Source organism: Roseovarius sp. MBR-6, from assembly GCF_040547525.1.
GTDB lineage: Bacteria > Pseudomonadota > Alphaproteobacteria > Rhodobacterales > Rhodobacteraceae > Roseovarius.
The window spans coordinates 165,584-219,899 of record NZ_JBEPPW010000006.1 but is presented as its reverse complement, the minus strand read 5'-3'; the positions used below and the strand labels follow the sequence as shown (position 1 = coordinate 219,899).

Genomic DNA, 54,316 nt, shown 5'->3' with positions numbered 1-54,316 from the left:
GGCGGGCTTGGCCTTGTGATGGTGCTCGCAACGCTGTCGCTTCTTCTCGTGCAGAAGCCCGACCCTCTTGACCGGCTCAAGCAGTCGGCAGGCACCGCCACCGCCGGAGACGGCAAGGCCCGGTCTCTCAGAAGCGGCAACAAGAACAAGAAACTGGACAAATACGCGAGCTTTCTTGAACCGCAGGACAAGAAGCAGCTCAGTGAAATCCGCCTCAAGCTGATGCAGGCAGGCTATCGCCACCGCGACGCGGTGCGCTATTTCCACGCCGCGCAAATGGGTCTTGCCCTTGGTCTTCTGGTGCTCGGGGTGATCTATTTCCTGCTGTTCAAAACCGGACAGGAAACCACCGTCAATGACGCTCTGCTTTACATTCTGGGACCCGGCGTCGCGGGCTACATGATACCGAAATACTGGGTGACAAAGCGTCAGCAAAAGCGGCAGGAAGAGATCCAGGACGGTTTCCCAGACAGCCTCGACATGATGCTCGTGTGCATCGAGGCCGGTCAATCGCTCGATCAGGCGATCATCCGCGTTGCCCGTGAAATACGCGCGGCCTATCCCGCGCTCTCGGAAGAATACGAAATCGTCGCCCTCCAGATCAAGGCCGGGCGCGACAAGGCGGGCGTTCTCAACGAATTCGGCGAGCGCTGCGGCGTTCAGGATATTTCCAGCTTTGTCACGGTGTTGATCCAGTCGCAGACCTTCGGCACATCCATTGGCGAGGCGTTGCGCGTCTATGCCGGCGAGATGCGTGACAAACGGGTCATGCGCGCGGAAGAAAAGGCCAACAAGCTGCCGACCAAGATGACATTGGCCACGATGATGCTTACAGTGCCGCCATTGTTGATCATTCTGGTCGGGCCATCGGTTCTGGGCATCATGGAGCTGCTGGCCATGTCCGAGTAAGTGACGGAGCATCATGGCGGCACGATCAGTGACGGTTTTGCTGGGCACTCTGGCCCTCGCGGGCTGTCTTGGTGCGCCGCAACCGCAAGGCCCTTACGCCCCCGGTCCGGTGCCGGGGGCCGAGACGGCAGATCCGCTTCTTGTCGGTCACCGCCTGATGGATGCGGGCGAATACGAACTGGCGCAACGCGCCTATTCGCGCGCGGCTGTCGGGCAGGGCATGACCGGCGACGTTCTCGCCGGTCTCGGGACCGCCAACCTGGCCCTTGGACGCCTCGGCACCGCCGAGAAACTCTTGCGCCGCGCGGTCGAGACCGAAGACGCCACCCCGGAATTCTGGAACAATCTTGGCGTGGTGCTGATGGAAAAGGGCGAGTTTCTCGAAGCCGAGCAGATGCTGCGCCGCGCCTATGCGCTCGATAATGGCGAAAGCGACGCGATTCGCGACAATCTGCGTTTGGCACTCGCAAAATCCGAAATTTCCGTTTATGGTGCTGAAGAAGAACAGGCAAACCAAGAATACAAAGTGGTGCGGCGCGGCGGGGGGAGCTACCTGCTTCGCACGATACCCTGAAGAGGCAGAGGCAGTAAAAGGACGCAGACATGCGCCACCCCATCCTTGTTTCCCTGTGTGTGACCGGCGCGCTTGTGCTTGGCGCATGTGTAAAATCCTCCGAGGACAAGGTCGATCGCGCCATGCGCGATCTCAATGTCGTCGATGAGACAGGCCTCAACGACGTGATGCTGAACGCGGCCGATCCTGGCGAGGCGGTGGCCTATTTCCAGCGCGCCAGCACCGCCGATCCCGACCGCATCGACCTTTTGCGCAGCCTTGGCCAATCGCTGATCCGCGCGCAGCGCCCCACCGAGGCCGCCGCTGCCTGGACGCGCGTGACCGAACATCCCGACGCCACCGACGAGGACCGCGTGGCGCTCGCGGATGCGCTCATCCGCAACAGCGACTGGACGCGCGCGGGCGAGGTGCTGAACACCGTCCCCCCCACCTACGAGACCTATCGCCGCTACCGGCTCGAGGCGATGGTGGCCGACAGCAAGCAGGACTGGAAGAAGGCCGACAGCTTCTACGAGGTTGCCGCAGGTCTGACCACCAAGCCGGGCAGCGTCTACAACAACTGGGGCTTTTCCAAGCTCACGCGCGGCGATCATGCCGGGGCCGAGCGCCTCTTTGCCGAGGCCGTGCGCCATGATCCGGCACTCTTCACCGCCAAGAACAACCTCGTGCTCGCACGCGGCGCACAGCGCAACTATGCGCTTCCCGTCTTGCCCGTCAGTCAGGAAGAGCGCGCGCAACTCCTTTACACGTTGGCGCTTTCGGCCGTCAAACAAGGCGACGTGGCCATCGGCAAGGGCCTTCTGCAAGAGGCGGTAGAGACGCATCCGCAACATTTCGAAGAGGCCGCCCGCAACCTGCGCGCCCTTGAATCGAATTCCGGCTGAGCCGAGATGAGTTTCGTTCTGCCCGCGCAGGCGGCGCTCTGGTTTCTGCCCTTCGTGCTGCCCGTCTGCCTCTGGGTGGCATGGAGCGATCTGCGCACGATGAAAATCCCCAACACGGCGGTGCTCTGCCTTGTGGTCATCTATCTCGTGATCGGCCTCATCGCCCTGCCGCTGGCCGATTATGGCTGGCGGCTCACGCATCTCGCGGCATTGCTTGCGGCGGGGATCGTGGCCAATGCCGCCGGCCTCATGGGGGCGGGCGACGCCAAGTTCATTGCCGCCGCAGGGCCCTTCGTGGCGCTGGCGGATGCCGCCAAGGTTGCCCTGCTCCTTGCGGTCATGCTGCTCGCGGGATTGATCGTCCACCGGGTCGCGCGCGCCTCGCCGCTGCGCAATCTCGCCCCCGGCTGGGCAAGCTGGCAGGCGAAGGGCAAGTTTCCCATGGGTCTTGCGCTTGGCCCGGCGCTGGCGCTCTATCTCGGGCTGGCAGCCTTTGGCACTGTGTGATCCGCCGCGAATCCGCCCGCCGCGCACCACATTTCCTGCACCATTTCCGGGCATGATCGGCGCGAGACACCGTGAGGGCAGGATCACCGCCATGAACATGCAGACCCATCCGGGGGTTCAGCCCCCGCCGCCTCCGAACCGCCTCGAGGAGATGCGCCTGCCCATCGTGATGATGCGCGATATTCTTCTCAAGACCATGTTTCGCAAGAATCTTGACCTTGTGGGCGATATCGCCACGGCCATCTGCCTGCCGCGCGCCGTCACGCAGGAACTGATCGACCTTGCCCGCAGCCAGAAGCTGATCGAGGCGACCGGCACGCTTCACGCCAATTCCGGTGGCGAGATGGGGTTTCAACTCACCGATGGCGGCAAGAGCCGCGCGCTCGACGCGCTGAGCCAGTCGGAATATTTCGGCCCCATGCCGGTGCCGCTCGATGTCTACCGCGAGCAGGTCAAGCGACAGTCGATCCGCAATATCCAGATCACCCGCGCGCAACTGACCTCGGCCATGGGGCATCTGGTCCTGCCGCCTTCGCTGCTCGATCATCTCGGCCCGGCGGTGAGCGCGGGGCGCTCGATCCTCATGTATGGCCCGCCCGGCAACGGCAAATCCTCGATCTCCAACGGTATCCGTGACGCCATGGGCGACAAGATCTATGTGCCGCGTGCCATCGAATATGCCGGTCAGGTGATCACCGTCTATGACCCGATCGTGCATTCCGCCGCCGAGACCGAGGAGGACGATCCCAATTCGCTGCGCCGCAGACGGACCTTCGACACGCGCTATGTGCGATGCGAGCGCCCCACGGTGATCACCGGGGGCGAGCTGTCGCTCGACATGCTCGATCTGGTCTACAACCCCACCGCGCGCACCTATCAGGCGCCGCTGCAACTCAAATCCACGGGGGGCATCTTCATCGTCGATGACCTTGGCCGCCAGAAGGAACCGCCGCAAAGCCTCGTCAACCGCTGGATCGTGCCGCTGGAGGAATCCAAGGATATCCTCGCCCTGCAATCGGGCGAGAAATTCGAGGTGCCGTTCGACACGCTGGTGATCTTCTCCACCAACTTCCACCCCAACGAGATCTTCGACAAGGCCGCGCTGCGCCGGATCTTCTTCAAGATCAAGATCGACGGGCCGTCACAGGCCGATTTCCTCAAGATCTTCGCCATGGTGGCGCGCAAGAAGGGGATGCCGCTGGACGAGGAAACGCTGATCCACCTCATCAGGACGAAATACCCCACGATCAACAACATCTATGCGAACTATCAGCCCGTTTTCCTGATCGACCAGATGATAGCGATCTGCGAATTCGAGGGCACCCCCTACCACATGAGCCCTGACCTCATCGACCGCGCCTGGGCCAATATGTTCGTCAAGGATGAAGAGATCGTAAAGTGACGCGGGCCGCGCGCGGCCTCACACCCGCCCCTTCCACGGCACCAGCCATTTCTCGGCCTTGCGCATCAATATGTCGATGCCGTAGCCGATCACGCCGATCAGGATGATCCCCATGATCACGATATCGGTCAGTTGAAAGCGCGAGGCCACCATGATCATCATGCCCGCGCCTTTTTCGGCGGCCACGAGTTCAGCCGCCACCACGGTGCCCCAGCATACCCCCATGGCGACGCGCGCGCCGGTGAATATCTCGGGCAGTGAATTGGGGACGATCACATGGCGCAGGATCTGCCATTTCGAGGCCCCGAGCGAATAGGCGGCGTGGACCTTTGCGATGGCCACCCCCGACACCCCCGCCCGCGCCGAGATCGCCATGATCCAGAGCGCCGCCAGAAAGAGCAGGATGATCTTGCCGGTCTCGCCGATCCCCGCCCAGATGATCACCAGCGGGATAAGGGCCAGGGGCGGCACCGGGCGCATGAATTCCACGATCGGATCGAACCAGCCCCGGAACCAGTCCGAAAGGCCCATGGCATAGCCCAAGGGAATACCCACCAGCGCACCGAGGGCAAAGCCGATGATGACACGGGTGAGCGACCAGTAGAGATGTTGCCACAGGGTGAAATTCTGATAGCCGTCCCGCGCGATCTCGCCCACGCGCTTGACCACCGCCTCGGGCGGGGGCAGCCAGATCGGTTCCATCTGCATCCCCTTGGCCGGGGCGAAATTGAGCGAACCGCGCGGCGTGAGCGTCACCGTGCCATCGGCCACGCGCACGGTTTCGCCTGGCGCAATCGCGCGCCCGTCGATGGCGACAACGCGCGCGCCGTCCTCGCGGGTGATCTCGTCGTTCTGGTCCATCCGCAACAGCTGCGAGCGCCACGCGCCCACGATCAGCGCGTCATCCCTGGCAAAGCCGTCGCCGGGGGCAGTCTCGGGCGGGCTCACCTCTTCGCCCAGCCGAAAGACGCGGGCAAACACGGTGGCGTCGTCGCGCCGCCCGTCGGCAGCCTCCAGCGTGTAGGTAAAGCTGGTATCGCCCAAAAAGGGGCCCGGCGCATGGACCGGCACCCATCTGGAGCCGGTGAAGGCCCCCCAGAGCAGGAAAATCGTCAGCACCGACAACACGCTGGCCCAACGATCCGGGCGCACGGCGCTTTCATCGCCGAAGGTCACGGTCTTGAGCGAGGTGAAATCGCGCACCTGTCGGTATTTGCGCAAGCCGAACCGGACCACGAAGAAGGCCGCGACGAAAATGGCGATATAGAGAACGAGAACGATCATGCCTCGGCCTCCTCGGTGCGGCCCATGATCTCCTCTTCCATGTCCCAGATCATCGACAGGATTTCCTCGCGCTTCTCGCCGAATTCCGGGTTCTTCTTGACCGCGCGCAGGTCCTGTCCGACCCCGTCATCGGCGAAGGGCAGGCGGTATTCGCGGTGGATGCGCCCCGGACGCGGTGCCATGACCAGAAGGCGCTCGCCGAGCAAAAGCGCCTCCTCGACCGAATGGGTGATCAGGATGATGGTCTTGCCCGTCTCTTTCCAGAGCTTGAGGACCAGCCCCTGCATCTTCTCGCGCGTCAGCGCATCGAGCGCGCCAAGCGGCTCATCCATCAGGATCACGTCCGGATCATTGGCCAGGCAACGCGCCAGCGCCACGCGCTGCTGCATCCCGCCCGACAGCTCATAGACCGACTTTTCCTTGAAATCACGCAGGCCGACCACATCGAGCAGATGATCGACGGTATCGCGCCATTCGGCTTCCCGCTTGCCGGCCATGCGGGGGCCGAAACTCACGTTGTCGCGCACGCTCATCCATTCGAAAAGCGCGCCCTGCTGAAACACCATGCCACGCTCGGCATCGGGCCCTGTCACGCGGTGCCCGTTGAGCGTGATTTGTCCTTCGGTCGGGGCGAGGAAGCCCGCGACGATGTTCAGAAGCGTGGTCTTGCCGCAGCCCGAAGGGCCGAGCACGCTCAACAATTCTCCCGATTGCAGTTCAAGCGAGACGTCCTGCAACGCCTGCACGTGCCCGCCGTTCGGCAGATCGAACCGCATGGAAATGTTCTCGATGGAAAGTGTCGACATGCCGCCCCCTTGGCTCTGATGGTTCGCGGTCGGGCACGGAGGGGCCTGCCCGGTCATGCCGAACAGGCCCCCCGTGCCCTGTCAGAGGGTCACATGCCCCGGCTCGCCGCAAGCGGGCCGGTGTTGACGTTGTTCTCATAGGTGGCCAGCGCCGAGTCGATGCTGCCCGCCTCGACAAACACTTCGGCCACGCCCTTCATGAATTCCTGCGCGCCGCCGCCCAGCCATTTCGCGCTGAGTTGCTCCTCGACGGTGGGGAACACGAAGGTGTCGATGGTGCGGGCGGTGTCAGCGACATCCATGCCGCTATCCTTGGCAATGATGGGCAGCATCTTGTCGCGGTTCGCCGGGTCTGCCCACATGGCGTTGGCCTCGGCCGTCACCTTGAGGAAGGTCGCCACCACATCAGGGTTTTCCGCGACAAAGGCCGTCGGCCCCGAGGTCACGTCAAAGACCAGAATCCCGAGCTCTTCCTTCTCCGCTCCGGTCAGCAACACGTTGCCGTGTTCCTCGGCGCGGCGCAGCGACCCACCCCAGCCGCAAAAGACGTCAACCGCGCCCTGCGCGATCGCCGCGGCCCCCTCGGGAGGGGCCATGTTCACGATGTCCAGGGAGGCCAGATCGACCCCGAAATGGTTCATCTGCTTGAGAAAACCGTAATGCGCGGCAGTGCCGAGCGGCACGGCCACCTTCTTGCCCGCAAGATCGGCGGCATTGGTCTTGTCGATCTCGAGCACATCGCGCACGACGCAGTTGTCGTTGTCCGAATAGCTCACCGCCACGTCGAGCACCTGAAGATCCTGCCCCGCGCTGGTGGCCACCACGAAGGGCGGCACGCCCTGGCTGACCGAGAGGTGGACATCGCCCGACGCCATCGCCGCACTCATCGCCGTGCCGGTATCAAACGCGCGCCAGGTCACCTTCATGCCGAGCGCCTCGTCATACATGCCGGTTTCCTTGGCATATTGGAACGGCATCGGCCATTCGAGGAAATAGGCCACGGTAAGGTCCTGCGCGTTGCCTGCGCCCGCGAAAAGCGCGGCGGCTGCGGCGGCAGAGAGGAATTTTCCCTTGAGTGTCATGTTGTCGTTCTCCCGTTGGTCATGTGGTGCGGCGTTTCCCGCTTATCGTGCCCTGCGCATAAGGCGGCTTGGGCCGCTCTTTTCGGCGTCGCCCCTGCGTGTCGAGGCATCGCGCTGCAAAGTGAACCCGATTGCCGCAAACCGATCAACGCCTTAATCCCGAGTGTGCGGCCATTTAAGCATTTTGGAAAAGAGGTTTTCGTTTTGGCGCACGCACAGGGCCAGTGATGCAGTCACGGCCATTTTAGTAGAATTTTCAACTCCCTGCCCTCAGTCGGGCCCAAACGAAGTCCCATCTGGGCTCATCGAACGCACCCTTCTGGCCCTATCGCCCTGCCCGGATTTGCGGCGAAGTCGAACGCAGGACATACTCACCCTCCCCCGGACTCGCCGCGCGCGCGCCGGTGAAACCTGTAATGGAGCGCCCGATGGACGGAAAACCTCTCGACAATGACATCACCCGCGTGGTCGAGGCCGACCGCGCCCATGTCTGGCATCACCTCATCCAGCACGCCGCCTGGACGGGACCGGACCCCAAGGCCGATCCGCGCATCATCATCGAGGGACGCGGGATGCGCGTGTGGGATCAGAAGGGCAAGGAACATCTCGACGGCGTCTCGGGCGGGGTCTGGACGGTCAATGTCGGATATGGCCGCGAGCGGATCGCCAACGCGGTGCGCGACCAGCTCATTCAACTGCCCTATTTCGCGGGCTCCGCGGGCTCCATTCCCGGCGCGCTCTTCTCCGAGAAGCTGATCTCGAAAATGCCGGGGATGAGCCGGGTCTACTACACCAATTCCGGCTCGGAGGCGAACGAGAAGGCGTTCAAGATGGTCCGCCAGATCGCGCACAAGCGGTATGGCGGCAAAAAACACAAGATCCTCTACCGCGACCGCGACTATCACGGCACGACGCTGGCCTGTCTCTCGGCCGGGGGGCAGGACGAGCGCAATGCGCAATACGGCCCCTTCGCGCCCGGCTTCGTGCGGGTGCCGCATTGCCTTGAATACCGCGCGCAATGGGATCTGGAGGGCGAGGCTTACGGCGTCGCCGCCGCCAATGCCATCGAAGAGGTGATCCTGCGCGAGGGCCCCGATACCGTGGGCGCGCTGTGTCTGGAGCCGGTGACGGCGGGCGGTGGCGTGATTGTCCCGCCCGAAGGCTACTGGCCGCGCGTGCAGGAAATTTGCCGCAAATACGATATCCTCCTGCATATCGACGAGGTCGTGTGTGGCGTGGGCCGCACCGGCACCTGGTTCGGCTATCAGCATTACGGGGTGGAACCCGATTTCGTGACCATGGCCAAGGGCGTGGCGAGCGGATACGCCGCCATCGCGTGCTGCGTGACCAACGAGCGCGTGTTCGAGATGTTCCGCGACGACACCACCGATCCGATGAACTACTTCCGCGACATTTCCACCTTCGGCGGTTGCACGGCGGGGCCTGCCGCCGCGATCGAAAACATGGCGATCATCGAGGAAGAAGGGCTTCTGGCGAACACCACCGCCATGGGCGACTACATGCTCGATCAGTTGCGCGCGCTTCAGGAGCGGCACGCGGTCATCGGCCATGTGCGCGGCAAGGGGCTGTTTCTGGGGGCCGAACTGGTGGCGGACCGGACGACGAAAGAGCCTGCTCCGGAAAAGATGGTGCAGGCCGTCGTGGCCGACTGCATGGCGCAGGGCGTCATCATCGGTGCCACGAACCGCTCGCTGCCGGGCTTCAACAACACGCTGTGCTATTCACCCGCGCTGATTGCCACGCGCGATGATATCGACACGCTCGTGTCGGCAACGGATGCGGCGCTCACGCGCGTGTTCGGGTAAGAACCACCCCGCCCCGAGACCTGCGTTTCGGGGCGGGGCGGAGCCGGAATTTTCAAAAAATTCCGGACCGGAAACTTTCAAAGTTTCCGGTGCGCCCGTTTCCTCAGATCACCACCACGTCGAGCGGCGGAAAGCCGTTGAACCCGACCGAGGAATAGCTCGAGGTATAGGCCCCGCAGTTGCGGATGATCACCCGGTCCCCCGCCCGCAGACCGACGGGCAGCGCCACGGGGCGCTTTTCATAGAGAACATCGGCGCTGTCGCAGGACGGGCCGGCCAGAATGCACGGTCCCGTCGCCTCATGATCACGGTCGCTGAGGAACTGATAGCGGATCGCCTCGCCCTCGGTCTCCGCGAGCCCGGAAAACCGCCCGATATCGAGATAGACCCAGCGGCAGAGATCATCCTCGGCCTTGCGGCTCACAAGCAGAACCTCGGCGGCGATCATGCCCGCCTCGGCCACCATGCCGCGTCCCGGTTCGGCCATGATGCGCGCGGCCCCCGGAAAGCGCGGCTCGACCATTTCCATCACCGCGCGCGCATAGGCCTCGGGGGCTTCGATCGCCTCGCCGTAGAAGGCCGGAAAGCCGCCCCCGATATTGATCAGCGACAGCGCGTGACCGGCGGCCCGCGCCTGCGCCCAGACCGCGCCCACGCGGTCGAGCGTCTCGCGCCACATCTCGGCGCGCCGGGTCTGGCTGCCCACGTGGAACGAGAGGCCCACGGGCGCAAGGCCAAGCGTCACAGCGTAATCCATCAGCGCCGCGGCCCGCTCGGGCGCGCAGCCGAACTTGCGGCTCAAGGGCCAGTCCGCCCCGGTCGCCCCCACCAGAAGGCGGATATAGACCTGCGCGCCGGGTGCGTGTTCGGCGATTTTCTCAAGCTCCATCTCGCTGTCGGCGGCAAAAAGCGTGATGCCCGCACGATGCGCGAAGGCGATGTCAGAGGCACGCTTGACCGTGTTGCCAAAGGAAATCGTCGCAGGCGCTGCGCCAAGACCGAGGCAAAGCTCGATTTCACCGCGCGAGGCAGCGTCGAAATGGCTGCCCTCACTGATCAGAACCTCGATCACCTCGCGCGCCGGGTTGGCCTTGACGGCATAATGGATATCCGCGCGGCCCAGGCCGGATTTCAGCGCGCGATACTGCTGCGCCACGGTGTCGCGATGAATGACCAGCGTCGGGCGGTCAAACTCGCGGCCCCGGATATAATCGACAAGAGGGGAAGGCGCGAAAACAAAATCTCCGCCCGCAAGCGGGTTTACGTAGGCGTTCATGGTCATCTCCGATCAAGACCCGGGACAATGCCCGACCAGTTCCAAAAGGAGACGTTACCGTCGCTACGTAAACACGGGTGGCGAGCCACCGGCCAGAGGCGCGTGCGTTGGCGTCTATGAACCGCCAGATAGAGTCATGTCCCGAGTCACGCAAGAAATATCTGCGGGCGCGGGAAAAATTCTTCGACCCGTGCTCAGACTGCCCGCACCCAGTCCGGCAGGCCGTGCCCAAGGATGACCTGCATCCCGAGGCGGCCCAGTTCGTCGGAACATTTCGCGCCCCGGCCGCAGCCCGCCGTGGCCACGCCGATCCGGTCCGAGACCATGGCGATGCGGGCGCGGTCCTCAGGCGTGAAGGTGGTGACACAGGCGGCGCGGCTGATCCCGAGGATCGCCAGCCCGGGCATCCGCGCGCGGATCTCGCCTTCGAGAAACGCCGCCACATCGGCGCTGCCGCCCGAGCGGAACCAGTCACTGATCTCGTCGCCCGAGCCGAGCGGACGATCCACCGGATCGCCCCCCATCTTGAGATAAAACCGCCCGTCCGGATAGCGGATCGGCGGCAGGAGATACGGCCCGTCGCCATGCGCGTGCAGGTAGATGAGCGGCGGCAGGGTCGCAAGCCGCGCGGCCTCGACCGCGCTCACCTCGAAAAACGCCACCGTGCGCGCCATCACCGTCAGCGGCAGCGCCTCCGGCAAGAGCGTGTCGGTATAGCCACCCGCCGCCACCAGAACGCGGGCCGCGCGCGTCTCGCCGCCCTCATGACGGATCGTCACCCCGTCGCCGCGCTCCTCCAGCGTCAGCACGCGCGCGGTGACGATGCGTGCCCCGGCCCGTTCGGCGGCGCGGCTCTGCGCGGCCACAAGACGGCGCGGGCTGATATGGCCTGCATGCTGCGGCTCGTGCCAGGCCATCGTGCCGGGCGCAAAGCGGAAATCGGCAAAGCGTTCGGCAAGGCCCGCATGGTCGAGACGGTCGCAGGCGATGCCGTCCCGCGCCGCCACCTGCCCGATCCGCTCCATCGCGTCGCTGCCCTCGGGCCCGGCCATGACAACGCCGCGCTCGGAATAAAAGCCGATGCCGCTTGCCGCCTCGATCTCGGCGTAGCGCGCGATCGAGGCGCGGCTGACCCGGCTCCAGAACGGATCGGGATCAAGGCTGCGGGTGATGCGCCCCTCGTCGTAATGGCTGGCAAAGACGCCCTGATGCGCGGCCATGACCGCAGGCTCGTCGGGACCGATCAGGATGACCGCGTGTCCAGCCCGCGCCAGATGCCGCGCCGCGGCCGACCCGATCAACCCTCGCCCGATGACCGCGATTTCCATGCCCTGCCCCTCTCCCGGACAATCGTCTCAGCGACGGTCGTCCTCGTCCTCGTCCTCGCCGTCATCGTCGGGCAGGTTGAAGAAGCTGTCCGCGTCATAGTGCTTTTCGGGCTCCTCGCGCTCCGCCCCGCCAAGGGTGAACGTCTCCAGCCCCTCGATCGCGGTCGGGATGCGCGGCTCGGCCTCGGCCCCGAGGCTCTGCTCGGTGCTCAGAAGCTTGCGCCGCTCGTCATCGTTCAGCGTCGCGCCCTCAGCGGCCTTCTTGGCGGCGGCCTTTTGCACGGCGGCATCAAGCTCGGACTGCTTGCAAAGGCCAAGCGCCACCGGGTCGATGGGCTGCATGTTGGAGATGTTCCAATGCGTGCGCTCACGGATCGAGGTGATCGTGGGCTTGGTGGTGCCGACCAGCTTGACGATCTGGCTGTCGGCCAGTTCGGGATGGAACTTCACCAGCCACAGGATTGCATTCGGGCGGTCCTGCCGCTTCGAGAGCGGCGTGTAGCGCGGACCGCGCCGCTTCTCCTCGCCCACGGCGGAGGGGTTGAATTTCAGGTGCAGCTTGTAGGCCGGATCGGCCTCTGCCTTGGCGATCTCGACTGCGGTCAACTGGTTGTTGGCCACCGGATCGAACCCCTTGACGCCTGCGGCCACATCGCCATCGGCGATGCCCTGCACCTCCAATTCGTGCATCCCGCAGAAATCGGCGATCTGCTTGAAACTGATCGTCGTGTTGTCCACCAGCCAGACGGCGGTGGCCTTGGCCATGATCGGCATGGACATGCTGGCGTCTCCTTCGCTCAAATCTTCCCCAAGACCCGGAACGGGCGGTTCCGGCGGCCCGGAAGAGTTTCCATTGTCGGGGAATTCTGCTGTCATATACGCAAGCCGCGACAAAAAGGAAAGCCCCGAGATGCGCCCTTACCTGCTGATCCTTCTGGCCCTGCTGCTTGCCGCCCCGCTCCGGGCCGAGCGCGCGGGCGCGTTCGATTACTACGTCCTCAGCCTGAGCTGGTCGCCCACATGGTGCGCGCTCGAGGGCGATGCGCGGGATGCCCCGCAATGCGACCGCGCGCATGGCTGGGTGCTGCACGGGCTCTGGCCGCAATACACGCGCGGCTGGCCCGATTTCTGCCAGAGTCCGCACCGCCCGCCGCCACGCGCGCTCACCGCCTCGATGGCCGATATCATGGGTTCTCAGGGGCTGGCCTGGCACCAATGGAAAAAGCACGGCACCTGTTCGGGCCTGCCCGCGCCGGAGTATTTCGCCCTCGCGCGCCGCGCCTATGAGAGCGTCAACCGCCCCGAGGTGTTCCGCAAGCTTGATCGCCCGGTCAGGCTTTCCGCGCAGGTCGTGGAGGCGGCCTTTCTCAAGGCCAATCCCGGCTGGACCGCGGATATGCTGACCATCACCTGCCGCGCGGGGCGGATCGAGGAGGCGCGTTTGTGCCTGTCAAAAACACTCGACCCGGTGCCCTGCGGACGCGACGTGATCCGCGACTGCCGACTGGAGGACGCGCTGTTCGACCCCCTGCGCTGAGCTTTCATCGTTCTGAAAATACTCAATAAAATCGGCCTTTACCAATCAGAACGGCACCTCGTCCGCGCCGGTGATGAAGCGTGCGACGACCTTTTTCACACCTGCCTTGTCAAAGGCGATCTCGAGCTTGTCGCCCTCGATGCCGGTGATCTCGCCATAGCCGAATTTCTGGTGAAAGACCCGCTCGCCCACGCTGTGCGAGCTCAGCGCCTGCGCGTCGATCACCGGGGAGCGGACCTCGACCGGCTGGCCCATGGGCCGCGCGCCGCTGCGCGATTGCAACCTGCGCCAGCCCGGCGAGTTGTAGACATTGGCCTCGGCGGCGCGGGTCTCGATGCCGCTTGCGGCCCCGACGGGACCGCCATAAAGACCCGGCGGCGTCAGCACCTCGACGTGATCGGGGGGCAACTCGTCGATAAAGCGCGAGGGCATTTGCGATTGCCACTGGCCATAGACCCGCCGGTTGCCGGCAAAGGAGATGGTGCAAACCTCCTCGGCGCGGGTGATGCCGACATAGGCGAGGCGGCGCTCCTCCTCCAGCCCCTTCTGCCCGCTTTCATCCATCGAGCGTTGCGAGGGGAAAAGCCCGTCCTCCCAGCCCGGCAGGAACACGGCGGGAAATTCCAGCCCCTTGGCGGCGTGGAGCGTCATCAGGGTGATCTTCTCGCCGCCCTCCTCGCTTTCGTTTTCCATGATCAGGCTGACATGTTCGAGAAAGCCTTGCAGGTTCTCGAACCCTTCCAGCGCCTTCACCAGTTCCTTGAGGTTTTCCAGCCGCCCCGGTGCCTCGGGCGTCTTGTCGTTCTGCCACATGCCCGTGTAGCCCGATTCGTCGAGGATGATCTCCGCGAGTTCCAGATGGGTGATCGCGGGATCGTCCACCATCCGGCCCCAGCGGGCGAGGCCATCCAGAAGCCGCGCCAGGGCCAAGGCCCCCTTGCCGCCAAGCCCCTTCTGATCCAGCAGCAGCCGCGCGCCCGTCACCAGCGGCACGCCGTGCTGCCGCGAAATCACCTGGATTTTCTGCACCGCCTTGTCGCCCAGACCCCGCTTGGGTGTGTTCACGATCCGCTCAAATGCCAGATCGTCGGCGGGGGACGTCACGAGGCGGAAATAGGCCATGGCGTCGCGGATCTCCAACCGCTCGTAAAAGCGCGGGCCGCCGATCACGCGGTAGGGCAGGCCGATGGTCAGGAAGCGGTCCTCGAAGGCGCGCATCTGGTGGCTGGCACGCACGAGAATCGCCATCTGATCGAGGCCGAAGGCCCGCATCCCCCGCGTGCCGCGGCTCATCGAATCGATCTCCTCGCCGATCCAGCGCGCCTCTTCCTCGCCGTCCCAATGGCCGATCAGGCGGACCTTTTCGCCTGTCTCGGACTCGGTCCAGAGCGTCTTGCCCAGCCGGTCGCGATTGCCCGCGATCACGCTGCTTGCTGCGGCCAGGATATGCGGGGTGGAGCGGTAATTCTGTTCCAGCCGGATCACCGCCGCACCCGGAAAATCCGTCTCGAAGCGCAGGATATTGCCCACCTCGGCCCCGCGCCAGCCATAGATCGACTGATCGTCATCGCCCACGCAGCAGATATTCTTGTGTCCCCCCGCAAGCAGGCGCAGCCAGAGATATTGCGCGACGTTGGTGTCCTGATATTCGTCCACGAGGATGTATTTGAACCAGCGCTGATATTGCGCCAGAATATCCGGGTGGGTCTGAAATATCGTCACCACATGCAAGAGCAGATCGCCGAAATCGACGGCGTTCAGCTCGCGCAGGCGCACCTGGTAGAGCCGGTAGAGCGCGGGACCCTTGCCGTCATAGGCGCTGGCCTCGCTGGCGGGCAGGTTGTCGGGCGTCCAGGCGCGGTTCTTCCACTGGTCGATGATCCCCGCGAGCATCCGCGCGGGCCAGCGTTTGTCATCTATGTTGGCGGCCTGCACCAGTTGTTTGAGCAGGCGCAGCTGATCGTCGGTGTCGAGGATGGTGAAATTCGATTTGAGATCAAGCAGTTCGGCGTGACGACGCAAGAGCTTGACGCAGATCGAATGGAAGGTGCCAAGCCACGGCATCCCCTCCACCCGCTCGCCCATCAGGCGACCAACACGGGTTTTCATCTCGCGGGCGGCCTTGTTGGTAAACGTCACGGCAAGGATTTCATTGGGGTGCGCGCGCCCCGTGTTCAAAAGATGCACGATGCGCGTGGTCAGCGCCTTGGTCTTGCCCGTGCCCGCGCCCGCGAGCATCAGCACCGGGCCATCGAGCGTTTCCGCAGCGCGGCGCTGTTCGGGGTTCAACTCGTCGAGATAGGGCGCGGGCCGCGCGGCCATGGCGCGGGCGGCAAGGCTGGCACCCTCGAAAGCGTCACTGTCGTCAAAACTGCTCATGCGCGCGACAATAGCGCGGGCAATCCCCGAGATAAAGCCCGGTGTTCGGTTAATGTTCCGGGCTTTTCCACCTCTGGACAAGCCGCTGAAAACCCGCGCAAATGAGGCATGAACCTGCATGCAAGATACCCCGCCCTGTCTGATCTGCGCGACCGCGCACGCGCCCGTATCCCGCGTTTCGTCTGGGACTATCTCGACAGCGGCACCGGGGTGGAGGCCACCAAGGCACGCAACCGCGCGATGCTCGATCACGTTTTGCTCAGCCCGTCGATCCTGCATGGCGAGATTGCGCCGGACCTGTCGGTGACGCTTTTCGGGCAGAGCCACCCCTTGCCGGTGGGGATCGCGCCGGTGGGGATGTCGGGGCTGATCTGGCCCGAGGCAGAGCACCATCTGGCGCGCGCGGCGACACGGGCGGGGCTGCCCTATACGCTGTCGACCGTGGCGACGGTGCGCCCCGAGGACGTCGGGCCGCATCTGGATGGGCGGGGCTGGTTCCAGATGTATCCGCCGCGCGACGAGGGCATTCGCGCCGATATGCTGAAGCGCGCGCGCGAGGCGGGATTTTCCGTGCTGGTGCTGACCGTGGATGTGCCGGTGGCGAGCCGACGCGAGCGGCAGGTGCGCTCCGGCCTGACCACGCCACCGAAGCTGACGCCGCGCCTCTTGGCGCAGGTGGCGATGCGCCCTGTCTGGGCCATGGGCATGGCCGGAAAGGGCCTGCCCCGGATGCGGCTCATCGACGATTACGCAGGCGCGGTGAAGGGCCTGCCCTCGACCAAGCACGCGGGCTATCTGCTGCGGACCTCGCCGGACTGGAGCTATCTGCGCTGGCTGCGCGAGCATTGGCAGGGACCGCTGGTAGTCAAGGGCGTCAGCCGGGCCGAGGATGCAACGGCGCTGGAAAAGGAGGGCGTTGACGCGATCTGGATCTCGAATCACGCGGGCCGCCAGTTCGACGCCGCCCCTGCCACCATCGAGGCGTTGCCCGGTATTCGCGCGGCGACGCGCCTGCCGGTGATCATCGACGGCGGGTTCGAGGGAGGGCTCGATATCCTGCGTGCCATAGCCCTTGGCGCGGATTTCGTTATGATGGGGCGCGGCTGGCATTACGCGCTGGGTGCGCTCGGGGCGGCGGGGCCTGCGCATCTGGTGGAGATCCTCACCGAGGATCTCAAGGCCAATATGGGGCAATTGGGCACAGCGCGGCTTCTTGACGTGCGCGCCCGCCTCCTGCCCTGAACCGTCCAAAGGCCGATTGCACAAACCTTTCACAAATCTTACAAGACGGCAGCGCCGCAGCGCAGCACATTGACCATCCGGGGAGAGCCGCCCATGGCCGAATTTCAGAAAATCCTGATTGCCAACCGTGGCGAGATTGCCATTCGCGTGATGCGCGCGGCCAATGAAATGGGCAAGAAGACCGTTGCGGTCTTTGCCGAGGAGGACAAGCTCGGGCTGCACCGGTTCAAGGCGGACGAGGCTTACCGCATCGGCGAGGGGCTGGGGCCGGTCGCGGCCTATCTCTCGATCGAGGAAATGATCCGGGTGGCAAAGCTCTCGGGGGCGGATGCGATCCATCCCGGCTATGGCCTTCTGTCCGAGAACCCCGCCTTTGTCGATGCCTGCGACGCGGCGGGCATCACCTTCATCGGCCCCAAGGCCGAGACCATGCGCGCGCTTGGCGACAAGGCCAGCGCGCGACGCGTGGCCGTCGAGGCGGGCGTGCCGGTCATTCCGGCCACCGAGGTGCTGGGCGATGACATGGACGAGATCCGGCGCGAGGCCGCCGAGGTCGGCTATCCGCTCATGCTCAAGGCCAGCTGGGGCGGCGGCGGGCGCGGGATGCGCCCCATCGAGACCGAAAGCGAGCTTGAGGACAAGGTCCGCGAGGGCCGCCGCGAGGCCGAGGCCGCCTTCGGCAATGGCGAGGGCTATCTGGAAAAGATGATCCTGCGCGCGCGCCATGTCGAGGTGCAGATCCTTGGCGACAAGCATGGCAACATGTACCACCTCTTTGAGCGGGATTGCTCGGTGCAGCGGCGCAACCAGAAGGTCGTGGAGCGCGCGCCCGCCCCCTATCTTTCGGAGGCGCAGCGCGAGGAGATCTGCCAGCTTGGCTATAAGATCTGCAAACATGTGAATTACGAATGCGCGGGCACCGTCGAGTTCCTGATGGATATGGACACCGGCAAGTTCTACTTCATCGAGGTCAACCCCCGCGTGCAGGTCGAGCATACCGTGACCGAAGAGGTCACCGGCATCGACATCGTGCAGGCGCAGATCAAGATCGCCGAGGGCAAGACGCTGATGGAGGCCACCGGCAAGGCCAGCCAATACGACATCACGCTCAACGGTCACGCGCTGCAAACCCGGATCACCACAGAGGACCCGCTCAACAATTTCATCCCCGATTACGGCCGGATCACCGCCTATCGCAGCGCCACCGGCATGGGCATCCGGCTCGATGGCGGCACCGCTTACGCGGGCGGCGTGATCACGCGCTACTATGACAGCCTGTTGACCAAGGTCACGGCCAAGGCCCCCACGCCCGAGGCCGCGATTGCCCGGATGGACCGCGCCCTGCGCGAGTTCCGCATCCGGGGCGTGAGCACGAATATCGCCTTCGTCGAGAACCTGCTCAAGCATCCGACCTTCCTCAGCAACCAGTACACGACAAAGTTCATCGACACGACGCCGGAACTTTTCATCTTCACCAAGCGGCGCGACCGGGGCACGCGGGTGCTGACCTACATCGCCGACATCACGGTAAACGGTCATCCCGAGGTCGAGGGGCGCGCGCGCCCGCCCGCAGATCTAAAGCTGCCGCGCGCGCCGCGTCCGGCCAATGCCACCATCACCGACGGCCCGAAACAGATCCTCGAACGCGACGGCGCGCAGGCCGTGGCGGACTGGATGGCGGCGCAGAACCAGCTTTTGATCACCGACACCACGATGCGCGACAGCCATCAGTCGCTGTTGGCCACGCGGATGCGCTCGATCGACATGATCGGCATCGCACCCAATTACGCCCATGACCTGCCCGGCCTTTTCTCGGTGGAATGCTGGGGCGGGGCGACCTTTGACGTGGCCTACCGGTTCCTTGACGAATGCCCCTGGCAACGCCTGCGTGACATCCGCGCGGCCATGCCCAACCTGCTGACGCAGATGCTGCTGCGCGGCTCCAACGGGGTGGGCTATACCAACTATCCCGACAATGTGGTCACGGCCTTCGTCAAACAGGCGGCCGAGAGCGGCGTCGATATCTTCCGCGTCTTCGATCCGCTGAACTGGGCCGAGAACATGCGCGTGTCGATGGATGCGGTGCTCGCCTCGGGCAAGGTGCTGGAGGCCGCGATCTGCTACACCGGTGATATTCTGAATCCGGCGCGGTCCAAGTATGACCTCAAATATTACCTCTCCATGGCCAGGGAACTGAAGGCGGCGGGCACGCATATCCTCTGCATCAAGGATATGGGCGGGTTGATGAAACCCGCGACCGCCAGCGTGCTCTTCCGCGCGCTCAAGGAGGAGGTGGGCCTGCCGCTGCATTTCCATACCCATGACACGGCGGGCATTGCTGGGGCGACGATCCTTGCCGCCTCGGATGCGGGCGTGGATGCGGTCGATTGCGCGATGGACGCGCTCTCGGGCAACACAAGCCAGGCGACGCTTGGCACGATTGTCGAGGCGCTGCGCCACACGCCGCGCGACACGGGCCTCGATATCGACGCGATCCGGCAAATCTCGAACTACTGGGAATCAGTGCGCAACCACTACGCCGCCTTCGAAAGCGGGATGCAGTCGCCCACCTCTGAAGTCTATCTGCACGAGATGCCCGGCGGGCAGTTCACCAACCTCAAGGCGCAGGCGCGCTCGATGGGAATGGAGGACCGCTGGCACGACATCGCGCGCACCTATGCCGATGTGAACCGGATGTTCGGCGACGTGATCAAGGTGACGCCGATTGCCAAGACCGTGGGCGATCTGGCGCTGATGATGGTCAGCCAGGGCCTGACCTGCGAGGACGTGCTCGACCCCAGGACCGAGGTCAGTTTCCCCGACAGCGTGGTGACGCTGATGAAGGGCTATGTCGGTCAGGCCCCCGGCGGATTTCCCCCCGCCATCGTCAAGAAGGTGCTCAAGGGCGAGGACCCCATCACCGTGCGCCCCGGCACGCTTTTGCCGCCCGAGGATCTGGAGGCGCGCCACGCCGAACTGGTCGAACGGTTCGGCGAGAAGATCGACAACGAGGACCTGATGGGCAGCCTCATGTATCCCAAGGTCTTTGCCGATTACATGGAGCGGCACGCGGTCAACGGCCCCGTGCGCACCCTGCCCACGCGGACCTTCTTTTACGGGATGGCACCGGGCGAGGAGATCACCGCCGAAATCGACCCCGGCAAGACGCTGGAAATCCGCCTGATCGCCGTGGGCGAGACGCAAGAGGATGGCGAGGCGCGGGTGTTCTTCGAACTGAACGGCCAGCCCCGCACCGTGCGCGTGCCCGACCGCCGGATCAAGAGCACCGTCGCCGCCCGGCCCAAGGCCGAGCCGGGCAACCCGAGCCATATCGGCGCGCCGATGCCGGGTGCCGTGGCCACGGTCGCGGTCAAGGCGGGGCAAGCGGTCAAGACCGGCGATCTGCTTGTGACCATCGAGGCGATGAAGATGGAAACCGGCCTGCACGCCGAACGCGACGCCACCGTCAAGGCGGTGCATGTCCAGCCCGGCAACCAGATCGACGCCAAGGATCTTCTGGTGGAACTGGAATAACCGCTCACGGCCTGACCCGAGGGTCTCCGACCGCAAGAGATCCTCGGGACAAGCCCGGGGATGACGACAGGACCGACGGGTGACGCCTTTGCAAAAAGCCCGGTCATCCCCGGAGCAGACACCAAGGTATCCACCCCACTCGCTGACACTGACGGGTCACGCCCGAGGATGACAGCCCCTTGGTGAAACCGCTTTTGCAAGCCTGTCAATTCGGCAATGGTGCGGGCGTGTTTCCTTGTCGCGGACCGGCCCATGCAAAAGATCATCGTCTTCACCGACATTCACCTTGTGCCCGAGGGCGAGACCATCATCGGTCTCGATCCGTTCGCGCGCTTTACCCTCGGGCTGGCGCATGCCCTTGACCGGCACCGCGACGCGGAGCGGGTCGTGCTGTGCGGCGACCTCACCCATGGGGCGGCCCCGGAGGAATACGCGCGGCTCTGCACCGCGCTTGCGGCCTGCCCCCTGCCCGTCTCGCTGATGCTGGGCAATCACGACCGCCGCGCGCCCTTCCTTGCCGCCTTTCCCGAGGCGGCGCGGATGGAGACCGGCCACATCCAGCATGTCATCGACCTGCCCGGCTATCGGCTGGTCTGCCTCGACACGCTCGATGAGGCGGCCGCGGATGCCCATTCCGGCTGGCTCTGCGCCGCGCGTCTCGACTGGCTTGATACCGCGCTGCGCGAGGCGGGCGACCGGCGCGTGATCGTCTTTACCCATCACCCGCCGATCGAGACCGGCTTCAGGGGCATGGACCGGATCGGGCTCAGGAACCGCGCCGCCCTGATCCACCGCCTGCGGGCATCGGGACGGGTGGCGCAGGTCGTCTCGGGGCATATCCACCGCACGATCCAGGGGTCGGCGGGTGGCATTCCCGTAGCGATCCTCAAGAGCCCCTGCCACCAGATGCCCATGACGCTTGGTGATCACGACCCGAGCCTGTCCATCGACGAGCCGGGTGCCTATGGCCTTCTGCTGCTGACCGACGCGGGCGTGGTCGTGCATACCGAGGATTTCGGCCTGCCCGACGCCCGGCCCGCCACCTACGGCTAGGGCCGCACCCGCCGAGGCCGGTTTTCCATCGCCGGGCACTCGGGCTTTGACCTTTGGGGAAAATGCCCCATGATTGAACTTTGCTGAGGTCCGGAGCGCCCGCCGTGCCGGACAAGGGAGGACAGACCATGTGCCGCATATTCGCCGGGCAGGACCCGGACCGCTATACGCAAGAGACCCGCCGGATGCGCCTGAATGGCCAGAGCACCAGCATCCGGCTGGAAAAATCGTTCTGGGGGATTCTGGATGACATCGCCGCGAGCGAGGGGCTGAGCACCCCTGCCTTCGTGTCGAAACTGCATGCCGAAGTTCTCGAACTCCATGGCGAGCCAGCCAATTTCACCTCGCTTCTGCGCTGCTCCTGCCTTGTGCATCTGGAGAACCCGCTTGACGCGGAGACGCGGCAGATGGCGGCGGAGTGAGCCTTTTCCGGGCGTAGTAACCCCTTACTACCCGCCCTGTTCCGCGCATTGGTAAACTCTCCGGACCAGTTGCAACATCCGGGGGCAGGCATGGCCAAAGCCATTCACAGCATGATTCGCGTTCTCGACGAGGGGCGTTCGGTCGATTTCTACCGGCGCGCCTTTGGTCTTGAGGTGGCGCAGCGGCTCGATTTCGAGAAATTCACGCTGCTCTACCTGTCCAATCCGCAAGCCGCGTTCGAGCTGGAACTGACCGTCAACAAGGGCCGGACCGAGCCTTATGACCTGGGCGACGGCTATGGCCATATGGCCTTCGTCGTCGAGGATCTGGAGGCCGAGCACGCGCGCTTTATCGCCGAGGGGCTTGCCCCGCGCAAGATCGTGTCCTTCGCCCCCGATGGCGAGGTGATCGCCAAATTCTTCTTCGTGGCCGATCCCGATGGCTACGAAATCGAGGTGCTGGAGCGCGGAGGGCGCTACCAGTGAACAGCCCGGCGCGGCCCCATGGGTCGCGCCGTTTTCTTTGGGAGGAGAAAACATGACGCAGACAAGCGCCCGCAAGGGCATGACACGGCGCGCCTTGCTCGCGCGCTCGATGGCGGCGGGGGCATCGCTTGTGGTGGGCGCGGGTTTCGTCGCCGGGGCCAACGGGGCCTGGGCGCTCGAGACGCAGGCGCTGCGCCCCGAAACCATGGCGACGCTCATCCAGATGGCGCGCGACATCTACCCGCATGACCATGTGGCGGATGAATATTACGTGATCGCCGTCAAGGGCTATGACACGCCCGAAACCGCCCCCGCCATCGAGGCGGGCATCGCGGGGCTGAACGCGGCGGCGCAGGGCCGCGGCCATGCCGATTACCTCAGCATCGGGTGGGAGCGTGACCGCGTCGATATCCTGCGCGGCATCGAGGAAAGCGCGTTCTTTCAGCAGATCCGCGGTGGCCTTGTGACCGGCCTTTACAACCAAAAGGCGGTCTGGCCGCTCTTTGGCTATGAGGGCGAGTCCTACAGCCAGGGCGGCTATATCGACCGCGGCTTCGACGACATCACCTGGCTCTGAGCCATAGCCATCAAGGGAGGAACGACTATGGCTGCACCATTTGAGCATAACGACGACACGGTGATCGTCGTCATCGGCACCGGCGCGGGCGGCGGCGTGCTGTCCAACGAACTGGCGCAACGCGGCGTGTCCGTGGTGGCGCTGGAAGCGGGCGGGCGCTACCTGCCCGAGGATTACATCAACGACGAATGGGAAAGCTTTGGCCAACTGGCCTGGCTGGACCCGCGCACCACGTCGGGCGACTGGCGCGTGGCGCGCGATTTTTCCGGGCTTCCGGCGTGGATCGTCAAGGCCGTGGGCGGCACCACGACCCATTGGGCGGGCGCGTCGATCCGCTTTCAGGAGCATGAGTGGAAGGCCGCGACGACCTATGGCCCGGTGCAGGGCGCGAACCTGCTGGACTGGCCGATTGATGGCGCGGAAATGGCGCCGTGGTATGACAAGGCCGAGAAGAAGCTGGGCGTGACCCGCACCAACGGGATTCCGGGCCTGCCGGGGAACAACAATTACAAGGTGTTCGAGGCGGGCGCCAAGGCGCTTGGCTACAAGGAAGTCCACACCGGCCGCATGGCGATCAACAGCCAGGACTATGACGGACGCATGGCGTGCCAGCAGACGGGTTTCTGTTTCCAAGGCTGCAAATGGGGCGCGAAATGGTCGGCGGCCTATACCGACATCCCGCAAGGCGAGGCCACCGGCAATCTCGAGGTGCGCGAGCGCGCGCATGTGGCCCGCATCCTGCATGATGATCAGGGCCGCGTGACGGGCGTCGAGTATTTCGACGAGGCGGGGAACCTTCAGATGCAGAAGGCGCGCGCGGTCTGCGTTGCGGGCAACAGTTTCGAATCGCCCCGTCTGCTGCTCAATTCCGCCTCGTCCATGTTCCCTGACGGGCTTGCCAATTCCTCGGGTCAGGTCGGGCGCAACTACATGCGGCACATGACCGGCTCGGTTTACGGCGTGTTCGACAAGCCGGTGAAGATGTGGCGCGGCACCACGATGGCCGGGATCATCCAGGACGAGGCGCGGCACGATCCCTCGCGCGGCTTCGTCGGCGGTTATGAATTGGAAACCTTGGCGCTTGGCCTGCCCTTCATGGCGGCGTTTCTTGATCCGGGCGGATGGGGGCGCGAATTCACCACCGCGCTCGATTCCTACGAGAACATGGCCGGCATGTGGATCGTGGGCGAGGACATGCCGCAGGAAACCAACCGCGTCACCCTCAACCATGCGGTCAAGGATCAATACGGCCTGCCGGTGGCGAATGTGCATTTCGACGATCACCCCAACGACATCGCGATGCGCAACCACGCCTATGCGCGCGGCGCGGCGGTCTATGATGCGGTGGGGGCCACGCGCACCCTGCCGACGCCGCCCTATCCCTCGACGCATAACCTTGGCACCAACCGCATGTCGGAAAACCCGCGCGACGGGGTGGTGAACAAATGGGGCCAGACCCATGACATTCCCAACCTCTTCGTCTCGGACGGCTCGCAATTCACCACCGGGGCGGCGGAGAACCCGACCCTGACGATCGTGGCGCTTGCCATCCGGCAGGCGGATCACATCGCCGGTGAACTCTCACGCGGCACCCTCTGACAAGAGGCCTGCGTTTCCCCCGGCGGCTTCCTCTCCCCGAGACCGCCGGGGGAATGTCTACCGCGCTTCCTGCGCATGACGGCACAGCCGCGCGGCGTGATGCGCCACCCGCACCAGCCAGCGCAGGGCATCGGTGCGCGCGAATACCTCTGCCACGGGCACAAGCCCCGCATGTTCGCGCAAGAGCACGCCCCGCCGGTAGCGCCGCTCGCGCCGCTCGACGAGCCGCGCCAGCGGCTCGCGCATCCGGTCCCGGTCAAGCGCGGCGGCAAGGGCCGCCACATCACGCCCAAGCCGCGCCTCCTGCCGCAGCGTGGCGATACGGTCGCGCTGCCCGCAGCGGTCCAGAAGCCGCTGAAAATGGTCGATCTGATGGAGGAGCGCGGCATAGCGCGCGGCCTCGTCGGCGCGGTCGGGCGCGATGCGCACCTGTGCAAGGAACGCCCCGAGCGCGGCCACCGCCGCGCCCCCCTGCACCGCGACCGAGGCGAGCGCGCGCAGATCGCCCTCGGGGCCGATCGCACGGGCGAGCGCGACAAAGAGCGCGCGGCGCAGCCGGTCGGCCACTGCCTGCGCGGCATCGAGTGCCGCCCCCTCATCGGCCAGAAGCCGCCGGTCCAGCCCCTCGGCCAGCGGCACGGCGCGTTCCGGGACCAGCCGCGCAACCAGCGCGGCAAAGCGCGGGGTCAGCGGCAGGAAGACCGCCGCGCCGAGCAGGTTGAACCCGGTATGAAACAGCACCAGAGCCGTCTGGTCATCCCCACCCAGCCATGTGCCATGCAGCAGCGGCGCAACCAGATCGAGCAGCGGAAACGCCAGCGCCGCCGTGCCCAGATTGAAGAGCAGATTGGCCAGCGCCGTCATCCGCATCGCCCGCCCGCCGCCAAGCGAGGCCAAAAGGCCCGTCGCCGTGGTGCCCATGTTGAAGCCGATGACCAGCGCCGCCGCCTGCGCGAAGCCAAGCGCACCCGCGCCCAGAAGCACCAGAACCAGCGCCATCGCCGCCGAGGAGGACTGGATCAGCGCCACGATCCCCGCGCCCATCAGAATGAGCAGAAGCCGCCCGCCCCAGCCGTCTGCGCCGTCTGCGGGCAGCACCTCGGGGGTGAGCCACGCGCCAAGCCCGCCCGTGGCCGCCTGCATCATGTCCAGCCCGATGAACAGCAGACAAAACCCGGCCAGACCCCGCCCCGCCCGCGCCACCCGCCCGCGGCCCAGCAGGATCAGCATGGCGGCGACAAAAAGCACCGGTAGCGCCAATGTGCCCAGCTTGAGCTTCAACCCCAGCACCATGACGATCCAGCCGGTCACGGTGGTGCCGATATTGGCCCCGTAAAGCACGCCAAGCGATTGCACGAAGCCCAGAAGCCCCGCGCCGACCGCGCCGATGGTGATGAGCGAAACGGCGGAGGAGGACTGGATCACAGCCGTCGCCACCGCCCCCGTGGCCACCCCCCGCAGGGGCGAGGCGGTGAGCGTGGCCAATGCTTGCCGAAATCCGCGCCCCGCAACTTCACGCAGCGCGCCGGTCATGATCTCCATGCCCAGAAGAAACAGCCCGACCCCGCCAAGCCCGGTCAGAATATCGCCCGTCATCGTCGCCGCCCCCCGATGTCACGCGAGGATGCGGCGCGCTGGCGGGATTGGCAAGCGGGCGCGGCTCAGCCCTTGGGCAGGTAGGGGATGCCGCCCGCCGCGTCGGTGTCGTCGATCACCCAGAAATGCCCCTCGCTGCCCGCCTGCCGGGCGCGGGCCAAGGGTGCGTATTCGGGATCGCTGCCAAAGGCCTTCGCCGCCTCGAGCGAGGGAAATTCGATCAGCGCGATCAGGGTGGTATCGGGCGCGTTGCCCTCCAGCGTGGTGATGTTGGCGCTGCGCGACAGATAGCGCCCGCCATGTTTTGCCGCGATGTCGTGGGTCCTGGCCGCGTATTCGGGCACCCAACTGTCCTCGGCCACCTTGACCTGAGCGATGAGATAGACGGGCATGGCTGTCCTCCTGTTGCGGGCGCTCCTCCCGAGGCCCCACGCGAGCCTAGCACGGAAAACCCGTCCGCGCCCGACACAGACTTTGGTCGCAAGCCCATGCCGGGATTTTCTGCGCGCACCGCGATTTTCCTCTTGCGGCGCGGCGCGAGGCTTTGTATCTCACGCCTCACCCAAGGACGCGGGCGTAGCTCAGGGGTAGAGCATTACCTTGCCAAGGTAAGGGTCGAGAGTTCGAATCTCTTCGCCCGCTCCATTTTCCAGATTTTTCTACGAAAATGGGGCGCCGTCCGGGGTGCGCGCGGGCCTCTTCCCTTGCCGCGCGGCGCGCAGTATAGAGCGCGCAACGCCAGCCGGAGGCCCCATGCGCAGCGCAACCATCACCCGCAAGACCGCCGAGACCGATATCAGCGTGGAAATTGCGCTCGATGGGTCGGGCCGTTACGACAACCGCACCGGCGTCGGCTTTTTCGATCACATGCTGGACCAGTTGGCGCGGCATTCGCTGATCGACATGACCATCCGCTGCGCGGGCGATCTGCATATCGACGATCACCACACGGTCGAGGATGTGGGCATCGCCCTCGGGCAGGCGCTGGCCCACGCGCTTGGCGACAAGCGCGGCATCCGCCGTTACGGGGCCTGCCTTCTGCCGATGGATGACGCGCTGGTGCGCGCGGCGCTCGATCTCTCGGGGCGGCCTTATCTCGTGTGGAACGTGGCCCTGCCCACGGCCAAGATAGGCACGTTCGACACGGAACTTGTGCGCGAGTTCTTTCAGGCGCTGAGCACCCATGGCGGCATCACCCTTCATGTCGAGGCGCTCGCGGGCATCAACAGCCACCACATCGCCGAAGCCGCGTTCAAGGCCGTGGCGCGCAGCTTGCGCGAGGCGGTCGAGAGCGATCCGCGCAAATCCGACGCGATCCCCTCGACCAAGGGCAGTCTCTGAGCGCAGCCCGAAAAGTGGATGCCGGTTTTCGGAACAAGCTGCGCGACAAAGGATAAAGCCATGACCACCGTCATCGTCGATTACGAGAGCGGCAACCTGCACTCGGCGGAAAAGGCGTTTCAGCGCATGGCGCAGGAGACCGGCGCGGGCGATGTGATCGTGACCGCCGACCCCGAGGTGATCCGGCGCGCCGCCCGCATCGTGCTGCCGGGAGACGGGGCATTCCCGGCCTGCCGCGCGGCGCTGTTTGACCATCGCGGCGTCTATGAGGCCATCGACGAGGCGGTGCGCAGCCATGGCCGCCCGTTCCTTGGCATCTGCATCGGGATGCAGATGCTGGCCACGCGCGGGCTGGAATATACCGAGACCCCCGGTTTCGACTGGATCGGCGGCACGGTCGCGCATATTGCCCCCACCGACCCTGCGCTCAAGGTGCCGCATATGGGCTGGAACGATCTGGTGATCGACCATGCCCATCCGGTTCTGGGCGGGATCGAAACCGGCGATCACGCCTATTTCGTCCATTCCTTCCACTTCGAGGTCGCCGACCCCGCGCATCGCCTCGCGCATGTCGAGTATGGCGGCGCGATAACCGCCATTGTCGGGCGCGACACGATGCTGGGCACCCAGTTCCACCCCGAGAAGAGCCAGGCCACCGGGCTGCGTCTCATTGCCAATTTTCTGGCGTGGCGGCCCTGAGCGATCAGCTCTCCCAGAGGCGCGGCTCGGCCATTTCAATGGAATTGCCCGCCGGGTCGCGGAAATAGACCGAGCGCGCGCCACCGGGCCAACGGAAATCGGCCTCGATCGCCACCCCCGCCGCCTCGAGCCGGGTGCGCCAGCGATCGAGGGCTGGCCCCTCGACGGCAAAACAGAAATGCCCCGGCCCTTGCGCACCATGCGGTGGCACGGGCAGAGCGGGACTGTCGGGCGGCTTGGCCGTCTCATCGGGGTTGAAGATCAGCAGAACGCCCGCGCCCACGCGGTAGAACACATGGCGCGCCCCCACCCGCACGATCCGTTCGAGACCAAGCAAGCCGCCGTAGAACGCCTCGGCGGCGTCGAGATCGCAGGCGTAGAGCGCGGCCTCAAGGATGGCGGCGGGAGGGGGCAGGACATCATCCGTCATGACCCGAGTGTGCCGCAGCCCCGCCCCCCTTGTCAAAGCGCGCGGCTTTATTTCGCCCGCTGCCAGGTGCCGCCATCGCGGCAGATGCCCATCACGCAGCCGCTGACCTTGAGCGTATCACCATTGAGTTGCAGCTTGGAATTGTAGGTCTTGCCGCGATCCGGGCTGTAGACCTTGCCCTTGTAGGCCCCGCCGCCGGTAGGCACCGTTTCGGAGATGATGTTGCGCCCGATATTCTCGCTTGCGATCTCCTGCCCGGCGGAATTGTAGGACTTGACCAGCTTGCCGCAAATCGCGCTGCCGCAAGGGGCTACCTGAATCAGACCGGAATTGCCGTTGTCGTCGGCGGCCGTGCGCCACATGCCCAGAAGCGGCTCTGCCATGGCCGAGCCTGCCCCAAGGCTCAGAACCGCCGTGATCATCAGAAACTTGCGCATGTCGTTGTCCTCCCTGACTGCTGCGGCAAATCCTCTGACAGCGGGCGCGTTGAAATCAAGTCTGACGTTGGGTCGCGGCGGGTCGCGTTGCAAATCCCGCGCGGGCGTGCATAACCGCGCAGAGCAGACAGGAAAGGTGCGCCGATGATCCTCTACCCCGCCATCGACCTCAAGGACGGACGCGCCGTGCGCCTTCTGCGCGGCGACATGGAACAGGCCACCGTCTTCAACGAGGACCCCGCAGCGCAGGCGTTGGAGTTTGTCGCGGCGGGCTGCGAATGGCTGCATCTGGTGGATCTCAACGGGGCCTTCGCCGGGGCACCGGTCAATGCCGCGCCGGTCGAGGCGATCCTCGCGGCCTGCAAGGTGCCCGCGCAGCTTGGCGGCGGCATCCGCGACATGGCCACGATTGAGCGGTGGCTCGACCGGGGGCTGGCGCGGGTGATCCTCGGGACCGTGGCGGTGGAGAACCCGGCCCTCGTGCGCGAGGCGGCGCGCGCCTTTCCGGGGCAGGTGGCGGTCGGGATCGACGCGCGAGGCGGTCGCGTGGCCACCAAGGGCTGGGCCGAGGAGACTGATGTGGACGCCACCGATCTGGCCAAATCCTTCGAGGATGCCGGGGTGGCCGCGATCATATATACCGACATCAACCGCGACGGCGCGATGCAGGGGCCGAATGTCGAGGCCACGGCAGCGCTAGCGCGGGCGGTGTCTATCCCGGTAATCGCCTCGGGCGGCGTCTCGTCGCTCGAGGATCTCATTGCGCTGCGCGATACCGGCGTCATCGCGGGCGCGATCTCGGGTCGCGCGCTCTATGACGGGGCGCTTGACCTGCGTGCGGCGGTGGCCGCCCTGATGGAGTGAAGCGATGGCACTGCGCGCACTCTATGCGGTCCTTGTGCTTGGCATAGCGATTTGCGCAGCCCCGCTGCTGTCGGTGATCTGGGCTGAGGCGTTCGCCCGACGCCATGGCTGCACCCTTCACGAGGGATTCACCAACCCTTGCGTCGTCAATGGCCACGATTGGGGCGACACGCTTTACACGGCCTTCGTGGCGGGCTGGCTGATGCTGCTGACGCTCCCGGTCGGCGCGATCCTGTTGCTCGTCCTCATCATCACGGGCGGGCTGCATATGTGGCGACGCCGCCGCCGGTAAGAGCGCCGCGAAGGTCCCGGAGGTGCCGTGCGATCAGCGCCCGGCTACTCGACAGCGGCAGCGGTGAGTTTGCCCAGCGCGCCGGTCATCATCTTGAGATACGGCGCATCATCGGAAATCTTCAGGTCGGCGAACATGTCTTCGGGGTCTTGATAGGCGAGCCACACCTGCCCCTCGGCATCCTCATAAACCAGCACCCGCAGCGGCAGAAAGAGGCCCGCGCGCGGATCGTCCTGCATCGCCGCCGTGCCCATCTTCGGGTTGCCGAAGATCAGCAGTTGCGATGGCGCGAGCGCCATATCCACGCTCGCCGCCCCAGCGGCGTGATCGACGCGGGCGAATACCGTGGCCCCGGCCCCCGTCACCGCCGACTCGAGCCGGTCCATGGTGGCGGGCACATCTGCCCCGGCGCGGAGCTTGATGATGTCGTCATCGCCCGCAACTGCGGGCAACGCCGCCAGGGTGATCGCCACCGCGCTCAGAAATCGTCTCATGAAACCCTCCGTCAATGATCGATGCGAATCTGCGTCGCATCCTCTGGCATCCTGACGGATTTGCCCATAGAAACCGTGACACTGTCACCAAACCCGGCGAACCCATGCTCAAGACCCGCATCATCCCCTGCCTCGACGTGGCCGACGGGCGCGTGGTCAAGGGTGTCAACTTTGTCGATCTGCGCGACGCGGGCGATCCGGTCGATGCCGCGCGCGCCTATGATGCGGCGGGCGCGGATGAGCTGTGTTTTCTGGACATTCACGCCACGCACGAAAATCGCGGCACCATGTTCGACGTGGTGCGCCGCACCGCCGAGGCCTGTTATATCCCGCTCACCGTGGGCGGCGGCGTGCGCTCGCCCGAGGACGTGCGCGCGCTGCTGCTGGCGGGGGCCGACAAGGTCAGCTTCAACTCGGCGGCGGTGGCCGATCCGGATGTCGTGGCCCGCGCCGCCGACCGGTTCGGCAGCCAATGCATCGTGGTGGCCATCGACGCCAAGACAGTCAGTCCCCCTGCGCCCCTCCGGGGCGACCCCGGCAAATGGGAGATCTTCACCCATGGCGGGCGCAAACCCACCGGGATCGACGCGGTGGACTTTGCCCGGCTTGTGGCCAGCAAAGGCGCGGGCGAAATCCTGCTCACCTCAATGGACCGCGACGGGACAAGGACGGGATTCAACATCCCGCTGACCCGCGCCATCGCCGATGCGGTGGATATCCCCGTGATTGCCTCGGGTGGCGTCGGCACGCTTGACCACCTTGTCGAGGGCGTGACCGAGGGCCATGCCTCTGCCGTTCTCGCCGCGTCGATCTTTCACTTCGGCACCTACACCATCGCCGAGGCCAAGGCGCATATGGCCGCCGCAGGCATCCCGATGAGGCTGGCGGCATGACACTCGACGATCTCGCGCGCATCATCGCCGCCCGCGCACAAGCCGCCCCCGATGAAAGCTGGACCGCCAAGCTTCTGGCCAAAGGCCCCGAGAAATGCGCCGAGAAATTCGGCGAAGAGGCCGTCGAGGCCATCATCGAGGCGGTGAAGGGCGACCGCGACCGCCTGACATCAGAGGCGGCGGATGTGCTCTTTCACCTGCTGGTCATGCTGCACTCGCGCGATGTGGCGCTGGTTGACGTGATGGCGGAACTGGCGCGCCGACAGGGCACCTCCGGCCTCTCCGAAAAAGCCTCCCGTTCGAAAGACTGAGCTGATGATCCGTCATATCGTGTTCTTCTCCGCCGCCAATCCCGAGGACGTGGATCGCATCCGCGAGGGGCTGATGATGCTGGCGGATATTCCCCATGCCCGCCATTTCGAGGTTGGCCGCAACCTGCAAAGCGATGCCATCGCGGGCGCACGTGTCGATCTTGTGGTTTATGCCGAGTTCGCGGACGAGGCGGCCCTTGCCGCCTACAAGGCGCACCCGATCTATGCCGAGTGCATCGCTCTGGTGCGGCCCCTGCGCGACCAGCGTATCGCCGCCGATTTCAAATCCGGCTGAGCGGCGGTCGCCGGGAATTTTTTCGAGAAAAAATTCCGGCCCAAGAAAATTCGCGAATTTTCTTGGGGGTCGCCTCTCAGGCAATTGCTCCGAGCACGTCCTCGACCGCCTTTGCCACGCGCAACAGCCGCTCTTCTTGAAACGGCTTGCCGCACAGCAACAGGCCACAGGATGGAACGCCCGTGGGCAACGTCACGGCGCAAAGCCCCATCAGGTTGCCGACGCGGGTGTTGCGCAGCGTGAGCAGGTTCTCGGTCACGTAATACTCGCCCCCCTCCATCAGCCGCTCGCGGTCGGGCGGCAGGTTGGGGGAGGCGGGCATCAGCACCGCATCATAGCCCGCGACCCGCGCATGCCAGACCGCGCGCAGGCTCTCCAGTTTCTGCCATGCGGCGACGTAATCGGCGGCGGAAATCTCTCGCCCGCCCCGGAACCGCTCCAGAATCGGCGCGAACATCTTGTCGGGGGCGGCCTCGATCACCTCCCGCCAGAGGCCGTAAGCCTCACCTGTGAAGAGCGCCGGGGAAAGCGGCATGGCCTCGGCCACTTCGGGCGCGTCGATCTCCTCGATCACGGCTCCGGCGGCGCGCAGGCGCGCGACCGCCCCGGCATGGGCCGCCTCGGGTGTCTCGCGCAGATCATCGAGCACGGTGGTGGTGAGCGCCGCAAACCGCACCCCGCGAAGCGACGCGCCGCGCAGATCGGCGGGCTTGCCGCCTTCGAGCGCGGCGAGCATCAGGGCCGCGTCCTCGACCGAGCGGGCAAGCGGCCCGACCGTGTCGAACCTCAGGCAGAGCGGCACCACCCCGTTGAGCGACACCCGCGTGGCCGTGGTCTTGAGCCCCACAAGATCGTTCCACGCCGAAGGAATGCGCACCGAGCCCCCCGTATCCGAGCCGATCCCGCAGGCCGCCAGACCGAAGGCCACGCTTGCCGCCGCCCCCGAGGACGAGCCGCCCGGCACGGCAGCGGGGTCATTGACGCAAGGCGGGGTGGCGGTGATCGGGTTCAGGCCAAGGCCGGAAAAGGCCAGTTCGCTCATATGGGTCTTTCCCAGACACACCAGCCCCGCCGCCGTGGCATTGCGCAACACCTCTGCATCGCGGTCGGGCACGCGCCCCTTGAGCAGGGCCGATCCGGCCTCTGTCGCCACGCCGGCACTGTCGAAAAGGTCTTTCCAGCTGATCGGCACGCCATCGAGCGGGCCGCGCCGCTGCCCCGACGTCGCACGCGCCGCCGCTGCTGCCGCCTCGGCGCGGGCACGATCCTCGGTCACGGCGCTGTAGATCGCGTCGCGCAGCGGATGCGCGCTGATCGCCGCAAGATAGGTGTCGGTCAGCGCCTCCGGGTCGATTGCGCCGCCTTCGATCCCGCGTCCCAGATCGGCCGCGCTCATGGTAAGCCAGTCCTGCATGTCCATCCTCCCGCTTTGCCCCCTTGCTAGCGGCACGAGAGCGCATGGACAATCCCGCGCGCGCGGCCATATTGAGCAGCATGGAAAAGACGCGTGATCTTCTCATTGTCGGCGGCGGCCTGAACGGCCCTGCCCTTGCGCTGGCCGCAGCGACGGCGGGGCTTACCAGCACCGTGATCGACGCGCTGCCCGCGCCGGTGCGCGAGGCGGGCGATTTCGACGGGCGCGCCTATGCGCTGGCGCTCTCATCGGTGCGGCTCTTGCGCAATCTCGGGGTCTGGGAGCGGGTGGCCGGGAACGCGCAGCCGATGCTGGAAATCAAGGTCTCGGACGGGCGCGCGGGCGAGGGGCCTGCCCCCTTTTTCCTGCATTTCGATCATGCCGAGATCGAGGAAGGCCCGATGGGCCACATGCTCGAGGACCGCTTTCTGCGCCGCGCGCTGATCGACGCGATGCAGGAGGCACCCGGGATCACGCAGCTTTCGGGCGAAGAGGTTGTGGCGCAGGAGGTCAGCCCGCAAGGTGTCCTGCTCTCGCTTGCCTCGGGCAAGTCGCTTTGCGGGCGCGTGCTCATCGGGGCGGACGGGCGCGGTTCGGGCACCGCCGCGCGGGCCGGTATCCGGCGCACCGGCTGGGGCTATGGCCAGACCGCGCTGGTCGCCGCCATCGAGCACGCGCTGCCCCATCACGGCATCGCGCATCAGTTCTTCATGCCGCCCGGCCCGCTGGCGATCCTGCCGCTGCCGGGCAATGTCAGCTCCATCGTCTGGAGCGAGACCGACGAGACCGCCGCGCGGTTCGCGGCCCTGCCCGATGACGCCTTCATGGAGGTGTTGCGCCCGCGCTTCGGCGATTTCCTGGGCGAGATCACGCTGCGCGGCAAACGCTACACCTATCCGCTCAACCTCACCTTCGCCAACAGCTTCGTGGCGGACCGTCTCGCGCTCATCGGCGACGCCGCTCACGGGATGCACCCCATTGCCGGACAGGGCCTCAATGCCGGGCTGCGCGACGTGGCGGCGCTGGCGCAGGTGCTGGGCGAGGCCACCCGCCGGGGCGAGGAGATCGGCGCGCCCGACGTGCTGGCCCGCTACCAGCAATGGCGGCGCTTCGACACGGCCACGCTGGCGCTGGCAACGGACCTTACCAACCGGCTCTTTTCCAATGACAATCCCTTCCTGCGCGCTGCGCGCGACCTTGGCATGGGGGCCATCTCGCAACTGCCTGCCCTGCGTCGCGGCTTCATCCGCGAGGCGGCGGGGCTCACGGGCGACTTGCCCGCGCTGATGAAGGGCTGACACCCCTCCTGACGCCGTGCCTTGACGCCATGGGGCGAAATGCCCACTGTCCGCGCGATCTTTGCCCCGAGGAGCCGACATGGCCGCAACGCCCCCCCCTTTTGCCCCGTTTGAGTGGATGATCGCCTGGCGCTACCTGCGCGCGCGCCGCGCCGAGGGCGGCGTCAGCGTGATGACCTGGATCAGCCTTGTCGGGATCACGCTGGCGGTCTTTGCGCTGATTGCCACGCTGTCGGTGCGCTCGGGGTTTCGCGCGGAATTCGTCGATACCATCCTTGGGGCCAATGCCCATGCCACCCTCTATCAGGCCGGGACGGCCGACCCGCTGACCGGGCGCGTCGACCGCACCATTGCCGAGTATGAGGCGATGGCCGAGAGGCTGCGCGCGGTCGAGGGCGTCACCCGCGCGGCACCGCTCGTGAAGGGGCAGGTCATGGCCACGGCGAACGGGCGCAACGCGGGCGTGCAGGTCTTCGGCATCGACCCGGCGGACCTGCTGACCATCCCGCGCGTGGCCGACCCCGAGACCGGGCGCGGCGATATCGCGCGGTTCGATGAGGGCATCGCCATAGGCAGCGGCGTGGCGCAGGAACTGGGCCTGTCGCTGGGCGACCGTATCCGCCTCATCTCGCCCGACGGGGTCAAGACGCCGCTCGGCACAAGCCCCCGGATCAACGCCTATGACGTGACCTATATCTTCTCCGCCGGGCGCTACGATATCGACCGGGTGCGCGTCTACATGCCCTTTGCCGAGGCACAGAGCTATTTCAACCGCGACGGGCGCGCCGACGAGATCGAGGTCATGGTGCGCGACCCCGAGCGGGTGGACGACATGATCCCGGCGCTCTTGCGCGCGGGCGGCGACCGGGCGCTGGTCTGGACATGGCAGGATTCGAGCGGATCGTTCCTGCGCGCGCTCGAGGTGGAGGATAACGTGATGTTCGTGATCCTCTCGATCCTCGTGCTGATCGCCACGCTCAATATCACCTCCGGCCTTGTGATGCTGGTCAAGAACAAGGGGCGCGATATCGGCATCCTGCGCACCATGGGCCTCAGCGAAGGCTCGATCCTGCGGGTGTTCTTCATCTGCGGAGCCTTCACGGGCCTGATCGGCACGGCGGCGGGGGTGATCCTTGGCTGTCTTTTCGCCCTCTATATCGACCCGATTTTTGCGTTCGTGAACATGATGATGGGCGGGCAGGTCTGGGATCCGTCGATCCGGGGGATCTATCACCTGCCCGCGAAATTGCAGGCGGGCGATGTGCTCACGGCCGTGGCGCTGTCGCTTGGCCTGAGCTTCGTGGTCACGCTCTTCCCGGCGCGGCGCGCGGCGCGGATGAACCCGGTGGAGGCGCTGCGTTATGAGTGATCCGATGCTGCGCCTCGCGGGTGTCGAGAAGGGCTATAACCGGGGTCGCGTGGGAGAAGTCCTCGTGCTCCAGGGCGTGGATCTCGAGGTGCAGCGCGGCGAGATGGTCGCGCTCGTGGCCCCCTCGGGCGCGGGCAAATCGACACTTCTGCACATCGCCGGGCTGCTCGACAGCGCCGATAGCGGCACGGTCGGGATCGGCGGCAAGGATGTCACCGCCCTTGGCGAGCGTCGCCGCACGGCGGTCCGGCGGCGCGAGGTGGGCTTTGTCTATCAGTTCCACCACCTTTTGCCGGAGTTCACGGCGCTGGAGAACATCGTGCTGCCGCAGCTGGCCGATGGCGTGGCGCGCGCCGAGGCCGAGACGCGCGCGCGGGCGTTGCTGGCGGAGGTGGGCGTCGCCGCGCGCGCCGGTCACCGGCCTGCGGCCATGTCGGGGGGCGAGCAGCAAAGGGTGGCCTTCTGCCGGGCGCTGGCGAACCGTCCGGGGCTGTTGCTGGCCGATGAGCCGACCGGCAATCTCGATCCCGGCACCGCCGATCAGGTCTTTGCCGCGCTCGAGCGGCTGGTGCGCAATGAAGGGCTGGCGGCGCTGATCGCCACGCATAACCTCGAGCTTGCGGCGCGGATGGATCGCGTGGTGCGGCTCGATCAGGGGCGGGTGGTGTAAGGCCGCCGCCCCGCCAAGGGGGCGGCGACGGATTGCTCAGGCGGTGACGGCAAGTTCGGTCATCATGCCGGTGGCGAGATGGCCCATGTGGTGACAATGCAGCATCCACGGCGCCGCCTCGCCCGCGTCAAAGGCGATGGTCACCATGCTCATCGGCGGCACCTGCACGGTATCGCGCAGCGCGCCCGAGAGCCGCGTCATGCCAAGCCCCACCACCTGAAACGCATGGCCGTGCAGATGCATCGGATGCGCCATCATCGACATGTTGTGGAAGGTGAGTTCGACACGCTCGCCGCTGCGGGCGGGAATCGGCGCGTGAGTGCCATAGGCCTGGCCATTGATGGTCCAAAGATAGGGGCTCATCGCGCCGCCCAGCATCACATGCTGGCTGCGGTCTGCCGCGCGGTCGGGCAGAGGCGCAAGCGCCCGCAGCGCGGCCTCCTGCGTGAGGTCGGTCGAGGCGGGGGGATGATCGGCCTCCGACAGGCCCGCGATGCGGGGGATCTCCGCGCCCCTGGGGGCAAGGATGAGGCCGGTGCGCTCGCGCGCGCCCTCACGCAGGGCCAGCACCGGCAGGGCGGTGCCGTCGCCGGGCAGGTCGATCTCGATATCGAGCCGCTGGCCCGGTGCGATGGCAAAGCGCGCGGCGGCATGGGGCTGGCACGCATCGCCATCGGTGGCGACAAGCCGCCCGGTCACAGCACCAAGATCGAGCCAGTAAACGGTCATCGAAGAGGCGTTGATCGCGCGCAGACGCACCCGCCCGCCGCGCTCGACGGCGATCACCTCGGGGTCGTCAAGCGTGCGGTCATTGGCAAGATAAGCGTCGAAATCAAAGTCGTTGAGGTCCATCGCCATTGCCCCCATACCGCCCATGCCCCCCATCATGCCCTGCATGCCCGCCATGCCCGGCATCGCCCCGTGACCCATGGCCGGGGCTGCGCCATGCCCGCCACCATCCCCGCCCGTGACCTCTGCCAGAATCTCCTCGGGTGTGCTGAACGAGAAATCGTGCAGGAACAGCACCACCTCCTGCCGGTCCTCGGCCAGATCGGCACCGGAGCGCACGACGAGCGGCGCGGCGAGCAGGCCGATTTCCTGCGCCGGGATGTGGCTGTGCATCCAGAACGTGCCGGGGCGGGGCGCGAAATCAAAGGCGCGCGTCTCACCCGGCGACAGCATCGGGTTGGTATTGGGCACGCCGTCCTGCGCATTGGGCGGGATCTGACCGTGCCAGTGGATAATCGTCTCATGGGCGAGGTCATTGATCAGATCGACACGAAACCGTTCGTTCGGATCAAGGACGAGGCCGAGTCGGCCGGCGTCATCGACTAGGCCCATGACAGTGGCGGCACGGCCCTGCACCTCGATGGTGCGGGTGGTGGCGGTCAGGCGGCGCGCGCCTGATGCGGCACGGACACGGGCAGGCAGAAGAAGGGCCGCAGATGCGGCGGTTGACGCGGCAAGAAAGCCGCGACGCGAAAGGAGGGTCATTGGAATTTCTCCGAAAACAGGGGGGCCGGAACGCATCCGGCGGGCCAGTTGGTGCTATTAGGCCAGATGTTTCGGAGGGGGCGAGACCGGGCGCACCCAATCGACCCAGAAGCGCGGGGCGTCGGTCCGGGGTTGCGCCGCGTGGGACGCGGGGGGGCGCGCATCGCCGGTCGTTCTGGTCAGGAGCGGGCCGGTGCAAAGCGCCTTGCAGGCGATGTCATCGCCGTCATCGGGCAGGTCCGACGGCATCGGGTGCGCGGGTGCGAGGTGATTGTGATGCGCCGCAACCTTGTCATGTGCCGCGCCGTGAAGGCCAAGCGCGGGCAGGCTCAGCACAAGGCCAAGCAGCATGGCCACGAATGGCAGAGCGGTGAAGATCCGGCGCATGCTTTGAAAATAGGGTGGCTTGACCGCTCCGGCAAGATGCAACATGCCGGAACGAGGCAAACCGGGAGGCGAACATGCGGGGCGCGGCAGTGGCAGCAGTCAGATCATTTCTATTTCCCGATCTGATCAACTTGCTCGATGCTGATGTAAACTCGAGACCCTCGTATTTCGATAGTTCCCCCTCCAGATATCGTGCACAGATCAGAATATGAAAACATGAAGCTTGTATTGTCACATTCTCTCTCAATGCGTTCGCGTGCGTCTCGACCCGTATCAACGGTCACGCCGAAAGGTTCTCGATTTTCGTCATAAAATGTGAATGACTTGTCACTACTATTGTATCGAATTTTCCCAGAAAATCGAACTTCTGTCCTGTCCATTGAAGACAGGTATTCTGATAACTGTGATGTCTCAGCAAGCGCGGCAGTGGATGCTGTCAAACTCACTAAAATCGATATGGTAACTCTAGTCATGGGCTTGGGACACTCTTTTCATGTTTTTTGCCGAACATTGATGCGCGCCGTGTTTCACCGTGGAAACTACGGTAGCTTGACCGCCCCGGCAAGATACCCCATCCCTGACAGAGGCAACGTCACAAAGGGGGCAGGGATGCGGGGCGCGACAGTGGCGGCACTCATGCTGATGACCGGGGCGGCAGCGGCGCAGGATACGCGCGTGGGCGCGGAGATCTTCAGTCGCTATTGCACCGCCTGTCACGGGACGGATGGCACCGGGGACGGGCCGATGCGCCGGGTGCTGACGCTTGATCCGCCGGACCTTACGCGGCTGGCTGCGGGCAATGGCGGGGTGTTCCCGCGCGCCCGTGTGATCTGGCGGATCGACGGGCGCGACCCGGTGCTGGCCCATGGCAACGAGATGCCGGTTTACGGGGATCTCTTCGCGGGCCGCGATCTGGTCATTCGCTCCGAGACCGGGGAGGCGGTCCGGAGCACGCAGCCGATGGCCGATCTGGTGGCCTGGCTGGAGGGGTTGCAGCGGCGCTGATCCGGGCTATTTCCCTGCCAAAGCGGAGGATTTGCCATGCGTGCCCTAGCCCTGACCCTGATGCTGGTTCTTGCCACCGCCCTGCCCGCCCGCGCCGAGGACGCCGCCGCGCGCGCCGTGATCGAGGCGCAGATCGAGGCGTTCCGGACGGGCGATTTGCCCCGCGCCTACGGTTTCGCAAGCCCCGTGATCCAGCAGAAATTCGGCTCTCCCGAGATATTCGGTCACATGGTCGAGCAAGGCTATCCGATGGTGTGGCGGCCCTCGGAGGTGACCTTTCTGGAGGCGCGCGACATCGGCGGCCGCCTGTGGCAGGAGGTTTTCCTGCGCGATGCGGCGGGGCGCGGCTGGATCGCGGATTACGAGATGATCGAAGAGGGCGGCACGCTGAAGATCAACGGCGTGCACCTGCGCGAGGCCCCCGAAAGCAGCGTCTGAGCGACAAGCACCGTGACGGTGGCCTGAGACCCCGTTAACCGCGCGTTGATACCCCCCTTCCCGGCACGCGGCCCATGCGGCAGATGGAAAGGGACCCCATGAACAAGGCAATCACCCAAGGCATCACCTTCATGCCCCAGCCCTTTGCGGCGGGGCTCGATCAATGGTCGAGCGGCGACGGGCGGCCCGGCTCCGACACCTATGCAAGCGCCCCCAATGCCGCCTTCGTCCCCGCCGATCAGGATTTCGGCGGCGCGCTGGAAGTGCAGAAGATCGAGGCCGTGCAGCGCGTGCGCTTCATGGGTGAAACGCCGATCCTGCCGGGCTGTTACCTTCAGATCCGCGCCCGGATCAAGGCGGTGGCGGGCAATCTGGCCAATGTGCGTATCGCCGCTTTTGCCGGGGGCGCGGGCGGCGTTGCGCTTTCAGGCGTGACAGTGAGCGGACCGCAGGTGACGCTCACGACCTATGGCGAGGTGGTCGAGGTGCGCGCCATTGTCGGCACCGGGCAGCGCACGGGCGTGGACATGGTCTGGGGGCCGCAGGCGGTGTTCGGCCATTTCGGGCTGGACCTGACCGGGCCGTCGGGCGGCGTGGTGCGGATCGACGATATCGAGATCGAGGATGTGAGCCGGTTTTTCCTGCGCGACATTGTCGCCACGGTCGATGTGCGCGATTTCGGGGCCATCGGCGACGGGGTGGCGGATGATCACGCCGCGTTCGAGGCCGCCGATACCGCCGCCGGGGGCCGCGAGATCATCGTGCCCGCAGGCACCTATTTTCTGGGCCAGAGCACCACGATCCAGAGCCGCATCCGCTTTGAGGGGACCGTGGTCATGCCCGATGCGGCGATCCTGTCGCTGACCAAGAATTTCGACCTGCCCGCCTATATCGACGCGTTCGGGGACAGCGAACTGGCGTTCAGGAAGGCGTATCAGGCACTTCTGAACAATGCAGGGCATGTCACGCTCGATCTGGCGGGGCGCAAGGTCGCGCTGCGCGAACCCGTCGACATGCAGGCCGCCGTGGGCAACCGCACCACCTATAACCAGCGTCACGTCATCCAGAACGGGCAATTCTCGGTCTTTCCGACGCCCGCCTGGGACACCGAAGTGGTCACGTCGCAGGCCACCTATGCGCCCGAAAGCAACACGCGGCGGCTGATCAACGTGGCGGATGTGGCCAATATCCCCGTCGGGTCGCTGGTCGAGGGCAATGGCGTGGGCCGCGAGGTCTATGTCACCGACCGCAACATCGCGGCGGGGCAGATCACACTGAGCCAACCGCTGTTCGATGCCGCCGGAACACAGGTCTTTACCTTCCGCCGGTTCAAATACATGCTCGATTTCAGCGGCTTTCAGGATGTCTCGCGCCTGGTGATCTCGGAAGTGGATTTCCAGTGCGGCGGCACGTGCAGCGCGGTTCTTCTGCCGCCGCAAGGCTCGGCCAACCATTTCCGCGACTGTTTCTTCACCCGCCCCAGGGATCGCGGGATCACCAGCCATGGCGAGGGCGACCAGGGCATGATGATCGACCGTTGTCAGTTCATCTCGAACGAAAGCCCGCTTCTGGTGGTGGATCGCGTCAGCATCGGATTCAACGCCAATGCCAATGACCTCAAGATCCGCAACAACCGCGTGATGCATTTCCGGCATTTTGCGGTGATGGCGGGGAGCAGTTCGATCATCTCGGGCAATCACGTCTTTCAGGGCGATTCGGGCCCCATCGGGCCGCGCATGGCCGGGTTTGTGCTGACACGCACCAACAATCGCGGCACCATCACCGGCAATTACATCTGCGATTGCTCGGTTGAATGGAGCAACGAGCACGACGCCGCCCCCGATTTCGCCAGCGAGTTCTCGTTCAGCACGCTGAGCATCACCGGCAACGTGTTCCTGTCGCAAAGCACCGCGCCCGCCTTTACCTTCGTCACGGTCAAGCCGCACGGCCCGGGGCATTTCATCAACGGGCTGACGGTGACGGGCAACACCTTCCGGCTGATCGACGGCAATATCGACCGGGTCGAGGGCGTGGACACAAGCTTTGCCGATTTGGATTTCGAGCGGGTGCGCAACATCCTGTTCACCGGCAACAGTTTCAGCAACGTCAATATCGACACGCAGAACCCGCTTTTGCTGCGGCACGAGGAGGCAAGCGCCGCCGAGACATGGGTGATCGAACCCGCGCCGCGCCTGCCGTTCCGGGGTTTGGCCAAATCGGTGGATGCGGTGGTGGCCGAGGGACAGATCAGCATCGGGACGGGTGCCGCGCATTTCGGGATGCCCTACACGCTGGGGCAGCAGGGCCCGGACCGGGACCGGGTGCATCTGCGCTGGGGCACGCCGGTGCGCGGCAGGGTGCTCGTCACGGTGCGGATGGACGAGCCGCTCTGACGGCTCAGAACTGACGCCAGAGGCCGAGTTTCAGCCCGCGCTCGCCGCCGCCCGAAAGCGGCTCGAGCAGGCCAAGCTCGATCTGCGCGCCGGGGCGCATTTCGTAGACGAACGAGGGGGCAAGGCGGAGATAGTCTTGCCCCTGATCGGGGGATCCGGCCTGAAGCTGCACGATGACCTTGGCGCGCGCCGTGACCGAGAGGCCGGCGGTGAGTTCGGTCTCGAACGCGGTATCGCCGTTGAGGATGGCGCGCAGATCGGCATTGAACCAGCCGTGACGTTCACCAAGGGAAAACCCCCGGCCCATGGACAGGCCGGGGCGCAGGGCGGTCTTGTCCTCGACCTGCCCCGCCCCCATCTCCAGCGCCAGTTTCAACCGGTGATCCGCGCGCCCGAGCGGCCAGCGCAGAAAGGCGATGGCCTTGGACATGCGCAGCGCGTCGCCATTGACGTCCAGCCCGAGGGTGAGCCGCGCGGTCGCGCCGTATTCGGCGTAAAATCCATAGCTTTGGCGGTTGATGCCATTTTCGTCCCGCGCCTCGATCTGGCTGGAAAAGGACAGGAATACCTGCCCCTTTTCGCGCGGCCATGCCCCCGCCTGTGCCATGGCGGCGCACCATGGCAGCAGGACAAGCGCGAGCCACAGGCGAGCGGGCATGGTCACCTCCGCCTTAACCTTGATTAAAAAGGGTAAACCGGTGGTTAATATCTGCGCGGAATTTACCGCCGCGCGCGTGGGTGCTAAGAAGGGGACAGGAGGACGCCATCATGCCCCGGATCAGCCAAGACACCAGCCATCAGACCGTTCTGACCACATTCGAGGTCACGCCCGGCACCTGCCAGGACCTGCTTGACCTGCTCACCGACGCCTACCGCGAGGTGATCTCGAAACAGCCCGGTTTCATCGCCGCGGGCCTGCATGTGAACGACGCGCAGACCCGCATCGCCAACTATTCGCAGTGGCGCGCGCGCGAGGATTTCCAGGCGATGCTGCGCACCGACGAGATGCGCGCGCGCAACCGGCAGATCAACGAGCTGTGCAAGGGCTTCGAGCCGGTGATGTATGACGTGGTGGCCGTGTTCTGATGTCGGAGCGGACGCCGCAGACCGATGCACTGGCCGAGGAGGTGCGCGCGCTGCGCGCCGAGGTGGCGCGGCTCAACTCGCACCGCTTCGTTCGTATCCATAACAGCCTGCCCCGCCTTCTGGCGTTCAATTTCGCGCGGGGTCTCGCGGTGGGGTTAGGCACGGTGCTGGGGGCGACGGTGCTCTTGTCGGTGTTCGTCTGGTCGCTGAGCAAGATCGAATTCCTGCCGATCATCGGCGACTGGGCGGCGCAGATCGCCGAACAGATGCGCACCGCGCAGGAGTGATCTGGATCAAGGCAGCGTCGGCGCGCCCGGGTCATGATCCGTCAAACGAACAGGAAAGGACCCTCTCATGTATGCTCACGTTCTCGTTCCCGTCTCCTTCGACACCGAGCGCGACAGCGCCGGTGCGCTTGCCGCCGCCCGGCTTCTGGCGGGTGACGACGGCCATATCAGCCTGCTGCACGTGGTCGAGCAGGTGCCGGGCTATGCGATTTCCTATCTGCCCGCAGGCTATCAGGCCGAGGCGCGCAAGGCGATCGAGGCCGAGTTGACCAAGATCGCGGACGGTCTGCCCGATGCCAGCGCGCATGTCGTCGAAGGACACTCGGGCCGCACGATCCTCGACTGGGCCGAGAGCCACAAGCCCGATTGCATCGTCATCGCCAGCCACCGGCCCGGAATGCAGGATCTGCTGCTCGGCTCCACCGCCGCCAAGGTGGTGCGCCATGCGCAATGCGCGGTGCATGTGATCCGCTGAGGCCCAAAGGCTTGTCAAACGGGGCAATTGCCCCCACCTCCTCTCTCACGAAACAGTGACAGGAGAGTGCCGATGCAATGCCCTATCGACGGAACCGCTCTGGTTCTTGCCGACCGCGCCGGAGTCGAGATCGACTATTGCCCGCAATGCCGCGGTGTCTGGCTTGATCGCGGCGAGCTTGACAAGATCATCGACCGCTCGTCGGTGCCGGAGGCCCCGGCACGGCGCAATGATGCCACGGGCTATGGGGACAGCGATCATCGGGGCCATTCCGGCGGCAAGCCGCGCAAAAAGCGCGAGGGCTTCCTCGCGGATATCTTCGACTTCTGAAATCGGCTTGCGGGGTGTTTCATGAGCGTCTAGCAACACGCTCATGGCCCAGATCATCACAGCGTTTATTGCCTTGGTCACCGCGTTGCTGACCCTGATTCCGCAGTCGCCGGGACCAAGTTTACCCCATCTCGACAAGCTGGCGCATTTTCTGGCCTTCGCCGCCCTCGCCGCCCCTCTGGCCTGGCGCCATCCGCGCCACTGGTGGGCTGTGGCGCTTGGCGCTCTCGCCTACGGGGGCCTTATCGAGATCATCCAGCCCCTGACCGGGCGCAGCGCCGAATTCGGCGATCTTCTGGCCGACGCGCTCGGGGCTTTTTGCGGCGCGTTTCTTGCCGCAAGGTTTGGCCGGTGGCGGCCGGCGTGAAAAAGCCGGTGCAAACCGGCCTATTTGGTAAAACTTCTTTACCGAAACGCTTGTGTTTGCGGAACAGCACGATACGATAACAGCGGTGCGGAGATTTGCAGCGGCGAATCGCCTTCGGGTGGACGTGTGCGCGACAATCCGGACGAACATACATGAGACATCTGGGAGGAATATCATGACCGACAAGACCAAACTCGACCGGCGCTCGTTCCTGCGCCGCGCCGCCATCGGCGCGCCCGCAGCGGTGGCCGGCGGCCTCGCTGCCCCGGCGGTGCTGGCACAGGCACCCATCGTGCTGAAGATGCAGACGTCCTGGGGCGCGGGCAACATCTGGCAGGAATTCGCGCAGGACTATGCCGACCGGGTCGAGGAGATGGCCGGCGGCCGCCTCAAGATCGACGTGCTGCCCGCAGGCGCCATCGTGGGCGCGTTCCAGGTCCTCGACGCGGTGAATGACGGTGTGCTCGACGCGGCCCATTCGGTGCCGGTCTACTGGTATGGCAAGAGCAAGGCCGCCTCGCTCTTCGGCACCGGCCCCGTATTCGGTGGCTCGGCCACCACGATGATGAGCTGGTTCTACGAGGGCGGCGGCAAGGCGCTTTATGACGAGCTTGTGAATGACATCCTCGGGATGGAAGTCGATGGTTACATGGGCTTCCCGATGTTCGCGCAGCCCTTCGGCTGGTTCAAGGGCGAGGTCAACACCGCCGCCGATCTCCAGGGCTTCAAGTATCGCACCGTGGGGCTGGCGGCTGACCTGCTGCAGAGCATGGGCATGTCGGTGGCGCAGCTTCCGGGCGGCGAGATCGTCCCCGCGATGGAGCGTGGCGTGATCGACGCATTCGAATTCAACAACCCCTCCTCGGACAAGGATTTCGGCGCGCATGACGTGGCGAAGAACTATTACCTGTCCTCCTATCACCAGGCCTCGGAGAGCTTTGAATTCCTGTTCAACAAGATCACCCTTGAAGACCTTGATCCCGACCTGCGCGCGATCCTGAAATACGGCGTCGAGGCCGTGTCGACCGCCAACACCGCCAAGGCGATGCGGCGCTACTCGGCCGATCTCAAATGGCTTCAGGAAGAGGGCGGCGTCACCGTGCACCGCACCTCCAAGGACATCCTCGCAGCACAGCTCGAGGCATGGGACAAACTGATCCCGACGCTCGAAGAGGATCCGTTCATGAAGAAATGCCTCGACAGCCAGCGCGCCTGGGTCGAGCAGGTCACCTATTACGAACTGATGAACGCGCCGGATCTGGAGCTTGCCTACGACCACTACTTCCCCGGTCGTCTCAAGCTCTGAGCGCGTCCCGCGACGCAGACATGGTGGCCCCGGCGCATCTCCGCCGGGGCCACTTTTCAAGATAGGAAAGGGGCTCCCGCGTGATCGGCTTCATTCGCTTCGCCGACAACCTGTCGGCCTGGTTCGGCAAGGCCTTCGCCTGGCTCATCATCCTGATGTCGGTGGGAACCGGCTACGAGGTGGTGGTGCGCTATGTCTTCAACAACCCGACGGCCTGGGCGCTCGATGTGTCCTTCATCATGTATGGCACGCTCTTCATGATGGGCGGGGCCTATACGCTCTCGCGGGGCGGGCATGTGCGGGGCGATTTCCTTTATCGCCTCTGGCAGCCGCGCAACCAGGCCAAGGTCGATCTGGTGCTCTATATCCTCTTTTTCTTTCCCGGCGTGACCGCGCTCATCCTTGCGGGGTGGAAATACGCCGCGCGCTCCTGGTCCTATGCCGAGGTGTCTGTCAACAGCCCGGCGGGCGTGCCGATCTACCAGTTCAAGACGGTGATCGTCGCCGCCGGTATCCTGCTCTTCATTCAGGGGCTGGCACAGGTCTGCCGCTGCATCCTGGCGATGCGGACGAATGAATGGCTCGCCGCCGATGAAGATGTCTTCGAGACCGAAGACCTGCTCATGCAACAGGCCGCCAAGGCCGAGAAGGACGCGCATCCATGACCGATCCCCAAGTCGCCCTGATGATGCTGGGGCTGTTCATCGTCTTCGTGTTCCTCGGCTTTCCCATTGCCTTCACGCTGATGGCCATGGGCATCGGCTTTGGCTATTACGCCTATTTCGACGCCCGGCGCATGTGGCGCAGCTTTGACCGGCTGGCCGAGGATGCGGGCACATGGGATCAATGGAGCCTGTGGTTCGAGGGGTTATTCAACAACCGAATATTCGATCTCTTCGTGAACCAGACATTCACGGTGATGTCGAACGAGGTTCTGACCGCCGTGCCGCTCTTTCTGTTCATGGGCTATATCGTCGAGCGGGCGAATATCGTGGACCGCCTCTTTTCCACGCTCAATATCGCTGCGCGCAACATGCCCGGCTCGATGGGGGTGGCGGCGCTTATCACCTGCGCGCTTTTCGCCACGGCGACCGGCATCGTAGGCGCGGTGGTCACGCTGATGGGCTTGCTGGCGCTGCCTGCGATGCTCAAGGCGCGCTATGATCCGTCATTTGCCTCCGGCATCATCTGCGCGGGCGGCACACTGGGTATTCTCATCCCGCCCTCGATCATGCTGATCGTCTACGCGGCGGCCTCCAATGTCTCCATCGTGCGGCTTTACGCGGCGGCACTTCTGCCGGGGCTGACGCTGGTGGGGCTTTACCTCGTCTACGTGATCGGGCGCTCGATCTTGCAGCCCTCGGTCGCGCCGAAACCGACCAAGGAGGACATCCCCGACATACCGATGTCCAAGCTTCTGGTGATGATCATCTCGTCCTTCGTGCCGCTGGCGTTCCTCATCCTCGCGGTGCTGGGCTCGATCCTCTTCGGCCTCGCCACCCCGACCGAGGCCGCGTCCATCGGCGCGCTTGGCGGCATCTTCCTTGCCTTCGCCTATCGTGCGATGACCTGGCAGCGGATGCGCGAGAGCGTCTATCTGACGGTGCGCACCACGGCGATGGTCTGCTGGCTCTTTGTCGGCTCCTACACCTTTTCGGCGGTGTTCTCCTATCTCGGGGGCGAGCATATCATCTCGGAATTCGTGCAGGGCCTGAACCTCAGCCCGCTGATGTTCCTGCTCTTGGCGCAGCTCATCATCTTCCTTCTGGGCTGGCCGCTCGAATGGTCCGAGATCATCATCATCTTTGTCCCGATCTTCCTGCCGCTGTTGCAGTTCTTCGAGGTCGATCCGCTGTTCTTCGGCATCCTGGTGGCGCTCAACCTGCAAACCAGTTTCCTGACACCGCCCATGGCCATGTCGGCCTATTACCTCAAGGGGATCGCGCCACCGGAAATCAAGCTGACTCAGATCTTCTCGGGCGTCATGCCGTTCCTGTTCTGCGTCTTCATCGCCATGGCGCTGCTCTATATCTACCCGCAGATCGTGTTCTATCTGCCGGAGCTGATGTATGGCCGCTGAGGCGATCCCCGGGGCGCATGTGCTGCGCGACAGGCTGGCCACGGGCGCGCTGCGCGCGTCCGAGCTGGCCGAGGCGCTGATCGCCCGGGTCGAGGCGCGCGAGCCCGAGGTGGGGGCGTTCGCGTGGTTCGACGCGGATTTCGTGCGCCAGCAGGCCAAGGCGCTCGACGCGCAGCGGCAGGCGGGGCGCCCCATCGGGGCGCTTCACGGCCTGCCGGTGGCGCTGAAGGACATCATCGACACCGCCAGGATACCGACGGAAAACGGCTGCCCGCTCGACGCAGGCCGCGTGCCTGTCAAGGATGCCGCCATCGTCGCGCGGCTCAAGGCGGCGGGCGCGATCATCATGGGCAAGACGGTCACGACCGAACTGGCCTATATGCAGGCCGGGCGCACACGAAACCCCCATAACCTCGCGCATACGCCAGGCGGCTCATCCTCTGGCTCGGCGGCGGCGGTGGCGGACGGCATGGTGCCCTTGGCCATCGGCACGCAGACCGGCGGATCGGTGATCCGGCCTGCGTCGTTTTGCGGTGTCACGGGTTACAAGCCCAGCTTCGGCGCGATCCCGCGCACCGGCGTGCTGATGCAGTCGCCTACGCTCGACACGGTGGGCGTGTTCGCCGCCTCGCCGCTTGACGCGGCGATGCTGGCCGAGGTGCTCATGGGCCATGACGCGGGCGACCGCGCCACCCTGCCCGCCCCGGTGCCGCGCCTTCTGGACGTGGCCCGCTCCGCGCCCCCGGTCAAACCGGTGCTGGCCTTCGTCAAGCCGCCGGGCTGGGACAGGGCCGACCCGGAGTTGCACGCGGCCTTTGACGAACTCGTCGCCGCCCTTGGCGATCAGGTCTTCGAGGCACCGCTGCCAAATGCCTTCGATCAGGCCGCCGAGGTGCGCGCGCGGATCAATTTCGCCGAGATGGCGCGCTATTACCACCGTTATGCCAAGAACCGCGCAGCACTCGGGGACCGCACCCGCGCCGCCATCGAGGAGGGCGAGGGCATCCCCGCGCGCGACTATCTGGCCGCGCTCGACTGGGCGGATGTGCTTTATGCGGGGCTTGGCGAGATATTCGAGCGCTGCGATGCGATTCTCTGCCCCGCCGCCACCGGTCCGGCGCCCGAGGGGCTGGATTATACCGGCGATGCGATCTTCAACGGGCTCTGGACGCTGACGGGCACGCCCGCCGTCACCGTGCCCGCCTTTACCGCCTCGAACGGCCTGCCCATGGGCGCGCAGCTTGTCGGGCCGCGCGGCGGCGATGCGCGCCTTTTGCGCACGGCGAACTGGTTACACGGCTGGCTCTCCGAGGCCGGCGCTTGATGAAAGGATAAGGACATGAACCGGATACTGGCGCTTTTTGCCTTCGCGGTGCTGGCCGCGTTTCTCTATATTCTCGCCAGCAAGATCGGCTCGCTCGATCTGTGGATGGTGACAGTGTTCACAGCGGCGCTTGCGGCCTATGATTTCATGACCTCCAGCAAGAACAAGAGCTGAGGCCATGGCAAAACCGGTGATCTGGATTCCGCGTCGCCTGTCGGACGCCACCCTGGAACGCGCCCGCCGCGATTACGCGGTGATCCTGAACGAGGCCGATACCCCCGGCACCGCCGAAGAGATCGTGGCGATGAGCGCGCGGGTGGACGGAATGATCCCCTGCCATTCCGAGCATTTCAGCGCCGATGTTGTTGCGCGGCTCGATCCCCGACTCAAGATCGTGGCCAATCACTCGGTCGGCGTCGATCACTGTGACCTCGACGCGCTCAGATCGCGTGGCATCGTCGTGACCAACACGCCCGACGTGCTGTCGGACGCCACGGCCGAGATTGCCATGCTCCTGATGCTGGGTGCCGCCCGCCACGCTGTGCGCGGCGACCGCCTTGTTCGACGGGGCGAGTGGGATAGCTGGTCGCCGTCCTTCATGGTGGGCAAGCAGGTGAGCGGCGCGCGGCTGGGGATCGTGGGCATGGGCCGTGTTGGCCGCGCCATGGCCGAAAAGGCGCGCGGCTTCGGCATGGAGATCCACTATCACAACCGCGCGCGGCTCTCGCCCGAGGCGGAACAGGGCGCGGTGTTTCACGCGGATGTGGACAGCCTGCTTGAGGTCGCCGATTTCCTGTCGCTGCATTGCCCCGCCACGCCCGAGACCACCGATCTGCTCAACGCGGACCGCCTCGCGCGTCTGCCCAAGGGGGCCGTGGTGGTCAATACCGCGCGCGGCGCGCTCATTGACGAGGGCGCACTTCTGGCTGCCATCGAGAGCGGCCATGTCGCCGCCGCCGGTCTCGATTGCTTCAAGGTGGAACCGGGCGGCAACCCGGCCTTTGCGGGCCATGAAAACATCTTCATGCTGCCCCATATCGGCAGTGCCACCCGTGCCACGCGTGACGCCATGGGCTTTCGCGCGCTCGACAATCTCGACGCGTTCTTCGCGGGACACGCGCCGCAGGACCGTCTGGTCTGAGCCTTACGAGGCCCGCCTGATCCCCATCACCCGCGCCCGCGCGCGCGGGTCGCTGTCGAAGAGCGCGGCAAGCTGTTCGGTCATCGCCCCGGCAAGCTGATCCACATCGGTGATCGTCACCGCGCGCTCGTAATAGCGCGTCACGTCATGGCCGATCCCGATGGCCAGAAGTTCCACCTGTTTGCGCCGCTCGACCATGGCGATCACGTCGCGCAAGTGCTTTTCGAGGTAATTCGCGGGGTTCACCGAGAGCGTGCTGTCATCGACCGGCGCGCCGTCGGAAATCACCATCAGGATCTTGCGCGCCTCCCTGCGGGCCACGGTGCGCCGGTGCGCCCATTCCAGCGCCTCGCCGTCGATATTTTCCTTCAGCAGCCCCTCTTTCATCATCAGGCCAAGGTTGTCGCGGGTGCGCCGCATCGGCGCGTCGGCCGCCTTGTAGATGATGTGACGCAGGTCGTTGAGGCGGCCGGGCAGTTGCGGGCGGCCCTCGGCCAGCCATTTCTCGCGGCTCTGCCCGCCCTTCCACGCGCGGGTGGTAAAGCCGAGGATCTCCACCTTGACCGAACACCGCTCCAGCGTGCGGGCCAGAACATCGGCGCAGATCGCGGCAATCGAAATCGGTCGCCCGCGCATCGAGCCGGAATTGTCCAGAAGCAGCGTCACCACGGTGTCGCGGAACTCTGTGTCCTTTTCCACCTTGAAGCTGAGCGGGGTGGTGGGATTGGCGACGACGCGGGCAAGGCGGCCCGCGTCAAGGATGCCCTCTTCGCGGTCGAATTCCCAGCTACGGCTCTGCTGCGCCTGAAGGCGGCGTTGCAGCTTGTTGGCCAGTCGTGACACCGCGCCTTTCAAGGGCTCCAACTGCTGATCGAGATAGGCGCGCAAGCGTTCCAACTCCACAGGGTCAGCCAGATCCTCGGCGCGGATCTCTTCATCGAATTCAGCGTGATAGATGGTGTAGGCAGGATCGGCCTCCGAGGCGGGGGGCGGCGGGGGCGGCTCGAGCGGGGCCTCGCCCTCGGGCAATTCGGCCTCCTCGTCCATCTCCTGATCGGCCATTTCGTCCTGGCTCACCTGCGCCTGTTGCGCATCCTGCTGATCGTCCTGAGAGCGGTCAGGGTCGGCGTCGGCCTCATCCTCGTCGCTGTCATCCTCGCCGGTGCTGTCGGGTTGCTGCTCCTCGCCCTGCTCCTCTGCCCCGTCCTCCTCGTTCTCGTCGGCGCTGTCGGGATCCTCGCCAAGCTGATCGCCATAGCCCAGGTCCTCGATCACGCGGCGCGCCAGCCGCGCGAATCCGGCCTGATCGGCAAGGATGTCCTGCAAATCCTCCAGCGTGCCGCCTGCCTGCTCCTCGATGAAGCCGCGCCAGAGGTCCATGACATTCTGCGCACCCGCCGGCATGTCGCGGCCGGTGGCCAGATGCCGGATCAGGTATCCGGCGGCGGCGGGCAGCGGGGCGTCGGCGGTCGAGGTGATCCGGTCATAGCCAAGGCGCGCGGCATCCTGCGCGATGCGCGCGTCGATATTGGTGGCGGTGCCGGGCATGTCCCGCGCGCCCACAGCCTCGCATCGGGCGGTTTCCATCGCCTCGTAGAGATCGCGCGCCATCTCTCCGGGCGGGGCATAGCGGGCATGGATGGCGTCGTCGTGGAACTTGTGCCGCAGCGCCAGCGCGTCCGCCGTGCCGCGCGCCAGCAAAACCTCCTCGCGGGTCATGCGGCGGCTGACCTGCGGCAGGCGCATGGCATCGCCCGACAGTCCACTCGGATCGACCGAATAGGAAACTGTCAGTTCGCTGTCATCGGCCATCACCTTGGTGGCGTTGGCGAGCGCCTTCTTGAACGGATCGGCGGGGTTGTCACTGGGCTTTGTCATGGTGCGAAAATGGCGCAGGGTCCGGGCCAAGGCAAGGGGCCATCGCCGCCCCTACCCCGCCGAAAGCCGTTCCAGCAGCGCGCGCATGAAGCCGTGACCGGCCTCAAACTGCGCGACGGTGATATATTCGTCGGGCTGATGGGCCTGCGCGATGTCGCCGGGACCGCAGATCGCCGCCGAATAGCCCGCCTCCTGGAACTGGCCCGCCTCGGTGCCGTAGCTGACCACATGAGAGCCATTGTCGCCGGTGATCCGGCGGATGAGCGCTTCGGCCGCGCCGTTCTCTTCGGGGCGCAGACCTGGCACGGTGAACCGGGGGACGGCGTCGATCCGGGCCTCTGGGCGCACCGATTGCATGGCGGCCTCGGCCGCGCGGACCTCTTCGAGAAAGAGCGCGCCCCAGGTCTCGGGGTCCTCGCCCGGCACGACGCGGAAGTCCATGCCGAACCGGCAGTCCTTGGCGGTGATGTTATGCGCCGTGCCGCCCTCGATCTGACCGACATGAAGCGTGGTCCAGGGCGGCTCGAACATCGCGGCAAGCTCGGAGGGCCGTTTCGCGCGGTTCTCGGCATTCATCCGGTTGGCCCAGTCAATGAGCGGGGCGGCGGCCATGATCGCGTTGACGCCCCGGTGCATGAGCGAACTATGCACCTCGAAGCCCTGGACATGCACGTTGTAGCCAAGCCCGCCCTTGTGGCCGGTGACCGTCTGCATTGTCGTGGGCTCGCCGATGATGGCCAGGTCCGCGCGCGGCACCACGCCCTGCATCGCCGCGATCATCGGCGGCGCGCCGAGGCAGCCCACCTCCTCGTCATAGCTGAGCGCGAGTTGCAGCGGGCGCGCCACGCCCTTTTGATGCGCCTCGACCAGTGCCCAGATGGCCAGCGCGTCAAAGCCTTTCATGTCGGCACAGCCGCGCCCGTAATACTTGCCGTCGCGCTCGGTCACGGTGAAGGGATCGGATGACCAGGCCTGCCCGTCCACCGGCACCACATCGGTATGCCCCGAGAGCACGACGCCGCCCGCGACCTCCGGCCCGGCATGGGCGAAGAGCGCGGCCTTCTGCCCGGTCGGGTCATAGTGGCGGTGCGCGGCGATGCCATGACCGGAAAGGTAGCCCTCGACCCAGTCCACAAGGTCAAGGTTGCTGTCGCGGCTCACGGACGGGAAGGCGACAAGCCGCGTCATGATCTCCAGCGGAGAGAGGGTGTCCAT

Annotated in this window: 56 protein-coding genes and 1 tRNA gene (1 of these 57 only partly in view); 39 read left to right on the top strand and 18 right to left on the bottom strand. The window is 65.5% G+C overall.

Features of this window, described 5'->3' with window-relative positions:
• The 5 genes from ABIE57_RS10510 to ABIE57_RS10490 all read left to right on the top strand — a co-directional run.
• Positions 1–909, top strand: the 3' portion of a protein-coding gene (locus ABIE57_RS10510; protein WP_354538969.1) for a type II secretion system F family protein. The gene continues 72 nt to the left of window position 1, outside the view; 909 of the gene's 981 nt are visible here — the last part of the coding sequence; the start codon falls outside the window, past its left edge; its stop codon occupies positions 907–909.
• 13 nt (positions 910–922) lie between these two features.
• Entirely contained in the window at positions 923–1,483 is a 561-nt protein-coding gene (locus ABIE57_RS10505) for a tetratricopeptide repeat protein (RefSeq protein WP_354538968.1), read from the top strand.
• A gap of 29 nt (positions 1,484–1,512) precedes the next feature.
• Positions 1,513–2,367, top strand: coding sequence for a tetratricopeptide repeat protein (locus ABIE57_RS10500; RefSeq protein WP_354538967.1), 855 nt, complete (start codon positions 1,513–1,515; stop codon positions 2,365–2,367).
• 6 nt (positions 2,368–2,373) lie between these two features.
• Positions 2,374–2,874, top strand: coding sequence for a prepilin peptidase (locus ABIE57_RS10495; RefSeq protein ID WP_354538966.1), 501 nt, complete (start codon positions 2,374–2,376; stop codon positions 2,872–2,874).
• A gap of 91 nt (positions 2,875–2,965) precedes the next feature.
• A complete protein-coding gene (locus tag ABIE57_RS10490) occupies positions 2,966–4,276 on the top strand; it encodes a DUF8689 domain-containing protein (protein ID WP_354538965.1) in 1,311 nt (436 codons plus the stop codon).
• An 18-nt stretch (positions 4,277–4,294) separates the two neighbouring features.
• Here ABIE57_RS10490 and ABIE57_RS10485 read toward each other — a convergent pair whose 3' ends face one another.
• The 3 genes from ABIE57_RS10485 to ABIE57_RS10475 all read right to left on the bottom strand — a co-directional run bounded on the left by ABIE57_RS10485 (position 4,295) and on the right by ABIE57_RS10475 (position 7,448).
• A complete protein-coding gene (locus ABIE57_RS10485; RefSeq protein WP_354538964.1) occupies positions 4,295–5,560 on the bottom strand; it encodes an ABC transporter permease in 1,266 nt (421 codons plus the stop codon).
• A complete protein-coding gene (locus ABIE57_RS10480) occupies positions 5,557–6,366 on the bottom strand; it encodes a taurine ABC transporter ATP-binding protein (RefSeq protein ID WP_354538963.1) in 810 nt (269 codons plus the stop codon). Before ABIE57_RS10480 ends, ABIE57_RS10485 begins: the two co-directional genes overlap by 4 nt.
• Positions 6,367–6,455: 89 nt before the next feature.
• Entirely contained in the window at positions 6,456–7,448 is a 993-nt protein-coding gene (locus tag ABIE57_RS10475) for a taurine ABC transporter substrate-binding protein (RefSeq protein WP_354538962.1), read from the bottom strand.
• A gap of 428 nt (positions 7,449–7,876) precedes the next feature.
• Between ABIE57_RS10475 and ABIE57_RS10470 the strand changes: the two genes are divergently transcribed.
• Positions 7,877–9,274 carry an aminotransferase family protein gene (locus ABIE57_RS10470; RefSeq protein ID WP_354538961.1) on the top strand — a complete coding sequence of 466 codons (1,398 nt, stop codon included), beginning with the start codon at positions 7,877–7,879 and terminating at the stop codon, positions 9,272–9,274.
• A 103-nt stretch (positions 9,275–9,377) separates the two neighbouring features.
• Here ABIE57_RS10470 and ABIE57_RS10465 read toward each other — a convergent pair whose 3' ends face one another.
• From ABIE57_RS10465 to ABIE57_RS10455, 3 genes are all read right to left on the bottom strand, one after another.
• On the bottom strand, positions 9,378–10,556 hold the full coding sequence (locus ABIE57_RS10465; RefSeq protein ID WP_454283730.1) for a type III PLP-dependent enzyme: 1,179 nt from the start codon (positions 10,554–10,556) through the stop codon (positions 9,378–9,380).
• 188 nt (positions 10,557–10,744) lie between these two features.
• Complete coding sequence (locus tag ABIE57_RS10460) at positions 10,745–11,878, bottom strand: NAD(P)/FAD-dependent oxidoreductase (protein WP_354538959.1); 1,134 nt, start codon at positions 11,876–11,878, stop codon at positions 10,745–10,747.
• Positions 11,879–11,905: 27 nt separating this feature from the next.
• Positions 11,906–12,658, bottom strand: a complete 753-nt coding sequence (locus ABIE57_RS10455) for a DUF1013 domain-containing protein (protein WP_354538958.1) — start codon at positions 12,656–12,658, stop codon at positions 11,906–11,908.
• Between the two features lie 130 nt (positions 12,659–12,788).
• On the opposite strand from ABIE57_RS10455, the gene ABIE57_RS10450 reads away from it, so the two are divergent.
• The gene (locus tag ABIE57_RS10450; RefSeq protein WP_354538957.1) at positions 12,789–13,415 is read left to right on the top strand and encodes a ribonuclease T2 family protein; all 627 of its coding nucleotides are present in this window, start codon (positions 12,789–12,791) and stop codon (positions 13,413–13,415) included.
• A 45-nt stretch (positions 13,416–13,460) separates the two neighbouring features.
• On the opposite strand, the gene ABIE57_RS10445 is transcribed toward ABIE57_RS10450, so the two are convergent.
• Positions 13,461–15,794 carry an ATP-dependent helicase gene (locus tag ABIE57_RS10445; protein ID WP_354538956.1) on the bottom strand — a complete coding sequence of 778 codons (2,334 nt, stop codon included), beginning with the start codon at positions 15,792–15,794 and terminating at the stop codon, positions 13,461–13,463.
• A gap of 108 nt (positions 15,795–15,902) precedes the next feature.
• Here ABIE57_RS10445 and ABIE57_RS10440 point away from each other — a divergent pair, with 108 nt between their 5' ends.
• From ABIE57_RS10440 to ABIE57_RS10410, 7 genes are all read left to right on the top strand, one after another.
• Positions 15,903–17,036, top strand: coding sequence for an alpha-hydroxy acid oxidase (locus ABIE57_RS10440; protein WP_354538955.1), 1,134 nt, complete (start codon positions 15,903–15,905; stop codon positions 17,034–17,036).
• A 93-nt stretch (positions 17,037–17,129) separates the two neighbouring features.
• Positions 17,130–20,570, top strand: coding sequence for a pyruvate carboxylase (gene pyc, locus ABIE57_RS10435; RefSeq protein ID WP_354538954.1), 3,441 nt, complete (start codon positions 17,130–17,132; stop codon positions 20,568–20,570).
• A gap of 252 nt (positions 20,571–20,822) precedes the next feature.
• Positions 20,823–21,623, top strand: coding sequence for a phosphodiesterase (locus tag ABIE57_RS10430; RefSeq protein ID WP_354538953.1), 801 nt, complete (start codon positions 20,823–20,825; stop codon positions 21,621–21,623).
• Positions 21,624–21,751: 128 nt separating this feature from the next.
• Positions 21,752–22,045: a ribbon-helix-helix domain-containing protein gene (locus tag ABIE57_RS10425; RefSeq protein WP_354538952.1), complete on the top strand. Its 294-nt coding sequence runs from the start codon at positions 21,752–21,754 to the stop codon at positions 22,043–22,045.
• A gap of 90 nt (positions 22,046–22,135) precedes the next feature.
• Positions 22,136–22,531, top strand: coding sequence for a VOC family protein (locus ABIE57_RS10420; RefSeq protein ID WP_354538951.1), 396 nt, complete (start codon positions 22,136–22,138; stop codon positions 22,529–22,531).
• Positions 22,532–22,583: 52 nt separating this feature from the next.
• Positions 22,584–23,108 (top strand): Twin-arginine translocation pathway signal, encoded by a 525-nt coding sequence (locus tag ABIE57_RS10415; protein ID WP_354538950.1) that lies wholly within the window; start codon positions 22,584–22,586, stop codon positions 23,106–23,108.
• 27 nt (positions 23,109–23,135) lie between these two features.
• Positions 23,136–24,707: a GMC family oxidoreductase gene (locus ABIE57_RS10410; RefSeq protein ID WP_354538949.1), complete on the top strand. Its 1,572-nt coding sequence runs from the start codon at positions 23,136–23,138 to the stop codon at positions 24,705–24,707.
• Between the two features lie 57 nt (positions 24,708–24,764).
• On the opposite strand, the gene ABIE57_RS10405 is transcribed toward ABIE57_RS10410, so the two are convergent.
• Positions 24,765–26,303: a Na/Pi cotransporter family protein gene (locus tag ABIE57_RS10405; protein WP_354538948.1), complete on the bottom strand. Its 1,539-nt coding sequence runs from the start codon at positions 26,301–26,303 to the stop codon at positions 24,765–24,767.
• Positions 26,304–26,368: 65 nt separating this feature from the next.
• Positions 26,369–26,695 (bottom strand): DUF1330 domain-containing protein, encoded by a 327-nt coding sequence (locus ABIE57_RS10400; RefSeq protein ID WP_354538947.1) that lies wholly within the window; start codon positions 26,693–26,695, stop codon positions 26,369–26,371.
• 178 nt (positions 26,696–26,873) lie between these two features.
• Between ABIE57_RS10400 and ABIE57_RS10395 the strand changes: the two genes are divergently transcribed.
• The 3 genes from ABIE57_RS10395 (at position 26,874) to hisH (ending at position 28,343) form a co-directional block, all read left to right on the top strand.
• Positions 26,874–26,948 (top strand) — tRNA-Gly (locus ABIE57_RS10395).
• Positions 26,949–27,056: 108 nt separating this feature from the next.
• On the top strand, positions 27,057–27,644 hold the full coding sequence (gene hisB, locus ABIE57_RS10390) for an imidazoleglycerol-phosphate dehydratase HisB (RefSeq protein ID WP_354538946.1): 588 nt from the start codon (positions 27,057–27,059) through the stop codon (positions 27,642–27,644).
• A 60-nt stretch (positions 27,645–27,704) separates the two neighbouring features.
• On the top strand, positions 27,705–28,343 hold the full coding sequence (hisH, locus tag ABIE57_RS10385; RefSeq protein WP_354538945.1) for an imidazole glycerol phosphate synthase subunit HisH: 639 nt from the start codon (positions 27,705–27,707) through the stop codon (positions 28,341–28,343).
• 4 nt (positions 28,344–28,347) lie between these two features.
• Here hisH and ABIE57_RS10380 read toward each other — a convergent pair whose 3' ends face one another.
• Positions 28,348–28,773, bottom strand: coding sequence for a VOC family protein (locus ABIE57_RS10380; protein WP_354538944.1), 426 nt, complete (start codon positions 28,771–28,773; stop codon positions 28,348–28,350).
• Between the two features lie 47 nt (positions 28,774–28,820).
• Positions 28,821–29,210 carry a DUF2147 domain-containing protein gene (locus ABIE57_RS10375; RefSeq protein WP_354538943.1) on the bottom strand — a complete coding sequence of 130 codons (390 nt, stop codon included), beginning with the start codon at positions 29,208–29,210 and terminating at the stop codon, positions 28,821–28,823.
• A gap of 144 nt (positions 29,211–29,354) precedes the next feature.
• Between ABIE57_RS10375 and hisA the strand changes: the two genes are divergently transcribed.
• A complete protein-coding gene (gene hisA, locus ABIE57_RS10370) occupies positions 29,355–30,074 on the top strand; it encodes a 1-(5-phosphoribosyl)-5-[(5-phosphoribosylamino)methylideneamino]imidazole-4-carboxamide isomerase (RefSeq protein ID WP_354538942.1) in 720 nt (239 codons plus the stop codon).
• 4 nt (positions 30,075–30,078) lie between these two features.
• Positions 30,079–30,366: a hypothetical protein gene (locus tag ABIE57_RS10365; RefSeq protein ID WP_354538941.1), complete on the top strand. Its 288-nt coding sequence runs from the start codon at positions 30,079–30,081 to the stop codon at positions 30,364–30,366.
• Between the two features lie 44 nt (positions 30,367–30,410).
• On the opposite strand, the gene ABIE57_RS10360 is transcribed toward ABIE57_RS10365, so the two are convergent.
• Positions 30,411–30,860 carry a DUF302 domain-containing protein gene (locus ABIE57_RS10360; RefSeq protein ID WP_354538940.1) on the bottom strand — a complete coding sequence of 150 codons (450 nt, stop codon included), beginning with the start codon at positions 30,858–30,860 and terminating at the stop codon, positions 30,411–30,413.
• A gap of 104 nt (positions 30,861–30,964) precedes the next feature.
• On the opposite strand from ABIE57_RS10360, the gene hisF reads away from it, so the two are divergent.
• The 3 genes from hisF to ABIE57_RS10345 are packed head-to-tail and all read left to right on the top strand — an operon-like array spanning position 30,965 to position 32,359.
• Positions 30,965–31,753 carry an imidazole glycerol phosphate synthase subunit HisF gene (gene hisF / locus ABIE57_RS10355; RefSeq protein ID WP_354538978.1) on the top strand — a complete coding sequence of 263 codons (789 nt, stop codon included), beginning with the start codon at positions 30,965–30,967 and terminating at the stop codon, positions 31,751–31,753.
• Complete coding sequence (locus ABIE57_RS10350; RefSeq protein WP_354538939.1) at positions 31,750–32,064, top strand: phosphoribosyl-ATP diphosphatase; 315 nt, start codon at positions 31,750–31,752, stop codon at positions 32,062–32,064. Before hisF ends, ABIE57_RS10350 begins: the two co-directional genes overlap by 4 nt.
• 4 nt (positions 32,065–32,068) lie before the next feature.
• Positions 32,069–32,359 (top strand): Dabb family protein, encoded by a 291-nt coding sequence (locus tag ABIE57_RS10345; protein ID WP_354538938.1) that lies wholly within the window; start codon positions 32,069–32,071, stop codon positions 32,357–32,359.
• A 76-nt stretch (positions 32,360–32,435) separates the two neighbouring features.
• Here the strand turns inward: ABIE57_RS10345 and ABIE57_RS10340 are convergent, their stop codons facing one another.
• Positions 32,436–33,773, bottom strand: a complete 1,338-nt coding sequence (locus tag ABIE57_RS10340) for an amidase (protein ID WP_354538937.1) — start codon at positions 33,771–33,773, stop codon at positions 32,436–32,438.
• A 44-nt stretch (positions 33,774–33,817) separates the two neighbouring features.
• Here ABIE57_RS10340 and ABIE57_RS10335 point away from each other — a divergent pair, with 44 nt between their 5' ends.
• The 3 genes from ABIE57_RS10335 (at position 33,818) to ABIE57_RS10325 (ending at position 37,110) form a co-directional block, all read left to right on the top strand.
• Positions 33,818–35,071, top strand: a complete 1,254-nt coding sequence (locus ABIE57_RS10335; protein ID WP_354538936.1) for a UbiH/UbiF/VisC/COQ6 family ubiquinone biosynthesis hydroxylase — start codon at positions 33,818–33,820, stop codon at positions 35,069–35,071.
• 79 nt (positions 35,072–35,150) lie between these two features.
• Positions 35,151–36,440, top strand: a complete 1,290-nt coding sequence (locus ABIE57_RS10330; RefSeq protein ID WP_354538935.1) for a lipoprotein-releasing ABC transporter permease subunit — start codon at positions 35,151–35,153, stop codon at positions 36,438–36,440.
• A complete protein-coding gene (locus ABIE57_RS10325; RefSeq protein ID WP_354538934.1) occupies positions 36,433–37,110 on the top strand; it encodes an ABC transporter ATP-binding protein in 678 nt (225 codons plus the stop codon). Before ABIE57_RS10330 ends, ABIE57_RS10325 begins: the two co-directional genes overlap by 8 nt.
• A gap of 36 nt (positions 37,111–37,146) precedes the next feature.
• Here the strand turns inward: ABIE57_RS10325 and ABIE57_RS10320 are convergent, their stop codons facing one another.
• The gene (locus ABIE57_RS10320; protein WP_354538933.1) at positions 37,147–38,604 is read right to left on the bottom strand and encodes a multicopper oxidase family protein; all 1,458 of its coding nucleotides are present in this window, start codon (positions 38,602–38,604) and stop codon (positions 37,147–37,149) included.
• Between the two features lie 57 nt (positions 38,605–38,661).
• Positions 38,662–38,991: a hypothetical protein gene (locus ABIE57_RS10315; protein ID WP_354538932.1), complete on the bottom strand. Its 330-nt coding sequence runs from the start codon at positions 38,989–38,991 to the stop codon at positions 38,662–38,664.
• Between the two features lie 609 nt (positions 38,992–39,600).
• On the opposite strand from ABIE57_RS10315, the gene ABIE57_RS10310 reads away from it, so the two are divergent.
• From ABIE57_RS10310 to ABIE57_RS10300, 3 genes are all read left to right on the top strand, one after another.
• Positions 39,601–39,996: a c-type cytochrome gene (locus ABIE57_RS10310; RefSeq protein WP_354538931.1), complete on the top strand. Its 396-nt coding sequence runs from the start codon at positions 39,601–39,603 to the stop codon at positions 39,994–39,996.
• Positions 39,997–40,032: 36 nt separating this feature from the next.
• A complete protein-coding gene (locus tag ABIE57_RS10305) occupies positions 40,033–40,434 on the top strand; it encodes a DUF4864 domain-containing protein (protein WP_354538930.1) in 402 nt (133 codons plus the stop codon).
• A 98-nt stretch (positions 40,435–40,532) separates the two neighbouring features.
• Positions 40,533–42,827 carry a glycosyl hydrolase family 28-related protein gene (locus ABIE57_RS10300; RefSeq protein WP_354538929.1) on the top strand — a complete coding sequence of 765 codons (2,295 nt, stop codon included), beginning with the start codon at positions 40,533–40,535 and terminating at the stop codon, positions 42,825–42,827.
• Positions 42,828–42,831: 4 nt separating this feature from the next.
• Here the strand turns inward: ABIE57_RS10300 and ABIE57_RS10295 are convergent, their stop codons facing one another.
• Entirely contained in the window at positions 42,832–43,485 is a 654-nt protein-coding gene (locus ABIE57_RS10295; protein ID WP_354538928.1) for a hypothetical protein, read from the bottom strand.
• Between the two features lie 110 nt (positions 43,486–43,595).
• Between ABIE57_RS10295 and ABIE57_RS10290 the strand changes: the two genes are divergently transcribed.
• The 11 genes from ABIE57_RS10290 to ABIE57_RS10240 all read left to right on the top strand — a co-directional run bounded on the left by ABIE57_RS10290 (position 43,596) and on the right by ABIE57_RS10240 (position 51,223).
• Complete coding sequence (locus ABIE57_RS10290; protein WP_354538927.1) at positions 43,596–43,913, top strand: antibiotic biosynthesis monooxygenase family protein; 318 nt, start codon at positions 43,596–43,598, stop codon at positions 43,911–43,913.
• Positions 43,913–44,200 (top strand): DUF5665 domain-containing protein, encoded by a 288-nt coding sequence (locus ABIE57_RS10285; protein WP_354538926.1) that lies wholly within the window; start codon positions 43,913–43,915, stop codon positions 44,198–44,200. Before ABIE57_RS10290 ends, ABIE57_RS10285 begins: the two co-directional genes overlap by 1 nt.
• Before the next feature lie 67 nt (positions 44,201–44,267).
• A complete protein-coding gene (locus ABIE57_RS10280) occupies positions 44,268–44,675 on the top strand; it encodes a universal stress protein (RefSeq protein WP_354538925.1) in 408 nt (135 codons plus the stop codon).
• A gap of 72 nt (positions 44,676–44,747) precedes the next feature.
• Positions 44,748–45,005, top strand: a complete 258-nt coding sequence (locus tag ABIE57_RS10275; protein ID WP_354538924.1) for a TFIIB-type zinc ribbon-containing protein — start codon at positions 44,748–44,750, stop codon at positions 45,003–45,005.
• 43 nt (positions 45,006–45,048) lie between these two features.
• Positions 45,049–45,372, top strand: coding sequence for a VanZ family protein (locus tag ABIE57_RS10270; protein WP_354538923.1), 324 nt, complete (start codon positions 45,049–45,051; stop codon positions 45,370–45,372).
• A 175-nt stretch (positions 45,373–45,547) separates the two neighbouring features.
• Complete coding sequence (locus ABIE57_RS10265; protein ID WP_354538922.1) at positions 45,548–46,678, top strand: TRAP transporter substrate-binding protein; 1,131 nt, start codon at positions 45,548–45,550, stop codon at positions 46,676–46,678.
• Between the two features lie 80 nt (positions 46,679–46,758).
• On the top strand, positions 46,759–47,343 hold the full coding sequence (locus ABIE57_RS10260; protein ID WP_354538921.1) for a TRAP transporter small permease subunit: 585 nt from the start codon (positions 46,759–46,761) through the stop codon (positions 47,341–47,343).
• Complete coding sequence (locus ABIE57_RS10255; RefSeq protein WP_354538920.1) at positions 47,340–48,758, top strand: TRAP transporter large permease; 1,419 nt, start codon at positions 47,340–47,342, stop codon at positions 48,756–48,758. Before ABIE57_RS10260 ends, ABIE57_RS10255 begins: the two co-directional genes overlap by 4 nt.
• Positions 48,748–50,082 (top strand): amidase, encoded by a 1,335-nt coding sequence (locus tag ABIE57_RS10250; RefSeq protein WP_354538919.1) that lies wholly within the window; start codon positions 48,748–48,750, stop codon positions 50,080–50,082. Before ABIE57_RS10255 ends, ABIE57_RS10250 begins: the two co-directional genes overlap by 11 nt.
• Positions 50,083–50,097: 15 nt before the next feature.
• The gene (locus ABIE57_RS10245; RefSeq protein WP_354538918.1) at positions 50,098–50,256 is read left to right on the top strand and encodes a hypothetical protein; all 159 of its coding nucleotides are present in this window, start codon (positions 50,098–50,100) and stop codon (positions 50,254–50,256) included.
• Positions 50,257–50,260: 4 nt separating this feature from the next.
• Positions 50,261–51,223, top strand: coding sequence for a 2-hydroxyacid dehydrogenase (locus ABIE57_RS10240; protein ID WP_354538917.1), 963 nt, complete (start codon positions 50,261–50,263; stop codon positions 51,221–51,223).
• A 3-nt stretch (positions 51,224–51,226) separates the two neighbouring features.
• Here the strand turns inward: ABIE57_RS10240 and cobT are convergent, their stop codons facing one another.
• Both cobT and argE read right to left on the bottom strand, forming a co-directional pair.
• On the bottom strand, positions 51,227–53,101 hold the full coding sequence (cobT, locus tag ABIE57_RS10235) for a cobaltochelatase subunit CobT (RefSeq protein WP_354538916.1): 1,875 nt from the start codon (positions 53,099–53,101) through the stop codon (positions 51,227–51,229).
• A 51-nt stretch (positions 53,102–53,152) separates the two neighbouring features.
• Positions 53,153–54,316: an acetylornithine deacetylase gene (gene argE / locus ABIE57_RS10230; RefSeq protein ID WP_354538915.1), complete on the bottom strand. Its 1,164-nt coding sequence runs from the start codon at positions 54,314–54,316 to the stop codon at positions 53,153–53,155.

What these genes read in the sequence shown, in the direction of transcription:
- ABIE57_RS10360 (WP_354538940.1), bottom strand. Translation starts at nt 30,860, where the DNA reads ATGAGACGATTTCTGAGCGCGGTGGCGATCACCCTGGCGGCGTTGCCC.
- ABIE57_RS10310 (WP_354538931.1), top strand. Translation starts at nt 39,601, where the DNA reads ATGCGGGGCGCGACAGTGGCGGCACTCATGCTGATGACCGGGGCGGCA.
- ABIE57_RS10410 (WP_354538949.1), top strand. Translation starts at nt 23,136, where the DNA reads ATGGCTGCACCATTTGAGCATAACGACGACACGGTGATCGTCGTCATC.
- ABIE57_RS10490 (WP_354538965.1), top strand. Translation starts at nt 2,966, where the DNA reads ATGAACATGCAGACCCATCCGGGGGTTCAGCCCCCGCCGCCTCCGAAC.
- ABIE57_RS10470 (WP_354538961.1), top strand. Translation starts at nt 7,877, where the DNA reads ATGGACGGAAAACCTCTCGACAATGACATCACCCGCGTGGTCGAGGCC.
- ABIE57_RS10485 (WP_354538964.1), bottom strand. Translation starts at nt 5,560, where the DNA reads ATGATCGTTCTCGTTCTCTATATCGCCATTTTCGTCGCGGCCTTCTTC.
- ABIE57_RS10345 (WP_354538938.1), top strand. Translation starts at nt 32,069, where the DNA reads ATGATCCGTCATATCGTGTTCTTCTCCGCCGCCAATCCCGAGGACGTG.
- ABIE57_RS10330 (WP_354538935.1), top strand. Translation starts at nt 35,151, where the DNA reads ATGGCCGCAACGCCCCCCCCTTTTGCCCCGTTTGAGTGGATGATCGCC.
- ABIE57_RS10325 (WP_354538934.1), top strand. Translation starts at nt 36,433, where the DNA reads ATGAGTGATCCGATGCTGCGCCTCGCGGGTGTCGAGAAGGGCTATAAC.
- ABIE57_RS10500 (WP_354538967.1), top strand. Translation starts at nt 1,513, where the DNA reads ATGCGCCACCCCATCCTTGTTTCCCTGTGTGTGACCGGCGCGCTTGTG.
- hisH (WP_354538945.1), top strand. Translation starts at nt 27,705, where the DNA reads ATGACCACCGTCATCGTCGATTACGAGAGCGGCAACCTGCACTCGGCG.
- ABIE57_RS10365 (WP_354538941.1), top strand. Translation starts at nt 30,079, where the DNA reads ATGGCACTGCGCGCACTCTATGCGGTCCTTGTGCTTGGCATAGCGATT.
- ABIE57_RS10335 (WP_354538936.1), top strand. Translation starts at nt 33,818, where the DNA reads ATGGACAATCCCGCGCGCGCGGCCATATTGAGCAGCATGGAAAAGACG.
- ABIE57_RS10255 (WP_354538920.1), top strand. Translation starts at nt 47,340, where the DNA reads ATGACCGATCCCCAAGTCGCCCTGATGATGCTGGGGCTGTTCATCGTC.
- ABIE57_RS10440 (WP_354538955.1), top strand. Translation starts at nt 15,903, where the DNA reads ATGAACCTGCATGCAAGATACCCCGCCCTGTCTGATCTGCGCGACCGC.
- cobT (WP_354538916.1), bottom strand. Translation starts at nt 53,101, where the DNA reads ATGACAAAGCCCAGTGACAACCCCGCCGATCCGTTCAAGAAGGCGCTC.
- ABIE57_RS10280 (WP_354538925.1), top strand. Translation starts at nt 44,268, where the DNA reads ATGTATGCTCACGTTCTCGTTCCCGTCTCCTTCGACACCGAGCGCGAC.
- ABIE57_RS10270 (WP_354538923.1), top strand. Translation starts at nt 45,049, where the DNA reads ATGGCCCAGATCATCACAGCGTTTATTGCCTTGGTCACCGCGTTGCTG.
- ABIE57_RS10240 (WP_354538917.1), top strand. Translation starts at nt 50,261, where the DNA reads ATGGCAAAACCGGTGATCTGGATTCCGCGTCGCCTGTCGGACGCCACC.
- ABIE57_RS10300 (WP_354538929.1), top strand. Translation starts at nt 40,533, where the DNA reads ATGAACAAGGCAATCACCCAAGGCATCACCTTCATGCCCCAGCCCTTT.
- ABIE57_RS10350 (WP_354538939.1), top strand. Translation starts at nt 31,750, where the DNA reads ATGACACTCGACGATCTCGCGCGCATCATCGCCGCCCGCGCACAAGCC.
- ABIE57_RS10250 (WP_354538919.1), top strand. Translation starts at nt 48,748, where the DNA reads ATGGCCGCTGAGGCGATCCCCGGGGCGCATGTGCTGCGCGACAGGCTG.
- hisB (WP_354538946.1), top strand. Translation starts at nt 27,057, where the DNA reads ATGCGCAGCGCAACCATCACCCGCAAGACCGCCGAGACCGATATCAGC.
- ABIE57_RS10245 (WP_354538918.1), top strand. Translation starts at nt 50,098, where the DNA reads ATGAACCGGATACTGGCGCTTTTTGCCTTCGCGGTGCTGGCCGCGTTT.
- ABIE57_RS10460 (WP_354538959.1), bottom strand. Translation starts at nt 11,878, where the DNA reads ATGGAAATCGCGGTCATCGGGCGAGGGTTGATCGGGTCGGCCGCGGCG.
- ABIE57_RS10475 (WP_354538962.1), bottom strand. Translation starts at nt 7,448, where the DNA reads ATGACACTCAAGGGAAAATTCCTCTCTGCCGCCGCAGCCGCCGCGCTT.
- ABIE57_RS10420 (WP_354538951.1), top strand. Translation starts at nt 22,136, where the DNA reads ATGGCCAAAGCCATTCACAGCATGATTCGCGTTCTCGACGAGGGGCGT.
- pyc (WP_354538954.1), top strand. Translation starts at nt 17,130, where the DNA reads ATGGCCGAATTTCAGAAAATCCTGATTGCCAACCGTGGCGAGATTGCC.
- ABIE57_RS10285 (WP_354538926.1), top strand. Translation starts at nt 43,913, where the DNA reads ATGTCGGAGCGGACGCCGCAGACCGATGCACTGGCCGAGGAGGTGCGC.
- ABIE57_RS10380 (WP_354538944.1), bottom strand. Translation starts at nt 28,773, where the DNA reads ATGACGGATGATGTCCTGCCCCCTCCCGCCGCCATCCTTGAGGCCGCG.
- ABIE57_RS10405 (WP_354538948.1), bottom strand. Translation starts at nt 26,303, where the DNA reads ATGACGGGCGATATTCTGACCGGGCTTGGCGGGGTCGGGCTGTTTCTT.
- ABIE57_RS10465 (WP_454283730.1), bottom strand. Translation starts at nt 10,556, where the DNA reads ATGACCATGAACGCCTACGTAAACCCGCTTGCGGGCGGAGATTTTGTT.
- ABIE57_RS10445 (WP_354538956.1), bottom strand. Translation starts at nt 15,794, where the DNA reads ATGAGCAGTTTTGACGACAGTGACGCTTTCGAGGGTGCCAGCCTTGCC.
- ABIE57_RS10265 (WP_354538922.1), top strand. Translation starts at nt 45,548, where the DNA reads ATGACCGACAAGACCAAACTCGACCGGCGCTCGTTCCTGCGCCGCGCC.
- ABIE57_RS10400 (WP_354538947.1), bottom strand. Translation starts at nt 26,695, where the DNA reads ATGCCCGTCTATCTCATCGCTCAGGTCAAGGTGGCCGAGGACAGTTGG.
- ABIE57_RS10450 (WP_354538957.1), top strand. Translation starts at nt 12,789, where the DNA reads ATGCGCCCTTACCTGCTGATCCTTCTGGCCCTGCTGCTTGCCGCCCCG.
- ABIE57_RS10430 (WP_354538953.1), top strand. Translation starts at nt 20,823, where the DNA reads ATGCAAAAGATCATCGTCTTCACCGACATTCACCTTGTGCCCGAGGGC.
- ABIE57_RS10375 (WP_354538943.1), bottom strand. Translation starts at nt 29,210, where the DNA reads ATGCGCAAGTTTCTGATGATCACGGCGGTTCTGAGCCTTGGGGCAGGC.
- ABIE57_RS10295 (WP_354538928.1), bottom strand. Translation starts at nt 43,485, where the DNA reads ATGCCCGCTCGCCTGTGGCTCGCGCTTGTCCTGCTGCCATGGTGCGCC.
- ABIE57_RS10320 (WP_354538933.1), bottom strand. Translation starts at nt 38,604, where the DNA reads ATGACCCTCCTTTCGCGTCGCGGCTTTCTTGCCGCGTCAACCGCCGCA.
- hisA (WP_354538942.1), top strand. Translation starts at nt 29,355, where the DNA reads ATGATCCTCTACCCCGCCATCGACCTCAAGGACGGACGCGCCGTGCGC.
- ABIE57_RS10340 (WP_354538937.1), bottom strand. Translation starts at nt 33,773, where the DNA reads ATGCAGGACTGGCTTACCATGAGCGCGGCCGATCTGGGACGCGGGATC.
- ABIE57_RS10315 (WP_354538932.1), bottom strand. Translation starts at nt 38,991, where the DNA reads ATGCGCCGGATCTTCACCGCTCTGCCATTCGTGGCCATGCTGCTTGGC.
- ABIE57_RS10505 (WP_354538968.1), top strand. Translation starts at nt 923, where the DNA reads ATGGCGGCACGATCAGTGACGGTTTTGCTGGGCACTCTGGCCCTCGCG.
- argE (WP_354538915.1), bottom strand. Translation starts at nt 54,316, where the DNA reads ATGGACACCCTCTCTCCGCTGGAGATCATGACGCGGCTTGTCGCCTTC.
- ABIE57_RS10305 (WP_354538930.1), top strand. Translation starts at nt 40,033, where the DNA reads ATGCGTGCCCTAGCCCTGACCCTGATGCTGGTTCTTGCCACCGCCCTG.
- ABIE57_RS10415 (WP_354538950.1), top strand. Translation starts at nt 22,584, where the DNA reads ATGACGCAGACAAGCGCCCGCAAGGGCATGACACGGCGCGCCTTGCTC.
- ABIE57_RS10480 (WP_354538963.1), bottom strand. Translation starts at nt 6,366, where the DNA reads ATGTCGACACTTTCCATCGAGAACATTTCCATGCGGTTCGATCTGCCG.
- hisF (WP_354538978.1), top strand. Translation starts at nt 30,965, where the DNA reads ATGCTCAAGACCCGCATCATCCCCTGCCTCGACGTGGCCGACGGGCGC.
- ABIE57_RS10275 (WP_354538924.1), top strand. Translation starts at nt 44,748, where the DNA reads ATGCAATGCCCTATCGACGGAACCGCTCTGGTTCTTGCCGACCGCGCC.
- ABIE57_RS10495 (WP_354538966.1), top strand. Translation starts at nt 2,374, where the DNA reads ATGAGTTTCGTTCTGCCCGCGCAGGCGGCGCTCTGGTTTCTGCCCTTC.
- ABIE57_RS10455 (WP_354538958.1), bottom strand. Translation starts at nt 12,658, where the DNA reads ATGTCCATGCCGATCATGGCCAAGGCCACCGCCGTCTGGCTGGTGGAC.
- ABIE57_RS10425 (WP_354538952.1), top strand. Translation starts at nt 21,752, where the DNA reads ATGTGCCGCATATTCGCCGGGCAGGACCCGGACCGCTATACGCAAGAG.
- ABIE57_RS10290 (WP_354538927.1), top strand. Translation starts at nt 43,596, where the DNA reads ATGCCCCGGATCAGCCAAGACACCAGCCATCAGACCGTTCTGACCACA.